Source organism: uncultured Methanobrevibacter sp. (assembly GCF_947170395.1).
Classification (GTDB): domain Archaea; phylum Methanobacteriota; class Methanobacteria; order Methanobacteriales; family Methanobacteriaceae; genus Methanocatella.
The window spans coordinates 1-42,933 of sequence record NZ_CAMVTE010000019.1; the positions used below are offsets into that span (position 1 = coordinate 1).

Sequence of the window (42,933 nt, forward strand, 5' to 3'; positions counted from 1 at the left end):
CCTACTTCAAAGCAGGTAAAAAAGTCACCCTGAAACTTAATGGTAAAACCTACACGGCAAAAACCAATGATAAAGGTCAAGCTACTTTCAAACTTGATTTGTCCAAGAAAGGTACTTATAAGGCTACTGTTAACTTTGCAGGAGACAATACCTACAGCGGATCAAGTAAATCTGTAAAGATAACAATTAAATAAGTGAGATTAATTTTTTCTCACATTTTTTTCTTTTTTTTAACTGGCCAGGATAGGATATGAAATTTTTTAATTTTTTATATATCCTTTTATTTATGAATATCAACACATCCTTTCTTTATTTTCATATTATTTAGTTATGACCCTATTTTTTATTAATTCTTTTATTTATAACCATAAAGTTTATATGAGATGTTTTTCTCACTACACTTTTACAAAGTGGCTTCAACAAGTTTTAAATTTTAGATTAAACAATATATTATCAGTTAAAATCCTCCAATATAACTAGTGTTGGGAGGTAGATAAATATGATTATTTACCTGTATTTATTTGCTAATCGTTGCAGTTTTTCCTACAACTGTTATGGTGTTCTCTCATTATACTTTCTAAATGGAGGTGAGAATTATGGATTTGATTATCTTTATTATAGGATCATATAGTTTTAACGTTATTTCAATAATTATTACTATAATTGATTTTAATATTCATTGAGGATAATCACTAATTTTCACTTCATTAAACAATTAAATATAAATCTAAAAATATCGATGATAGTCTTTTGAAAGCATTTAATGTTTTCCCAGAGGTTTTTCCCTTAGATGACCACTATTTAATTGCCAATATTAAAAATAATTAAGTTTATATATGACATTCCATAGACTATTTAATCAAGAGACTTACTTTTAAAGTAAACCTCTAGAAAAGTATAATGAATTTAATGTCTGTAGGAATATTACATCTTAATTTGTAATAAGACATTAAATTACACTTTTTCATAACACTTCTTTTTAATTAATTTTTTGTAGGCATATTAATTTTTGTAAAGTAGAACACTACAATGCCAAACATAGCATGGATGAGGATAAAGTAATCCAAAGGAGTAGAATAAACCCCACCACTAATCTTCCAAACACACATTCCCTAGGAATAAATAAAACAAAAACATTTTTCGCCATTAAATAAAAATCAAAGGATTCAAAGGGATTTAAATTTTTATGACATTGCCAAAAAGAAAGAATACTCATCAATAACCAAAAAAGTATCCTCGCAATACTTCAATAAATATTAAAACATCATAAAGCACATAGATTAAATCATTTGAAAATTCCACCAGATAAAAAAGACAATCATTAATTTTACAAATAAAACTATCCAAACCAAGAACATGTAAATTCTTAAATTAAAATCCAAACAATATTAAAAGAAAACATGAGATAAAGTTTTTAAAATTAATCAAATCTTGAAATAAGACTAGTACAAAAAAGACAATAATGTATTGTCAATGAAAGAAAAATTTTTAAAAAAAATCACCTATTTTGCAAGTGACAATCAACGAAAAAATAGCTCTAAGAATTATAAATAAATACTACAAAAATAGCTGAAAAGTATTACTCCAATACCTTTTTATACTATAAAATAAAATATAAAATATGCTAATGCAAATAAAATAAAAGTTCATTTAAACGTCCTTTAGGTGGATTCACTCTATTAATCACTCCATTTAACTAAAGCCTAAAGGCATGAACTTATTTTATTGAATAAACTATTTTTACAAGAATTATTTTCAAAGATTAATTTGCTTATTTTATTTGAAAAAGTATTACTATTTTGAGCTTATAATTCAATATAATTATATGTTTGAAACCAAAAAATTATTTGATTTGAAAATACAAATTCAATGCAATATTGAACTGCAAACAAAAACATGATTACAAATTCAAATTTAAATACAGTGATACAAAACAAATCAAACCATCACAAATGAATTTGCAAATATCACAACCACCAATAAACATCCGCATAACCATCATGAAAAAGATGTCTTTATTTTAATTATAGCTATGATTAAAATATAATAAAGTAAATCAACTGCAATAATAAACAATTAAATTATAAAAATAAAGAAACTAAAATTCAAAATAAATAAATTAATACAGCAGCATATAGATTGGCTCATATTTTTTTAGAAATTTCATCAATAATGGTTTTTGCAATCTCTTTTTTTGAGGCCAATGGAACGGATAGGACCTCATCATCAACGATTAAAACCTCATTATTGTCCGATCCGAAATGACAGTCTGTTCTGGAAATATCATTGGCTACAACCAAATCTGTTCCTGCATTGGAAATCTGTTTTCTTGCACACTCTATAATTTCCTCACGGGAAATGTTAAACTCGGCCTTAAAGCCAACCAAAAATATTTCAGGATTGATCTTTTTAATTTGGCGAATGATTTTTGTGGTAGGCTTCAGATTTAAAAAAAGGGAACTGCTTGAATCAAGCTTTTTATCGGATTTTTGCCTGAATTCAAAATCTGAAACGGCAGCTGTTGATATGAAAATATCAAATTCAGAAATCATGCTTAAAATCACATCATTCATTTCGCTGCTGGTTTCAACATAAACAACATCAAAAACAGAAGGAATGTCAACAGTTACATTTGCCACAACCAGTTTTAAATCAGCACCACGAATATAAGCTTCCTTTGCAAGTTCCAAACCCATTTTTCCGGAGGACTTATTGGTGATTCCCCTTACAGAATCAATAGGTTCATAGGTTCCTCCAAGACTAATTAAAACTTTTTTTCCTTTAATAATATCAATCCTTTTTATGTAAATTAATTGCTCTTAAAGATTCCAGAACAATATCCTCTTTTGAAGGGAATTTGGCTTTTCCTTCATCCATGCGAGGATTTATGAAAGTTGCTGAACCTTCCTCCTTAATTTTGTCAATGTTTTCCTTTATTGCCTTAAACATTGAATCATGCATTGAAGGAACAAAAATAATTGGAGTATCATGGCCGTAGGCTGTGATTAATAAAGTGGATATGGGATTATCTGCAATTTTATGGGCAAATTTGGAAATGGTATTTGCAGTGGCCGGTGCCACTAAAATCAAATCTTCCTGAGAGTATTTGACATGCTCTATTTCACCGGTCAACTCTGTGACAACGGAATTTCCTGTTGCAAACTCCATTGAATTTGGATGGATAAGCTCACATGCAGCTTCACTCATAAAGCATTTCACTTCAACATCATTTCTTCTAAATTCACGAGCCAATTTAATAGCTTCGCTGGCAGCAACGCTACCGGTAACACATAAAACAATCATAATAACACCTAAAAAAAGAATTAAGTAATTTGAATTTCTGACAATACAAAGTCAAAAACATACAAATTATCTTCAAATTGGTCGATTGGCGCACTGTACATTATAACATAAGCCTGTCCACCCTTTTCAAACCAAATTGCCTTGTGTTCCTTTTCACCTGCTCCCTGGGAAGATGTGTAGATATATTCCAATGCATCCATACCACCTACAGAAACACTTCCGGATGAAATCAATTGGAATGAAGGGTCCTTTTGCATTGATTTATAACTTTGATTTACAGAGGAATAGAACTCACCGTCAAGTTCTTTCTTTTCAATGTTAATGTTAACCTGACCTACACCCAATGCATCAATGGAATCGATTTTTGAAATGGCCATAATGGAATAATTTGAAGTTGGTTCGGCAACACCCCAAGTGGAAGGATATTGGATTGTGATTCCTCCTTTGGACAATGTCAATACGCTTAAATCCTCATCAGCATTATCATCAGCACTAACCACTGATACAGCAGAAATTAAAAATAATAAAAGCATTAGAGTTATTATGCTTCCTTTTATAAAATTATCTTTCATAATATCACCTGCAACAATGAATGGAATTGATTATCCATTACTTCCTCCGTTTGCTCCATTACTTCCAGAACCGCCAGACCCAGAACCTTGCTGGGAACCTGATTGACTGCTACTGGATTGTGACTGTTGGCCAGAACCACCTTGATTATTAGAATTACTGCTTGATGAATCACTAGGCTGATAACTGTTCGAATTATCCGTAGTGGTTTCCACATTTTTATAATCATCATTGGTTGAACTATAATTATCATATTTAGATGTATTGTTGGTAACAGTAACCACTTCTTTAATTTCAGGGAATGCAGTGTCATCTACAATAGCTACTGTTTCAGAATTAGATACAGATCCAAAATCCAAATTAAAAATTCCATATGCAGTTCCTGCAGTAAATCCGATAACTAAAATCAACAATAAAAACAATTTAAAAGTACCGCTGTCCATTGAGGATTTTTTACTTTTGTTATATTTAGCATCAGACTTTTTAGGATTGATAATGTATTTTTGAACCAAATCTTGTTCTTCTTTTCTTTTGTTTTTGGTAGGTCTTCTACGCTGCTTTCTTCTGTTATCTGTAGATGGTTTTCCCTGCATGGATCTAATTCTTTTTGTAGCTGCCTTAGCATCTATGGAATTTAACTTATCTTCATACTTGGAACGGAAATAACTGTATTTCTCTGCAGATATCTTACCGGAATTATAATCAGCTTCCAGATTCTTCATAACTCGCAGAAGTTTTTCTCTTTCATCAGACATTCCTACCCTCCCTGAATTTATACATTGTAATTTTTATATAAACATTAATTTATAGTTTGCCTAAAATTCAGGATATGAACCTAAAACTTTCAGGTAATATGTATTTTCTTCAATTTCTTTTAAAATATTCTGAATAATTTCATCATCCATGTGGCCGTTAAAGTCAACAAAAAACAGATATTTTCCCAAACCCTTTTTGGAAGGCCTTGATTCGATTTTGGTCAGGTTAATGTTATTTTTTTCAAATATTCCCAAAATCCTATACAAACCTCCTGGTTTATCCTCATAGATGGAAAATATGATTGATGTTTTGTCCCTACCTGTCCTTTTGTGGCATTTTTTTGAAAGAACAACGAACCTTGTCTCATTGTTGTCCATATCCTGTATATTGGACTTTAGAATTTCAAGACCATACAGTTCAACTATCTTTCTGTTTCCAATTGCAGCTTTCGAATTGTCTCCAATTATATCCTTGGCTGCTCTTGCTGTGCTGACGGCATAATGCTGTTGGAAATTGTGCTTGTTTACAAAATCCCTACATTGTGCCAGTGCCTGAGCATGGGAATAAACCTCTTTAATATCCTCCAGTTTACAGCCAGGATTGACAATCAGGTTCTGGTTAATCGGGATGATGATTTCCTTGAATATTTTCAAATCATATTTATGAGCCAATGAATCCAGAGTAATTCCAACAGGACCTTCAATGGAGTTTTCAATTGGAACAACACCTAATGAACATTCATCCTTTACAACACTTTCCATAACGGCAGGAATGGTACAGTATGGAACCAAATCATCTCCCAGGATGTTTGCAGCTTCGTGAGTGAATGTTCCTTTAGGACCTAAAAATGAGATTAATGTAATATTTAAACCCCCTTAAAAAAAAATAAAAAAAGAGTATAGTAAAAATACTATACCAAAATTAAGATTCTAATTTTTCAATTAGTCTTAAAATGTCAGTTTGTGTAATGATGCCCACTACTTTGTCATCATCAACAACAGGCAATCCGTTGTATCCTGTTTCCATGATAATTTCAGAAACTTCAGTAATAGACATATCCTTTGTCACAACTGTTGGATTTTTTGACATAATGTCTTCAACCAGAACTTCCTTGATTTGAGATTTCTGGTATTTTTCAGGAACCTTTTTTCTAAAGTCAATGAAAGCTCTCATCAAATCTTTGGATGTAATCATTCCAACAAGTTCCTCATCAACAACAGGCAATCTTCCAACATGGGATTCGATCATAAGTCTTCTTGCATGAACCAATCTTTCAGTTGAAGATACTGAAATCAATTCTTTAGACATTATCTCCTTTACAGTAATTTTATCGAATGCAATTCCTGATGCAAGAGTTACGAAATCGGCTTTTGATACAATACCCACCATTTTATCTTCTTCATTCATGACAGGAACTGAACCGATACCGTTTTCCAACATTAATCTTGCCACATCTTCCAATTGCATTGTTTGTGGAACTGTAAACACATCTTTAACCATTACAGATGAAATATGAAGTCTTGATGCAGGCATGCTTTCATATTTTGAAGAACCAAGCTTATTAGCTATGTCTCTTTCTGAAATAATACCAACCAATTCTTTATTATTAGTTACAGGCAAACGTGAAACGTTGTGTTTGCGCAACAATTTTAAAGCATCAGAAAGATTTTGATCTTTGTCTACAGTAATTAAATCCTCAGACATCAAATTCTTAATTTGCATATTATCATCTCCTATAAGTATTTTAATATCTTTTAACAGCGTTCAATACATCTCTTTCAGTGATAATACCCATTACGGCATCATCTTTAACAACCGGAACACCACCAATATTTTTTTCAGCGAAGAGTTCGCATAACTCTCCGATAGTCATGGTCGGCTCAACAGTTATAGGGTCTTTGACCATAATGTCAGAAATAACTGTTTGTAAAACATCGGTTGCCAAATTGGAATTCAAATTATCAAACAATTCCTTAGCGTTTAGGAATCTAATGACATCGGTAGAAGTCAGGATACCTAATAATTTTTTAGCTGCTTTGGAAATGTCAGCTTCCCCACCAATAATAGGAATTCTTCTTAAACCGTTTCTTACCATGATTTTGCATGCTCCTTCAAGAGGAGTTCCAGGAGTGGTAGTGAATACTTTTGGACTCATGAAATCCTGTACGGTTTCTTTACCAGCAACACCTGCCAGGGATAGTGCAATATCCCTTTCAGTTACGATACCTGCAAGTTTTCCATCAGCGTCAACGAGAGGTATAGCACCTAACTGATTAGCCAACATGGTTTCAATGGTTTGTCCAATTGAAGCTTTATTGGATAATGTGATTAAATCACGAGTCATAATTTCTTTAACTGGTTCGTTAATAGCTGCTAAAAAGTTGTCTTCGTATTTTTTCTCAATAATGTTGAATTTTTTTCCTCCACCAAAGAAATCTAATATATCCATTACTGTTACAATACCCAATAATTTACCGGAACCAGGATCAGCAATTGGTAATCTTCTGAATTCGTGTTCCATCATTACTTTAGCAGTGTCTTTTATACTTTTTGAAGGAGGAATTGAAACTACATCTCTAGTTGCAATAGCCATGATGTCTCCTTCTTTATCATGAACTTTTGTTTGACGTTCAACTGCGCCTGTATTTGATTTTCTATTAACGGATGTTTTGTCTTTCATTTTCACACCTCAGTATATTGCATTTAAAAACAAAATAAAATCAATTTTATTAAAACAAAAATTACTCAATATCCAAAACCTTATGGATTTGAGGAATGGTGGAAACTTCAAAATATTGCCCAACAATTTCAGAAAAATTAAATAATCTAAAATTAACGTTCTTCCACTCGGATAATGGACTGGAAGGTTGGATAATTATTTTAAGGTCGCTTTTGTTTGAAATATTTTCGGATAATTTTTCAACTACCTCTTTAAATGACTTTATTTTTGTTGAAGGCAATATAACTACTTTACAATATACATTTATGCACTTCGCCATTAATAAATTTAGTGATTTAATCTCATTTAAAAAAATATTCTCATCAAAATCACCATCAAAATGCTCCGGCAATTTGATATCAAGTGAAACGATGTCCAATTTATCGATTAAATCAATATTATCCGGCAAAGTACCGTTTGTTTCTAGCATAATCTTTAAATCAAAGTTTTTGCCAACCTCTGAAATAAAGTCAGGATATAGGCTAGGTTCACCTCCAGTAAATGAAATGGTTTTGCAGTCCGGAGTCAGCAGCTTATTTATCTCATCTGTGACTTCATCCGGAGTCATCAACTTGCCTGACGATTCTGATTTACTGTCATTGGTGTCGCAATAGCTGCAATTCAGGTTGCAGCCCGCAAACCTTACAAAAATTTGTCTTTCACCTATCAAAAGACCTTCGCCTTGAAAAGATGAAAATATCTCAATGATTGGAGCTTTCATCATAAATCTTTCCTGTATTCAGCGCCCTGTCCGATTCCCTCATTGACACAGACCGCCACATAATTCAAGTTATCGTAAGTCTCGGAAAGCTTTTTTGCCAAAGTTTCTGCAAAGAATTTTGACAATTCTTCGGCAGATGTGTAAGGAAGAGGTAAAAATACGCAATCCACGGAAGGAATGGAATATCCTTTACCATCGATTTTAAAGTAAACTGACTTCTGTTCTTTCAAATCAAAAATTGAGCCTTTTTCCTTATCAAAATCTTTAAAGTCTATCAATTTGTTATAGACAGGAATCAATAATCTGTGATCGAGTTCATCACAGATTGCCTTGGTAAATCCTTTAACGTCCTTAAAGTCCACAACAAATTCAAAATCCCCTGCACGTTCACCGCCGATTTCAACATCCACAAAATATGAATGTCCATGAATAAATCCGCAGGATTCGTGACCCGGAATTACATGAGCAGAGGAGAATCTTAAATTGGCCTGCATGCCGTTGACTAAAATTTTCATTATAACACCTTTGTTTTACTTATATCATTTTCAATTGTTTCCAATTCATTGATAAATCTTGTTACAGTTTCTTCAATTAAATTCAATAAATTATCTTCATTGAATATCTGTTCGCCATCTACTTTAATATCATATAATCCGATTGTTTCAACATCATCCGGAGTTCCCTTATCCTCCAAGTTAAGGGCGAAATGGATTTTAGAAGAGCTTAGGGAAATTGAAGCTATTGAGATAGACAGTTTTCTGCCATCTACAAATATATCATCACCCTCCCTTGTTGTTTTAACCCCATATTCAGTCAGGATTTCTCTAAAAATCATTACCAGAAGTCTTTGGCGAAGATAAGCTATCCTCATGTTGGTAGGCTGCTGGTCAAAAAATTCGCAAATGAAATTAACCATATAATTTGATTTGATTTCCAGCCCCACATCGGCAAAATCCTTCAGATTATCCGGAGTGATATTGACCGGACCAATCCAGGTTATGATTGATGAACCGTAAATTCCAAACTCCTGAAAAGCCCAGGAAGGATTGATTTGGCTTCCATCATATTCAAAAATTTCATCAATATGTTTATGAATAATAGTCATAATAAAACCTATAAAATTAATTACAATATTAATAGGTGCTTATAATATAAAAATATTATTAATGTATTAAATACTATTATTAATAGGAGATTATTATGAAACAAGTTAGAACAAGAGATTTTATCTACAGCAGCGATGACTTATACTTCGCATCAACCAATTACATTCATCCCGAAGACAGGGTTATTTCATTTTTAAGATACATTCCCGACCCTGAAGGTGACCGTGAAAAGGACGGCAGAAGATACCGAAAAGTGGGTTCTGAAGAGGCTTACACCTATTTGAGGGAAAATCATCCTGATTATTTATATTTCTGTGACGTTACAAATGTTGAAATGATGGGCGTGCCATTGGACAAGGTCGAAAGAATAATCAAACCTGAAGACAGATTATGTGGCCTCAAAAAGACTTTTGAAAGCGGAGGCGAGGTTAAAAATCCCGAACTTATTTCAAAGCTGATGGATGTGGCCGACTTTTTCCATTTCATGGCAGACATTCCTTATGACCATTTGGGAATTTCAGGTTCAATCCTTCCTGGCCTTCAAAAGGATGACGTGAGCGATCTGGACTTTGTCGTATATGGCCTTGACAACCACAGACGGGCAATCGAGACATTCAAGAAGTTTAGAGGAAAGGAAGTCTACATTGAAGAAGTCGACAAGCACATTACCGTTGAGGGAATTACCAATGATTATTGGGATTTTGTATACAACAAAAGAATGAGCGATGCAAGCCTAACCAAAGAGGAATTCAGATGGTATGAAAACAGAAAAGCAAATAGGGGAACAATAAACGGGACCTTATTTGACATACTGGCCACCAAAGGATACTCCGAAATTTCAGGAAAATGGGGAGATACCGTTTATGAACCTCAAGGAATTGCACAAATCGAATGTGACATTGTAAGTGCATTGGGCGCATTTGATAACCCTTCACTTTACACCATTGAAAATGTTGAGCTTTTAGATGGTGTAGACTTTGAATTGAGCGAAATAGTTTCATTTACACATACCTACGCCGGAGAAGTAATTGACGGAGAGCACGTCATAGCTAAGGGAAAAGTGGAGAAAGTCATTGTTAATGGAAAAGATTCACATTATCGTTTGGTTGTCGGAACCACACGTGAAGCTATCGATGAGTATGTAAAACTTAAAGAAAGTCCCGCTTAAAATAGCGGAGAATCCTTTACAATTAATGTAAAATATGGGTGATTTGATGTCAGATGAATTATACAGAAAAGCAGAAAAAAGAGCTGATGAAAAAATTGGTTTCTATCGCCACCTGTACAGCTTTGTTGCAGTGAATGTAATGTTCATAATTATGAACGCTGTTTTTTCACCGGGTGAATGGTGGTTTTACTGGGTAACCTGTTTTTGGGGAATCGGTTTAGTGATACATTTCCTTAAAATATTCGTTTTCGCTCCAAAAATTGATGAAAACTACAGAGACAAAATGATAGAAAAGGAAATGGAAAAAATGAAAAAGAAATAGATTTTACCACATTAACGAGAGATAACCTCTCTCAAAATTTTATTTTTTAACATCACCAAATGAACTATTTTTCAAAAGATTTGCACAATATGGAATATTATTTAAACTTCAATCACATAAATAGTAATATTCAATTTAATGTGATTATATGACAGAACAAAAAAAATCAGAATGGAACAGTAATCTTGCATTTATGATGGCAATGATCGGTTCTGCTGTCGGTCTTGGAAATATTTGGCGTTTCCCGAATGTTTTATACTCCAACGGTGGAGGATCATTTATGATTCCATACATTGTTTCACTATTCCTTTTGGGAATTTCCTTTGTTTTAGTGGAATATGCAGTTGGATTCAAGTTCAAAAGATCACTTGCAAGAATATTGTTCGCAGTTAGTAAGAAATTAGAGCCGGTGGCATGGTTCATATTATTAATCGTGTTTTTAATTACGACATATTACGTTTGTGTTGTCGGATGGGACCTGATTTATATCGTGCTGAGTATTACAAAAGCATGGGGAGCAAATCCTGATTTATACTTTACAAATAACGTCTTGCACGCAACAGACTCCATTTCAGGATTATTCACCATTGTCCCAACAGTCTTGGCATCAGTGTTTGTAATCTGGTTTCTGGCATGGTTCATTATCAAAAGAGATTTGAATGACGGAATCGGTAATGTAAGTAAAATTTTATTACCCCTTCTTTGTGCAATCGTCATCATCATTGTTGCATTCTCTTTAACATTGCCTGGTGCCTCACTTGGATACACACAGATATTTACACCAGATTGGTCTGCCTTGGGCAATCTTGACGTTTGGCTGGCCGCATTCGGACAAATCGTATTCTCCCTAAGTCTGGGTATGGCAATTGCGATGACATATGCAAGTTATCTGCCTGAAGGTTCAAAATTGGTGGACAATGCAATAATCGTAGCGTTTTCAAATTCCGGTTTTGAAGTATTTAACTCAATTGGAATATTTTCCATATTAGGATTCATGACACTGACAAGCGGAATTCCATTTAACGAACTTGTAACATCCGGAACAGGCCTTGCATTTGTTGTTTTCCCACAGGTATTCAACACAATGGGATCTGCAGCATATGTAATCGGACCGTTATTCTTCCTATGTATTTTGTTTGCCGGAATTACATCAGTTATTGCGCTTCTTGAAGGAGTATGTTATTCAATTTCTGAAAAATTCCTTATCGAACGTAAAAAGACAGCAACAGCAGTTTGTATTGTAGGATTTTTCATTTCCACAATATTTGCAACCGGTGCAGGAAGTACAATATTAGGAATTTTCGATGCATACCTGAACAACTTCGCATTGCTGTTTGCAATACTTCTCGAGTGCATCATATTCGGTTGGATTTACAAGTTTGATGATTTGATTCAAACATTGAACGACAACTCATCAATAAAAATGGGTAAAACCTGGAAAACCGTAATCAAATACATATTGCCAATCTGTATTGCAGGCCTTTGGATTCAGGGAGTCTATTCCACATTCACAACTGCAGACAGCCTCAGCACCACAGTCATGATAATATTGACAGTCGTGCTGATAGTGGTTCCAATCATCTTTGCGAAATTGCCGGCAATAAACAAAAATTACTACGATGTTTAAAATTGACTTCAAATAGCTATATTATTAGCTATTTGCTTTTTTTATTTTATTTAAAGAAATTTACTGCATTTATAACTTCTAATTATTTATATTATCAGTTACTAAGTAATATTACACAATTTAAGAGGTTATAAAATGATAAATGTCTCATCTATTAAAACGCATATGTACTGTCCGATGAAATTATACATCCGAAATCATGTTGATGTTCGTGAAAACAATGATTTTCAACTTGCAATTGAGCTTAAAAAACTCAAAATTGACGTGGACGACCTGATTCAAAAAAATATGCGAAAAATCAAAAAGGATATGAATCTTGCCGAGATAGAACAGATTCTCTCCCAGACCATTGATTCATATATTGAAAGCGGTGCAGATGCAATCAAATCAATGGAACTGGGCCTTGAACAATCACAGATTACACAGATTATTGATGATACCTACTTCAACATCAAAATCAGAGCACTGAAAATAAAGCAGGCAATGACAATACTTGACAGGAATGCCTTTGAAATAATCGACATGTTCTTTCCAAACTGCATGTATTCACTTCTTTTAAAAGAACCTCAGCTTGAACTGATAGGAATGTGCGACAAGGTTGAAATAATTGACGGCAAATATTATCCTGTTGCCATTAAAAGCTCAAATCCGCCGGTTAAAGGTGTTTGGGACCAGGATGCAATAGAACTGGTGTCATATGCAATACTTCTTGAAGAGGAATTCGAAACTGAAGTGTTTGTCGGTTTTGTCGACTATGAAAAAATAGGTGACAGAAGACCTGTTGTGATGGATGTAAATCTCAGAAAAGGACTGTTTGATGTAATGAGAGAAGTTAAAGAAATAATAGACAACAAGAAACTTCCGAACGTTAGAAAAAATCCAAGAAAATGTGAACTTTGCGAATACAAAGACATTTGCTTTAAAGAGTAAATAAGGATTATAATTAATCCTTATTCACTTTAGGAGTTAAATAACTCCACTATATGTCCATAAACATGAATTTAAAACTTAATATTGTCTCCAAGCCTTCCAATATCAAAAACAGCAGTATCGGCAATAGACATTACCGCCAAAACACCGGCCTGGATAGGGTCTGTGATTATCAAATCAGCATGCTCGGTTACGCTTCCAGGCATGTTGAGACAAATCACAATCAGATTGCTTTCTTTTTTTACTTTTTTAACGGCTTCAGTGATTTCACCACCCATAAGTGAACCTGCTAAAACTAAAGCACTAACACGAGGAAGTCTTGAAATAGCTTCAACAGCTTCAGCCAATGGTTTTTCACCAACCAAAGGAATTGTATCAATACTTATGCGCTCTCCACGTATATTATGCCTGTCGGCTTCCGTTATTGCACCCATTGCAACTTGAGACACCTGCGCTCCGCCACCAACAATAATTATACGTTTACCATAAATATCCAGTTGAGAGCCATGAAGTTCAACGGATTTGATTTCATCAATATTATTTAAATCCTCGATTAAGTCATCAATGTCTTCAACATGTTCGAGTTCCAGATTTATAGAACCCATGTTATTTTTTTCAACGAAAAGATGAACATAACTGATATTTGCACCATGATCAGTGATAACATCAGTGATATCATCCAATACGCCTTTTTTCTCATCCGATTTGATTGTTAATGTATAATCACTCATTTTGTGGCCTTACTTTATCAAGTTCCGCATGTGCCCTTTTCCACATGCTTAAATAATTATCATGTTTAGTCACAGGAATGACTTCAAGACCCAAATTCCTATGTTCATCAATCCATTCTTCATGAAACACAGGTATTTCAATTTTAATTGGTTCAGAGGTTTTATTTACAACTATAAGATTTCTGTAAGGAAAATCCCATTCAACGATGTATCCTCCAAGACTTACCATATGAAAAGGCCTCATAACAAATTTCAAAATAATCACCTCATAATAATCCAACTACAATAGCTAAAATTCCAAGCAGGGTTGTTCCAAGTATTGTCGGCAGCAGTTGCCTGTTTGTAAATACCGGGCTGAATGCTGAGAAAATTCCCATCATAAACACGAATATTAACGCCACGACAATATTGACCAGAATTCCTAAAGAGAATATGTTCGGAGGCACTCCAATAAACAATACTGAAAATATTGCGCCAAGCACAAACATGAAAAATCCTCTTGTTAAATAGACAACAGCCCTATATTTGGCCGCATATTCCATATATGGTCCTTCAATTACATCACTTTTAGCCTTAATTATTGAGAACGGATATTCATTCAATATAATCATGTAACCTATGAAAAATACGATAGCCGCAATTCCACCGGCAACGGTGAACAGGAACGGTCCATTAGCGTGCTGATAAGCAACAATATCTGATAGGAATATGCTTCTAGCAGCAGTTACAGGTGCAAACAATGCCAAATACAATGGGAAAGATCCGTATGTAATCATTCTAAGAGATCTTCTTGCACTTATGTCTTCAACAAAAGATCTGTTTGCGTTTTGATGAGCCGCACCCTTAATCTGGTCTGGGAAAGGCATTCTAACAGACATTACGGATTTTGACAATGCTCCCATCAGTACATAACATATTTCCTCCACTTTTAAAAATCCGACAATGGCAACCAAACTTGCAAGTGCCGGAATTTGATAAGCCTGAGGAGTCAATGCAACAAGAATACATAATACTGTCAGGAAACATATTATCGGCAAGGATTTATATAATCCTGAAACAGGAGATGAAACCTTAACGTTTTCCTTGAACATGAATTTTATCGGAGCCATTATTCCAGGAGCAATTACAAGAGGTCCGATTCTTTGCTGAATTCTTGCATGAATATATTTCCTTTCAATTCCAGGAAGCAATGTTGAAATTATAAAACAAACCAACACAGTAAGAACCACTGCAAGAATTGAATTGATTAATGTATTTGTAAACATTTTCTATCTCCTAATTATTTCAATTGCCCTGTCTGTACATGTGAAGCAAGGGTCACATTGTACAATACACAATTGAGCATCTGTAATCTGGTCTCCAATACATGCATATTGCATTGCACCAATATTCGCCATTGACGGAGTCCTTATAATACAGTGCCTTACTCTTCCACTTTCCAATGCATAGGAATGATATAAAGTTCCCCTTGGAACTTCAATATAACTTTCAATCATGTCAGTGTCAAACATCTCCCAATCCCTATTGACCACTTTTCCTTCAGGGATATTGGCAATAGCCTGACGAATAATCTTAATTGATTCAAATGACTCAAGAGCTCTCATAACCAAGTTTGACCTAACGTCGCCATCAGGTTGGGTTATAACATTATAATCAAAGTTGTCATATTCAAACATAGTTGTTCTGAGGTCTCTTGCAACACCTGTTGCCCTTAAAGTCGGTCCGGTTACTGCCAGTTCAATTGCCTGTTTTTGTGGCAGAACTCCGATTCCTGTAATCCTTGACTGCAATATTGAATCTGCCAAAAATCTTTCCACAAAACCTGTAAGACCATCTTCAACTGCATCCATATCATTTTTAAGCCTTAAAAGTTTTGCCTCATCCAAATCACATCTTGGCCTTACTCCACCTAAAACGGAACATCCGTACTGAACACGGTTACCTCCGATCATCGCAAGCAGTTCCATGACGATTTCTCTTAAGTAGAACACCCTCATCGAAAATGTTTCATGTGACAGGACTTCACAACCATGGGCCAGATACAGGAAATGTGAATGCAAACGTTCAAGCTCCCCCATTATGACACGAATATAAGTAGCTCTCTCTGGAATTTCAATGCCTAAACCAATTTCGGCAGTTCTGCAGGAATTCCATATATGTGAATTTGAACAGATTCCGCAAATTTTTTCAGTCAATGCATTTGCCTTTTCAACCGGAAGACCTTCCATGATTCTTTCAATACCTCTGTGATTTACACCAATGGTAATTTCAGCTTCCTGAACTATTTCATCTTCAACGAAAAATCTTACCCTATACGGTTCCAATGCAGCAGGGTGAACTGTACCCATTGGAATTTCTGTTTCAATAATATTGCTTCTCGGTACTTTTTCATCCATTTAATCCCCTCCTAGTCCGCATCCAATAATGTAGGCAGCAGTGATACAACTCCAGCCAAGACATCTTGAGGCCTTACTGCACATCCTGGAACTTTAGCGTTCACTGGTATAATATTTTCAACCGGTCCTTCAATCTCTTCTGATGGAATATCTCCATAACAGTTTTTGTATACTCCACCCATCAATGCACAACTTCCTGCAGCTACAACCAATTTAGGATTAGGAATAGCTTCATAAATTGCCTCTAACGGTTTTCTGTTCAAGTGTGTAACAGGACCTGTGACAACCAATACATCGGCTTCACGAGGATTCCATGTTAAAAACACATTATATTGTTCAGCGTCAAACCTTGGTGATAATATTGAGTTTACAATTTCAATATCGCATCCGTTACATCCTCCGGTGTAAACCAGCATGACATGTATTGCTCTTGCTCTTGAAAATGATTTAAGACCCATCTAATCACCATCCTGCTTATTTTTTAACACAGTTTTATCTGATAAGTATTGTGCAATAACTTTAAGTTTATCATCTGAAATTTTAAATGGCTGTTCTAGGAATTGTGAAATGTCAACATCCTGATCTCCCACACAACTTGGGTGAACAGTACCCTTTTCACCATACAGTGAAAATATAGGGCAGAAATCATGACAATAATAACATACAACACATTTTTCAAGATTAATTTCAGGTACTTCACTTTTAGTCCAGTCATCGGTTAACTTAACGGGACTTGCCAATTTTTTCATCTCAATTGCACCTGTCGGACAGACATTGGCACAACCTGCACATCCTATACAGGCATTTTCATCCACCCTATCGTCAACTTCAACTGAGAGTGTTGAAATCTGTCTTCTAAGCTCCATGTCCGTAACTCTGTCAGCTGCAAAAAAGATTCTTTTAAAGTTAGTAAAAGCTCCTTCTAAAGCTATTCTAAGTATATTTCTCATTTAAATACCCTCTATTGAATCTTTAAAATTTCTCTCGAATAAGAACGCCCTTGCAGGACATGCGTTTTTACATGCTCCGCAATAAGTACAGTTCTCTTCATTAACAACATAATTACCATCAATCTCATCGATTGCATCATACGAACATGTCTTATGACACAGACCACAATGCATACACAGTTTCTGTTCAATGAAATTGAATCCGTCTGTAATTTCATTTTTATACATTGTAGTTTTTGGAATCGCATCAACCGGGCAGTGAACTGCACAGTTTTCACATAAGATACATTTATCCAAGTCAACGGAAATTGAACCCCTGTTAAGGGTAATCGCATTTTCCTGACATACTTCAGTACATATTCCGCATGATATACAATCATCGCTTACTTTACCGTCCCAACTTGCAGTCATGAACTGGCGGGCTCCAACCTCATCACATGCCTGGACACATTTTCCGCAGGATACACAAAATCCAGACAATGCTGGAAGCTCTTTTTCATCGAACTCATCATATATGAACATTTCCTCATCTTCACGCAAAGTATGAACAGGACATGAGTTAATCGCCTGTACGTGAGTGATGTTTTCAGTGTCTGCGGTCGGATCATACCTAAGTTTACCATCCACATTTTTGAGTGATTCATTTTCACATAAATCCGCACACAATCCGCAATTGAGACATGAAATGATTTTTCCGGATGGCTTCTGGTTCAATTTATTGACTGTTATTGCAAAGTCATCTACGGAAATCGCATTGTTAGGACATGCCTTCATACAATTCAGACAAAGTGTACAGGTTGACTTGTTAACCATCTGAAGCTTGTTCATTGACTCGTTAGGACATACATCGTGACATATTCTGCATTCACGACAGATTCCTTCATCACGGTCAATTTTAACATGAATTGCACCGGTAGGACAGTACTGTTCGCATCTTCCGCAGAATATACATTTTTCTGTGTCGGTTCCGAAGAAGTTCCTTGTAACTTCGCTGATTTTACTTTCCTTTTTGGAACGGACATTGTCCAGCGGAGGATTTAAAATCATCAATGACTGTATCAAATTGAGCTGCTTGTCCTTTTCAAGTTCATATCCGTCTACCCTTGAATTGCTTGGACATGCCTCTTCACATACTCCGCAACGGGAACATATTCCGTAAACAATACCATCATCTATTGAAATGTTGTTTGTAGGACAATTGTACATGCACATTCCACAGCCGTTACATTTGGCTCTGTCAACAACATATCCACCATAACTGTTTTCAAATATTGCTCCGTTCGGACAGTTCTTATAGCATATTCCACAGGTAAGACAGCTAAATGCTTTTCCATTGATTAATCTGATAGCTTTTGTAGGACACTGTTTTATACATTCTCCTTTTCCATCACATGTATTAGCTGATAAAAACATAATAAAACCCCTTATTTACTCCTTGCAAATAGTAGTTTGCCTACAAAAATTCCTATTAATGCAGATAAAAATGCAGTTGAAATCGGCAAATCTGTATAGAATGGGAAATTACCCAGTTGCCATGCTGCAACAATACCTGCAATAAATATTACCACAAATGATCCAAGAGTGAATTTTGCATCACTTACATTGAGCTTGATTTGAGACCCGATTATCAAACCTAAAATCAAACCGAATATGACCGGTCCTAAAGACAACATCATTCACCCTCCTCAACAAATTTCTTAAATCCTGCAAATGCTATAACAATTGAGGATAAACCTACAAATACTTTTAAACCCACAAATATATTGAGATATGGGATGATTCCAGCATTGGTTACATCCGGATAATGGAAAGCTGTTTGGATGGCTGTTGGAACAACATTCAATAAGTCTGTTCCCACATTATAGAGATAAAATCCGCCTACAAACAATCCGATTAAACCGAATATGATAAATCCTAATGCACCAATGGATTCGAATACTTCAATATATGCATGGGACAATTCCAATGGAGAATTACCTAAACCATAAACAAGAATAGACAATATAATTCCACTAGCAATCATTGCACCTCCTTGGAAACCTCCACCAGGAGTGATGTGGCCTCCAAGAATAGTCATTATACCCAAACAGATTAAAATGATTGAAATCGGTAAAGATATAATCTTTAAAATCATACTACCCTCGCTCATTGTTTATCCCCCAATAATCCTCTGCCGAATATCAGCAATACTACAATACCGGCAGTCAACAATATGATTGATTCTCCTAATGTATCATATGCTCTGAAATCAAAAATAACCACAGTAACCATGTTTGGAGCTATTTGAGTTCCCAAAGCATTGTAAATGTAACTTACACCAGGGTTTATAAGGTCATGCAAATGGAATATTGCATCAATTAAAGTAACGGAAAATACTGCAGTCATTACAGCTGCAACCAGATTACGAATTGTATCTATACTAGACAAGATTACCACCCCAATATAAGAATACTGCAATAATACAAAGTGTTACCACTGCATAAAACAGCATTTTTTCCAATGAATCTTCCTGTTCAATTTTGAATTTAGGAATAAGCGGAATGTTGGAAATCAGCACAACGGCCAATATCAAAGCCACCAGCCCTGCAAGAAGAACACTAACATGTCTTAAAAGTATTGCAGACAATACCAATGAAACTATCAAAAATATTTCTGCAGTTATGCTTCCTGAAACGTCAGCATTGGTTACAGGACCTGGTGAAAACAATTTCCTAAACTGTTTTACAACATTAAATATTTGATCGTAAAGTTTCATAATATCCCTCCTACAAAGGTGGAAATTCCTTTAATTACAATATCAGGGAATATACCAAGCAAGACGATTATAATCAACAGTATTCCCATTGCGAAAACCATAGCACGTGGAACATCCTTTCCTTCAACTTCCAAATCGTTTGGTTTTGGCCTTAAAAACATTGTGTAGAAAGTTTTTACAAATACTACAAATGTGGCAATACTTACCATGATTGCCAGGATTGATATTTCAGGATATCCGCAACTTAATGATGCCTGAACAAGCATCAGTTTTGATTGGAATCCGCTTAAAGGAGGAACACCAGCCATTGCCAAACCGCCGATTAAAAGCATGATACTTACTTTCGGATGGTATGCAAGAAGACCTCCGAGCTTACGTGTGTCAACCTCATTTGTTGCATTTACGATTGCGCCAAATCCAATGAACAGCAATGCAGTAATAATGATTTCGTTTAATGCCTGGAAAAGACCAGCTGTTATTGCGTATGGGGTTCCAAGACCAATACCTAATCCTATAAATCCTAACTCACCAACAGCTAAAAATCCAATCATCCTTCTGAAGTCAGTTTGAGTAAGTGCAAGAGAAACACCCAATATCATAGCCAAGATAGAGAAGAAGACTACCAGAACTTCAAATATAGGCAATACTGAATAGATTCTAAACATTATCAATACGATTGAAATCATTGAGATAACTGTAAATGACTGAAGCAGTGCAGCTCCATGAGGTTCAGCTTTTGAATAAATTCCGGATTTTATAGTATGGAACGGTGGCAGACCTGATGCGTATAGCCAACCAAAGAATATTAAGCCGAGTGATAATAAAAATACCGGAGAAGTTATATTCACTAAACCATTGTGAACAGCATATGCTATATCTGTTACGTTTACGCTACCTGTCAATGCCAGAAGGAATCCAATTCCCAAAAGCATTATAGGAGAACCTATTGATCCCAAAATCATGTATTTTAAAGCCATTTCGTAACTGTAATCGATTGATGAAGCGGCAACAATACCGACCTGTGCCAGCGCCAATATTTCAAAGAACACAAACATGTGGAAAATGTCGTCTGTCAAAAGCATTGCAGTAACGGCAGCAGTACCCAAGAATAAAAGGAACAAATAAGGTCCGGAAACCTCCTTATATTTAGTTAAATAAATAAATACGACTAAAAATGTCAAAATACCTATCATTCCAATGAATATCTGTTGCAGGAATGTGAATGAATATGTAATTGCCGGATGGAACATCACGTTTGTTACATTATCCATTATTGGCTCATAACCTCCGAAGTAGTGAAGGCCGTAATTGGAAGCCAAAGGTATTATCGGAAGACATATTGCAACGACAAAAGCAAAAATCTTGGTTGCTTTGTTGAACTTTGAAAATGCTGAAATAAGCAAACCAGCCATCAAAGGAACAATAACCATTAATGGAATTAGTTCATTCATTGTATTCCTCCTGTTTTGATGTGTCTGCCAGCATCACTTTAGTGGATAGGGTTCCATATCTTCTGTATAAAACCATTACTAAAGCAAGCATTACAGCCAAGGTACTTGCACCAATTACAATACTTGTCAATACCAAACCGAAAGGAAGCGGATAAGCGGCATTTGCTGCAAACCATGCCGGATCCATTCCCGGCATTATAATAGGCACAACACCATCAGGAGCATATCCGAGAGCAACTATGAACAAATTGACTCCCTCTTCAATGAAACTGATACCGATTATTTTCTTTATGATATTGTCAATGAAAATTGCTGAATACAACCCAATGATAATCAGCAGCGCTGCTGTGAACAGTATAGTAATGTGAACGTATGCCATTAGCCATCACTCCTTTGAGTTTTCTTAACAGCCAAAGCAATGAATACAGGAACAATTACCGCACCGACAATGGCCTGTGTCAGGGCAACATCAGGTGCCAACAACAACTGGAAGAGAAATGCAATTGCACCTGCAGAAAATCCTGTTAAAATCGCAGCTTTCAATAAATCTTTTTGAATAAGAGCAAGAATAGCACTTCCAACCATTATAATCATCAATATAAATTCCAACATCTTACTCCCCCTCATCAATTTCCAATGTAGTGACTGAAAACCTGTCATCCGCCTTGAGTTTTTCTGAGTTTTCAGACTCAAAAACCTGCATCTTATCTTTTGGATGAATAAATGGATTATCATAATCAGGTTCAACTTCAACAGTCACCAAATCCAAATTATTTTCTCTATCTTCTTTTTTCCAATAAGCATTAGCTATTGCATGTGCTGTAAACGGTGCAATAATAAAGTATATTCCCGCAAGCAAATACTGGCCAAGACCTATCATAGCAATAATACATGCCACATCAAAAATACCTACAATGTGAATTCTTGCATACACTGCATTTTTGGTGTTTTTTGGTAAAGTGACAAATCCTACTGCCGCAATAATAATCAGAACTGCTGAGATAATAAGAAGAGCGGATTGAATATATTCTATCATTTATCCTCCCCTCCCAAAACACCAGCGAAAGCGACAGTGCCGACAAAACCAAATAATATTAAAGCTAATGATATATCTTTATAGAATCCAAGATTATACAAATCACCACCAACAAGCAATGCCATAGCGAAAGCTACAACAACTACGGAACTTCCCAGAAGTCCCATGGAAGTGGATTTATATGCACTTGCTCTTAAAGCGGCCAACATCATGATAATTAATGCTATAACCACAATATATTTTGAAATAAACAATATATCCATACTATCTCACTCGATTATTTTATAAGAAAATGATTATTCAAGCATTTTCTTAATATACTTTTCAAAAGGAATAATATCCTCTTTTTCTCTTGGAGAAATAGCAGCTACTTTAATGATATTATTTTCACTGTCCAAATCAACAGACAAAGTACCAGGAGTTAAAGAAATACTGTTTGCTAAAATTGTTTGAGAAACAGGCCTTTCCAAGACAGTTTCTATATCAACAACTATAGGATCAATATTTCTCCTCATAATTGCATTAAAAGCAACGTCAATTGTTGCTTTAATGATTTCGTAAATAAGGTCAAAGAAATAGATAATTCCATAACCAATTCTAGTCAAAAACATTAAACAAGCTCCATTTCATTAATAATTATAAGTCAAAATTTTGACATTAAATAATAATATTATTATTTATCATGATTATTTATTATAAATGTATGCTTTTATTAAAAAATCATATAAATTTGAAAATATTTAATAAAAATTTTATTAAAAAAACCAAATGAACAATTTATTGTAAAAAAATAAGAAACCGCAAACAATTAATATTCAAATTGAAAATTAAGGAAATAATATCAAAAAAATAAATATTATATATAATAATGAATAAATTTAGTCCTACCTAAAAGGTGAAAATGTGGAATTGATCGAAAAACTGGAACCGATGATAATCTTTTGTGCGGTGATTATAGGCATCATATTTTCAAATATTGAATTTTTCACACAAAACACAGCCTATTTGATAAATATATTTCTATGCCTAATGCTTTATGGACTATTTTTGGAAGTTCCACTAAATGAATTGAAAAACAGCTTTAAAAACGTGAAATTCAGCCTGACAAGCATTTTAATTAATTTTTTATGGACACCGTTATTTGGATATTTTCTGGGATCAATATTTTTTAAAGGCCAGATTGACCTTTTCATTGGATTTTTCATGCTTATATTGACTCCCTGTACCGACTGGTATCTTGTATTTACAAAGCTGGCAAATGGAGATTTGAACTTAAGCCTGTCAATCCTGCCAATCAATCTAGTTCTTCAGATTGTCCTGCTTCCAATTTATTTGATAATATTTTTCTCAAGCGGAAACATGATGGATTATGCCCAACTTGTCCGTTCATTATTATTTGTCATTATAATTCCCTTTATAGCCAGCCTGATAACAAAAATGATTTTTAAAAGTTCAAAAGAAAAAATCGCCTCTCTATTCGGATCACTTGAAATCTGGTTTTTGGCACTTGCGGTATTCTGCATATTCACCTCTCAGGGAAAGATACTGTTTGAGAATTTGAACTCCGTTGTGGCAATATTTATCCCCTTGATTATTTTCTTTGGAGTTAATGTGATAATTGACCTGTTATTGTCAGAAAAAATTAATTTCACATATCCGCAATATGCAAGCCTTACAATGACAACCCTGGCACGTAACTCACCGCTAGCTCTTGCAATAGCGATAAATTCGTTTCCGGGTCACGAACTGATTTCAATTGCCCTTGTTATCGGACCACTGATAGAGTTGCCCGTACTGTATATAGTTTCAAAATTCTGCCTGCAGGTTAAAAATTCCGGGCTGTTTTTTGTCTGTCAGAATATATTCTAACGACCGATGAATTTCCTTAAAGGTTTGGTAACTTTCCAGCTTCTTGATTCCAGCATCGAATTAACACGTCTTTTACAGTCATATAACTCCAAAGCCAGTTTGCATTCCTTTAAGTTGTCGGATTCCAGAATGATTTGAACCTTATCCAAATCCTTTTTATCGGGAACCATAGTTTTTGAAGAGTCCTGTAAAAAGCTTTCATTGATTTCGGCCAAATCGCCTTTAGCCCTTCTGTAGTATTCATCCGAATCCGTAAAACCCATGTAATAGACCAGTTTGGATGTTTTGAATGTATAAAACTCATCATGCAGCTCATCAAAAAAGCCATTATCAATCAAATATTTCTCGATGATGTCTGAAAGTTTAAAGAAGTTGATTGTGTTTGAAGATGAATGAACCAACGATTCATCATTTTCACGATAATAATAAAGATATTCCGGAACAAATGAAATCTTTTTGGCCTGAAGCATTGTCTTTACATGAAACGGTGCATCGGAATAAGATTTCATATCCGGAAATGTGAAATCACCACTGCTTTTGAGAAAATCCAGACTATACAACTTAAGCCAAGGAGCAAACAAATCATTGAGCACATGCTTTTTTGCATCCTTATATGTGAATGTGAATTTGTTGAAATTAACGTTGCCGAATTCCTTATCCAAATCAAAAGCAGGGAACTTATAGGTATCCTCACCATTTACAAAAAGAGTTTTCATAATGCAAAAGTCAGCACCGTTTGAAGTGATGTTTGCATATAGCTTTTTAAGGGCGTTGGAATCGAGATAGTCATCGGAGTCCATGAAATAGACATATTTTCCATTTGCCAAATCCAATGCCCTGTTTCTAGTTCGTGCAACACCCATATTTTCCTGTGAAATGACAATTATACGTTCATCAGCGGTTTTGTATTCGTTTAAGATTTCAAGAGAGCCATCGCTGGAGCCGTCATCAATGCATAAAAGTTCAAAATCCTTGAATGACTGATTCAGGATACTGTCAAGACACTCCTTTAGGTAGTCCTTTGAATTATAAACCGGAAGTACAACTGAAATTTCAACCATGATATTAATTATAATTTAACTCATTATTAAATGTCTATATTAATGAACGGAAGTTCCGAGATACTGCTCAAACAAATGAAACAGAAATGGAGAATGATATAATATGGCCAAAACAACTAAAACGAATATTGACATTATTCCAAAATTTCTATAAACCTTTTTTGAAGACAATGGGGCAAAAATCTTAATTCCAGCAGGAGTGAATGAATCGAGAACAACATGTGAAAACAGCCCTAAAAACAGACTTAAAACTATTACGATGTAATTAATCTGGCCAGTGTTAAAAACAAACAAGCTTATGAAAAATACAGGTAAAAATATCATCAAAACCTTTCTGTTTAAAAACAAAAAGCTTAAAAGAGCAATCAGTATTGCCATTATCAGATAATGGTTGTTAATGCTTGTGACATTTACAATTAACTGGAATCCCCAAATCAATATCAGACTAACTGCCGACGTTAATGTCAAAACGCCAAAAATGGAGTGGGTAAAACTTCTGTGTTCTGAAAAGTAAAAAGTTACACCTAAAAAAACGATTATCAAACCTATGTAATAAGGTAATTTAAGGATATAAAGTGAAATGAACACTATTAATCCTAAAATAATCAACTTATAGACATTGTCCTTTTTGAACTTGTGGTCAAAATCGGGAATATTTGCACCTATAAGAGTTAAAGCAATCAACAGAGGACTTGGAAAAAACATCACTGAAAGAATTAATGCAAATACACAATGCCCCTTATAAGAAGACATGAAATCACCTTGATGTTAAATATATTAATTATTAATAAAAGTGATTTGCCAAGAGCATTTGAAGAGTAATAAAGTCATTGTAAAAAAAAAAACTTCGGTTATTTTACATTTTTTCTAATTCCAAACATCAAAATGAAAATTGCCCCCAACAAGCAAAAATGTTTTCACAACAAAAAATTGTTTTAACATCGTAATTTTATTATTCTAAGTAAATATTGATATTATTAAATAAATTAAAGTCCATATAATAGTTATATTTATATTATACGTCCCGCATATTCTTATTTGTATTTAGAGTTTATACGAACTGTTTTTCTAAAAGAGATTTTAAATTATACATAAAAATTGTAATGGCACAGTAATGCGTTCATCACAAAGCGAAGTTGTAAAAAACACAAATGTTTATTGCATTCTTGAAAACCATTTAATCACTTTAAGTTCCAAGTATGGTTTAGGAGAAGTTCTTTTTTGAGAAAAAAATCCTAAAAACAATAATTCAACAGATTCATTTTACATTAGGGCTCCTAATGAATGGTCCAGTAAAAAAAGTATTTGAAGTTTGGGACTGTATTATCAATTAGCACATGCATTTCTTGAAGATAATAATCTTGAATCCGAAATGGGAATCTGCAGAATTGTTGTTTCAAAAAGATACTGAAGGCCGCAAAATTAGCATCCCAAAAAAGCAATAATGCTTTCAAACACCAAAATAATCCAGAAAACTCCTCATCTGGGCAAGAGACTTTTCAACACTGCCACTGGCAACATTTGAAAATGGAGATAAAACCTCACAGGTTACGGCAGGTACTCCATTAAGATTGCATACATCTTCAACCGCACCAGCATATGATGAGCCTGCAAAGTCAAATGACAATACAGCAGATCCAACATTACTGGAAATATAATTTGCCATCAAAAAGCTTTCAGGACAGGGAGACTTGGATGAAAATACAGATTCCATTCCGGGATTCGAATTGAAGGCAGTCGAGTGAAAATCACCAACAAAACTAATGCCCAAATCCAGAACAGCGTTTAAAATCCTGTTGGTCAGAGAATTTGCAATATGAGTCGAACGATTCAAATCCATTGAATTGAAGGTTCGTTCACTGAGCATTGATGATTTTGGAGCTGCAAATGGAATAAAATAGACAGTACTGGACAAATCCCTTCCAAGCAACTCGTTTAAAAGTCTTAAATGGGCAATTTGAGGAGGTATTTCATTTCCGTGAACTCCCGATAAAATTAATAATTTTGACCTCCCGCAGCCCATTTTAAATATTGGAGTTCCAAAAACAGCAGATTCCAGAATGAATCTGTTTAAATCAGTCAACTCTATTGAGCCAAACAGCTTTTTATTTTTGGAGATGTATCCTCCCGAATAATCGCAGATGTAACTCATCTCCAAACCATCGAACTGACTGACCGTTTCGAACTCCATATATTAATATAGATTAAAACTTTTATTTATAACTTCAATATAATAATAGGGATTACATTGAAAAAATATATCAAAAGATTAATCAAACTGGTCAATTATGAAAGGGATGCCGAAATCGAACTGATGCGATTTGAAATCGCACATATGTCCGGTCAGAAAAGGGAAGAATTGGGAAGGGCCATAAACAAAGTCAAGGGAAAATACATCGGCAAGGAACTGGGACTCAACATTGTTCAGTTCGGAAGATCAGAAAAGATAGACACTGAAATATCTGTCGGAGACATGGTGCTTGTCAGCACAGCCAATCCTTTAAGCAGCAATTTTACCGGAACCGTAACCGAAAAGGGAGCCAGATTCATAAAGGTTGCATTCGACAAAAGAATTCCGAGATGGGTTTTAAAAAAGAAAGTGAGACTTGATTTATATGCCAATGACATTACATTCAGAAGAATGGAAGACAACCTCAATCATCTCAACTTAAAAGGAAAAAATGCTCTGGAATACATTTTAAATAAAAGAAATCCGAAAAAGAACCGCCCAACTCCCTATATTGACTATATTGACCAGTCACTGAACAAATCCCAGAAAATAGCCATTGAAAATGCGCTTTCATGTGAAAACTTCCATCTGATTCACGGTCCATTTGGAACCGGAAAGACAAGAACCCTGGTTGAGCTGATATCACAGGAGACAAGACAAAAGCACAAGGTGCTTGCAACAGCAGAAAGCAATGCCGCTGTGGACAATATCCTGGAGAGATTAATGGAAAACAAAAAGCTGAAGTTGACCAGACTCGGCCATCCCCAGAGAGTATCAAAACACAACATCACACAGACTCTGGCATACAAGGTTGAAAACCACCGCCTCAACAAAAAAATCAAGAAACTTCAAAACAAGATTGACAATCTGATTGAAAAAAGAAGCACATACACAAAGCCGACACCACAGTACCGCAGAGGCTATGGAGATTATGACATCCTCTACAATGCATCCAAAGGAAAAGGAGGCAGAGGAATTTCACCGGATAAAATGAAATCAATGGCGCAGTGGATTGAATACAACCAGCTTATTGATGAGCTTCACGATGACATCAAAAGGGTTGAAAACAAGATGATTCGAGATATTATCGAAGAAAGCGACGTAATATTGGCTACAAACTCATCTTCAGCCCTGGAGTCAATTGCAAGAACCAAATTTGATGTTGCAATTATCGATGAGGCTTCACAGGCCACAATTCCAAGCGTCCTGATTCCAATCTCAAAGGCTCACAGATTCATACTTGCCGGAGACCACAAGCAGCTACCGCCGACAATAATCAGCGACAAGGCATGGGAACTTGAAAAGACACTGTTTGAAGAGCTGATTAAAATATATCCATTCAAATCACAGCTGCTGAATGTTCAATACCGTATGAATTCCCTGTTAATGAAGTTTCCAAATTCAGAGTTTTACGACAACAGTCTGAAAAGCGATTCAAGCGTTGATGATATAACAATCAATGACATCATCAGTTCCAATGAAAAAGAGGAAGCCATGCTTTTTATTGATACATCTGAAGTTGACAAAGAAGGTGAAAAGCATCTTAAAGATTCAAAATCAATCATCAATAAATTGGAATCAGACATTGCAGTCTCAATTGCCAATGACTACCTTAAGGCAGGATTAAGTGAAGATGAAATCGGAATCATAAGCCCCTATGCAGATCAGGTAAAGATAATCCAGGACAGGACTCCTGTTGAGGTGAAAACTGTTGACGGTTTTCAGGGAAGGGAAAAGGAAATAATCATCATATCCACAGTCAGAAGCAATGCCAACGGAAACATCGGATTTTTAAAGGATTTGCGAAGACTGAACGTTGCAATTACAAGAGCCAAAAGAAAACTAATTATAATCGGAAACAAGGATACCTTAAAGCACAACCCAACATATGAGCGGCTGATTGAATTTGTTGAAGATGAAAATTTGATGGTAAAAATTTAGGCATACCTAAACTTTTATATACTAGTAACTACAACATTATAATCAAGAGAACAAAGTCAAAACTTTCTTCTCTTTATAACTCTTAATTAGGGTTGCCTTAAAAAAAAGCCCATATAACTTTCAACCTCAATTATTAGCCCCAATTAAGAGTTTTTCTTCTGCCTAGTTTTTCAAAAATTATTAAATACTATTAAAAATATAAATATTTCTTGATAATTCATTCTTATCAAAATAATTATGGTGATTTTATGACTGATAAAGTACTTTTAGCATTCAGTGGTGGATTAGATACCTCTGTATGTGTCAAATTATTGGAAGAAGAATACAATGTAGAAGTTATTACTGCATGTGTTGATGTAGGACAAGGCGAAGAAGAAATGGAAAAAGCAAAAAATAGTGCAGCTAAAATTGGTGGATTAAAACACTACAATATAGATGCCAAAGAAGAGTTTGCAAACGAATACATCGCACGCGGAATCAAAGCAAATGCAGAATATGAAGGATACCCATTAAGTACCGCTTTTGCAAGACCATTAATTGCTCAAAAACTTATAGAAGTAGCTGAAAAAGAAGGAGCAACAGCAATTGCGCACGGTTGTACAGGAAAAGGAAACGACCAGTTCAGATTTGAAGCAATAATACTTGCAATGTCAGATTTGGATATCATAGCACCAATCAGAGAAATGAACTTGACAAGAACTGAAGAAAAAGCATATGCAGAATCCAAAGGAATCGAGTTAAGTTACGATAAAATTTACAGTATTGATGAAAACCTCTGGGGAAGAGCAATTGAAGGGGACGTGCTGGAAGACCCTGCAAACGAACCTCCGGAAGATATCTACGAATGGACATCCTCATGGGAAGATGCTAAAGATGAACCTGAAAAAGTATCTATCGAATTTGAAGAAGGTATACCTGTAGCCATTAATGGTGAAATGATGCCTTTAATCGACATCATTATAAAATCAAATGAAATTGCAGGATCACACGGTATTGGCAGAGTAGACACAATTGAAAACAGAATGATTGGTATTAAAAGTAGGGAAATATACGAAACCCCTGGTGCAAAATTATTAATTGCAGCACACCAGGCATTAGAAGAATTAGTTTTAACAACTGATGAATTGAGATTTGCCGAATATATGTCTACACTTTATTCCGATTTGGTCTACAGAGCTCTCTGGCAAGAACCGTTAAGAGAAGATCTTGACCAGGCTATTGATAAAATGCAAGAAAGAGTAAGTGGAGAAGTTGTAATGAAATTATTCAAAGGTTCTATCCAACCGATTGTTAGAAAATCTCCATTCAGCTTACACAGCATTGAACAGATTACATTTGAAGACAAAGAAACTGACCAAAGAGATGTTGAAGGTATGATTAAATACCACGGTCTTCAAGCCGCAAATTATCAAAAATTAAACAGATAGCTTTACGCTATCATTTTACTTCTTTTTTTGTACCGCTTCAATGAAATACTCATTGAAAAATCCTCGATTATAATCAAACAGCTGTTTGAAACTGGAATCGATAATATACATTACACACCAGTCATCCACATCACGGATTCCACGGCCGTAAGCCTGCATCAGCGCCATTACTGTCTGATAGAAAAACCATTTAGGGTCCAGATCACGGCGATATTTAACCTGTTCATTCAGTTGAGGATAAGGTATTTTAAATACTATCTGAAATCTGCACAAATCCCCCTTAAAGTCAACACCATCCTTTATTGAAGCACCTATCAGAATTTCCCGTTTTTTGGATTTGGAAAAATCTTTTAAAATCTGATTTCTGTTCTCTCCACCCACAAACGTTAATGGATAACCCTTTAAATTTTCAATCAGCCAAAATGCCTGCTCGTTACTTGACGTGTGAATGACACCTTTTTCATCAGAGTGCTTTTCCAATATCTCTTTAATCTTTTTTATTGCTCTTTTGTTTTTCCAGTTGGGAACTCCTCTTCTAAATCCGCTCATCCTGCCTACAAAATCAGGATAAATTGGTCGTTTAGTTACATCAAATGGACTTTTTTCGTAAATATAATAAGTTTCTTCGGGATTGATGTTGTTCCACTCACAGAATTTGTCCTTGCTTCCCAAAGTGCCTGTTAAAAATATGCAGATATCACCCATGGCAAGCAATTTTTGGGTGTCGTCCATGACTGAATACGGCTTGAATTCGGCATTGATATCCATATCGTTATTTAAAATGGATTTCCTGTCCGGCAAATCAATAATCAGCTCATTTTCAGATAATCCCAGGCTGATTGTTGTAAATGCTTTGATGTCCTGTTCCAGATTCTGCTTTTCAACATAATCATAATTGGAATATTTTGATGGGTCGCTTTCAAATTCATCCAAGCTGACCTGAACAGTCTTATTTGCATCCCCCTCAATTTTTTTAATCCTTTTTTTACATTCCTTTGTTAAATCCTTACATAACTGAATCCAATAGTCGGAATTTCCTTTAAGATTTTTCATTGATTTGGTGGCATGCATCAGCGGTTCAAAAATATCGATACCAAATTTGGTGGAAATATATTCACGGTTTAACTCGGCAGAGGAAAGCATCAACATCTTGCGTTCAAGATTATGAGCCTCATCCAAAATCAGCAACTGGCGAGGATCCAAAATCGGACTGGCGACTCCCGCATAATAGAGAAAGTCATAATTAGTAATTACATTTTCCGCATCTTTGGCATTTCTTAATGCAATCTGAAAATCACAATCCGAACATCTTCTTAAATTGTACTCCGCCTTGATGCAAAAGTCACAGTTTCCCTTGTAGTTGCATTTATAATTCCCACGGCCCTTAATCTCAACAAGCATGTCTCCAAAATCATCCAGATACTGCTCCTGAAGCTGCTTTGTCATTGTTAAAATATAAGAGTCCTCATACATATTTGCAAGAGTGGTGGCGATGGCGGATTTTCCAATACCAGTACCGGCTTCCAGAATGATGTTTTTATAACCCTCACCAATGGCCCAGTTGATTCTGTTGATAAGCTTGACCTGGCTTGTTCGGGGAGTGTATTTTGGAAGTGACCAGTAAACCATCCAATCAAGATTAGAATTAGTATTTTCCATAAATTTCCTCGCAAATGTTAATAACAACTTACTAATACTATATGAAAAATGATATTTAAAATTATATAAAAAATTAAAAAAAGGGATTGAAATCCCAAAATTACAACATTATGCCACAATATTTAAAAATGAAATCTGAACTAACGCCATCGGCTTTCATCTATATTTGGCAAAGATACCTCGACCTCTTTTAGGTCGAGGAGGAATTGCCGTTTTGTTTAGTTTGTAAACTAATATAAAGTTTACCCCCTATTCCTGGGTAAGTTTAGCCTTCGCCAATGTTATTTGAGAGTTTTATATGTGAGCAACACTGTTCTTACCATCTCAGAACTGTTTAATCGCCCACCTTAGAGCTACAGACTAGGCTTAAACATCTATAGGTAACTATAATATTTCTCAATAACGTAGACTTATTAATAATAAGTCTGAGGCTATTCAACTAGCGGATTGTGAAAATAACTCACAATCCACGACCTCTACAGGTCGGGGTAGTTGAAATTGGTAGTTTCTAAGTACTATTTTTCTATTAATTGGACCTGAGTGAAACTCATAGTCAATACAGTACCCATATGGTGTTAATACAGGCAAATCTAAAATTCCCCTTTTTAACCTTGCTGATAACACATCCTGATGGATGACATCAACAATTCCTGGTTTTTCACCAGCCACATGCATCAAGGCATTTGAAAATGCTCTTGAAGACAGCTTAAGAAGCGAGTCGAATTCCTGGTTTTTAGCTGGAATAATAACCACCTCTTCAATTTGTATCAATAGACATCACGATAATCTAGTGAACACATTATATTATGTTTTAATTTAATATAAAGTAGTAAGTTCTTTTTTATGACAATTAAAGACTTTAAAATCAATTTTACAATGTTTAAGCAATTTTAAATTGAAAAATAAATTTTGACTTTAAAAAAAAATAAATACATACCTTAAACATAAACAATAACATGTCTAAAATCAGCAAACTGCAGGAAATTATCGACTCATCAGACAATATTGTCTTTTTTGGAGGAGCAGGAGTTTCAACAGAAAGTGGAATTCCGGACTTTAGATCTGAAAGCGGAATTTTTAAGAGTCTGGAAAAATACGGTGACACACCGGAAAATCTGGTCTCACACACATATTATATGGACCATACCGAAGAATTCTTCGAATATTACAAAGACAATCTCGTTTTTAAGGATGCCGAACCCAATCCTGCCCACATTACACTAGCCAACTTAGAAAAAGCAGGAAAATTAAAAGCAATAATTACGCAAAATATTGACGGACTTCATCAAAAAGCAGGAAGCAGAGAAGTTCTCGAACTTCACGGATCAATTCACAGAAACTATTGCCAGATTTGCGGTAAGGAATATGATTTAAATCATATTTTAGAAAGCGAAGGAATACCAAGATGTGAATGTGGAGGAATCGTGAAGCCTGATGTTGTCTTATATGAAGAACCCTTAAACAATGCGATTTTAAGCTTTGCAATCGATTATATTCAAAATGCAGATACATTAATCATTGGAGGAACTTCATTGGTGGTCTATCCTGCCGCAGGACTTATCAATTACTTCAGCGGCAAAAATCTCGTTTTGATAAACAAAAGCGAAACACAATACGACAATCTTGCAACATTAGTTATCAATGACGCTATCGGAGAGACTTTGAGCCAAATCAAAGTCTAAAGATTCCGGAACCAGTTCAATTCCATCAAGCTGATTGTCACATCGGTAGACAAGGATTTCTACACCTGCCTCATAAGCTTCGTTTAAGGTTTTAGAGAAATTAGGGTCATTTTCCCAGTTTGGTCTGAAGAACTTTCCTGCAGGATGTTGAATCAGGAAAAATACAACACACCGATTTCCCTGTTTTTTAAGTTTTGTTAGCTCTTTCAGGTGTTTTGCACCACGTTGTGTTGGAGCATCGGGAAATCTTGCCTCACCGTCAACGATTAATGTAACTCCCTTGACCTCTACATAACATGAATCTTCAAGAAATCTCATCCCGCAACAATCATCTTCCAGGTTTGCCAAGTATATATCAATGCGGGAATTATCCACGGTTTTTTCTCTTTGATGATAATTATAGCCTGCAAGCTCCTTTATTTTACCATCAATGATTGCATCATACACAATGCTATTGGCTTGCTGTGAGTAAAGTGACACCAGCACTCCCTTGTTCTCAACAAAGTGAAGAGAATATTTTGTCTTTCTTTTGGGATTATCGGAAGGTTGAAGCCAGACAGCTGCATCTTCCACCAATAGCTCCCTGCATCGTCCGGTATTTGGCACATGAGCTATTTCCAGTTTTCCCTCAACTTCAACCTCAGCAATGAACCTGTTGGGGCGATTTTTAAAAATTCCTTTAACATAATCCATCTTTAATCACACTGCCGATGTATGATACCACATCAGTTGCTGAAAAACCGTTTCCCTTTTCATCAAATGCCCTATCGCCTGCAAGGCCGTTAATAAATACCCCCAAACATGCAGAATCAAATGAATTCAAACCTTGAGATAGCAAACTTGTTACAATTCCGGAAAGCGCATCACCGGTTCCGCCAACAGTCATTCCGGCATTGCCTGATTTATTTATTCTGAATTTAGTGCCGGATAAAATCAAATCATATTGGCCTTTGACAATAACGCTGCCTTTAATTTGACGGGTAATCTTTTGAAACTCAGTGATATTTTCATCAACTTTTGAGAAATCATAAGAATCAATGTCCAATTTTAAATCATTTCCAACATTGAAAAATGATTTAAACTCAAAAATATGCGGAGTCAACACAATATCCTCACGGTTTTTAATCAATGACAAATCAACCTGTTTAAGAGCATCGGCATCCAGAACAATTGGTTTTTTAACCTTTGTTGCTAAAACATTGAATAATTTTGATGTTTCTTCATCAATTCCGGCACCGGGACCCAGCAATAGCGCATCAACATTTTCAGACATTTCAATTATTTCACTAAGATGGTCAAGTGATAATTTGTCCCCCTCAAGAGATTTTACGATTAAATCAGGTGATGTTGACTTAATTGCCTGCGCCGCTTTTTCAGGAGAAGCCACATAAACCAAATCCGCACCTGTACCTATTGCAGCCATTCCCGCAATTGCCGGAGCTCCGCAATAATCCTTACTCCCGCCAACTACAAGCAATCTGCCGTTATTTCCTTTATGGGATGATGATTTTCTATTTTTAAGTCTTAAAAAGTCACCGAAACTGACAAAATATTCAGCCTCAATCGGAATTCCTATATCGGCAGTCACAAGACCTCCAACATTCTCTTCATCAGCATTGCGAACGCCTGTTTTGATTTTGTGAAAACTGATTGTATAATCCGGAACAACCGCCAGGTCACTGACCTCACCGGTTAAAGGATCCATTCCGGACGGTACGTCAACACTTATTTTGACTCCTTTTGATTCATTTATAATTTCAATAGCTCTTTTAATATTGGTCTGCAGTTTTCCATTAATTCCGGTTCCCAGAAGCCCGTCAACAATTATAAATTCAGAATCACCGCTTTTTGCAACTTCGCAACTGTTAATGTCATCCAGTGTCTTGAGAGAGATAATATTTAAGCGGGAAAGACGTGGTTTCATGTTTGTTAAAATTTCCAGATTAATTTTTGCATGCTCGGAGCGGATATTATCCTTCAGCATATAAATATCAACATCATATCCCCTGTTTAAAAGATAGCGTGTTGCAACAAAACCGTCACCACCGTTTCCTCCGGAACCTGTAAAAATTACAACCTTTACAGGTTTTGCAAAGGTATAAACTGCAATTTTACCTACCTCTTCAGCCAGGGACTTTCCGGCAGATTCCATCAAACATAGTCTTGACAAACCTAAATATTCACAATTATAATCAGTAACCATCATGTCTATAGGGTCCACAAAATCACCTTTAAATTAAAATATGAGTATTTAAAATAAATATAATTATCTTAATTGAAGGAAACATTTTATGAGAAAAATTACCATAAAACTTCTAAAGACATTGCCGGCAAAATATGTTACAACCGGAGTCATACTAGTAATAGTATTGTTTGCCTATGGAATAATAGGTTCTATTTTTATAATGAGGTTAAATCTAATTGACTCAATTTATTATTCAGTGATTACAATGGCAACGGTAGGATATGGAGATTATATTCCCACCACCGGAATTCAAAAGATATTTGCAACAACACTGGCATTGGGAGGAGTTGCACTGCTTGCCTATGTATTCAATATTATTCTAACTAATTTTCAGGAAAAAATGAACAAATATTCAAAGGGAGCTGTAAAAATGAAGGCTATAGAAAATATGGAGGACTATTACATTCTTTGCGGATACGGAAGGGTTGGAAAAGTGGTTTTCGAAGAGCTGACCAAAAGAAATCAAAATGTCATATTGTTTGAAAAAGATGAAGAAATAATTGAAACCATCGAAGAAAGCGATTCAGTAGTCACAATACACAAAGACGCTACAGAAGATAATCTGATTTCAAAACTGGCAGGAGAAAAATGCAGAAGCGTGATAATAAGCACAGGTGACGACGTAACCAATTTATTCATCGTTTTGACAATACGTGAATGCAATCCTGATGCCTGGATTGTATCAAGAGCAAGCAAAGAGGAAAATTATTCAAGACTCAGAAAGGCAGGGGCAGATAAAATCGTGTCCCCCGAACTGATTGGAGGAAAGGATTTATACTTTGAATCAACAAGACCGCACGTCCTGAAATTAACCGTAAGACATGGCGTGGACCAACTTTATGATGAATTTAAAATAATCAGCAAACATGGATGCAATCTTGAAAACATCCAATACCACTTACCTGGAATTGAAACACCCCTGACACGAAAAATCAATACTATGGAACTTAAAGACGGCAAGCAATTCAGAGATTACCTTGAAAAGAATACAGATCAAAAAGACGCCATCGAAAATTTATATAAAATTGTAAACAATACACATTCCCACATCATTTCAGGTCCCGACAGAGCCACATTCCACAAACTGATTAAAGAACTGGAAAAAAATGAAGAGATACTTGGAATAAACTTAACTAAAAAAGAAGTGGCTAAACTAACCCAAAAAAATATCGAGTAAAACTGTGAAAAAAAATAAAGTAAAAGAGAGTTAAACTCTCTAGAATAAGTCTTGTAAGTGGATTTGGTAAGGTCCTAAACTTCCGCCGTAGTTACCAGCACCAATTTCAAGAACACCAGGTACTTGACAAGCAGCTTCAATACCTGCTTTCATAGCAGCTTTAACGGATTCTTCATCTACACCGTCAATAACGATTTCCATGTTACCGAATACGTTTTCAGGTAATTCTGTGTCCACTTGATCTTTTAAGGTTACACATTCTTTTTCGTTGGTGGATGCGCTCATGAATGAGTATTTGGAACCGGTTTTTGAACCGGAAGCAACCATACCACCAGAGAATGGAGTAATTACACCAGGAACAGCGTGAATAGCATCAACAGCAGCTTCAGCAGCAACAATGGAAGCCATTTGACTGTCAGCCATGATGAAGAAGTTTCCACCAGCTACTCCGTCTTTCCATCCCATTTCATCTTCTACTAAGAAGTCACCAGACATAATAGGAATTACGTGCATTTTTTTACCGTTTACATCTTTTTCAGTTTCAAATCCGTCACCGAAGAATTTGAGTTGTTTTCCGGTTGGGAAGGATTCTTCACTTTCTAAAGCATTGAATGCTGCTGCAGTAGGAGCAGTTAAAACACATTGACCGATTCTGTCCATAATTTGTCCGCCTAAAGCTTTTTTAGACATGTGGCAAATCATGATTGCATAACCTGGTCTTCCATCTGGAGATTCAGTTGGAGGAACATATTGGTCAATACCTGCTTCTGCAGGACATCCGATAACTGAAGTAGCAAATCCAGTAGCTTCAGTAGCTGCAATTTTAGCTAAATGTTTGGTAGCAGCAGTAATAATTAATCTAGATACTTTAATTCCGAAACCTTCAGCAAAGGTATCTTGTATATTTACGCCATTAATTTCCATTTTTTCACCATAGAATTCATTAAAAATTAGATTAAAAAATAAATTAAACTAATTTTCTTGACATATAAAATTATATTTTATTATTAAAATAAAGTTTTCTATTTGTTGAAAATCAGGAAAAATTAATCTTCGGTTTGACCAATTTCTTCTTCAATTTCATCCGGAGAAGAAGATGAAATTTTATCCAAAACGGCAGACCCATAATAAGGCATGATGACCAGACCGATTATTGTAGTCATCCAAAATGAAATCAGCCTTTCAATAACTGTTGCAGCAGCACTTACGGAAGTGGAAATTCCCGCTGCAGAATAGAATATTATCATCAATCCGTCGACAGCTCCAAGTCCTCCCGGAAGAAGCGGAATCATACCTACAAGACAGGCCACGATGAATACCTCACCAATAATTATGATATTTACATTTGCCCCAAATGCCAGAAACACCAGATAAACCCTAATTATCTCGAAAATCCAGATTACAAATGATAATGTTACTGTATAAACCAGACCTTTCTTGTTTGAAATCAGCATCTTCATGGTTTGCTGGAAACCGAAAATCGCTTCATGAATCTGATTTTCCAAAGCTTCGGAATTTTTCTTATAAAATCTTCTGACAAGACCGATTATCCATCCCTCGACCCTGTTTCCAAAGCCAGGATTGATGCACATATAAATAATGATGCACAATATAGCAACAATGGCTATTACGGCTAAAACCATTACAACAATCAGCCATAAATCAAAACTGAAAAATAAAACCATCGATGCGATTGTAATGGCTGCCAGAATCACAAAAGGAAAAGTGTCCAGTGCCCTGTCTGCGACGACAGTTGCCAGGGTGTCTTCAAAATGATAATTTTCATTTGATTGAGACAGGAGATATGCCCTGACCGGCTCTCCACCGCCACGACCTGATGGAGTGATATTATTAACTGCAAGACTGACAAGAACCATCGGAAGCAATTTCTTTATGCTTACATCCATATCTGCAATTTTGTTAAGAATTTGCCATCGCAAAGTGTATAAAAAATAAGTGAATATTTGTGTGGCTATAGCTAAAGCTATAATTAACGGATTAGCCATCTTTAAGGCGTTCAATACCTGATCGATTCCTATAAACCACAACATTACAAGCAAAATAAGGATACTTACTCCCAACAACAATACTGTTTTACGGTCCATAATATCAACCTTAATTTTTTATATAATATTTCTTATTACTTAAAAATTTATATAGATATTTGTTCAAATTATTACTGATGAGGTATATTAACAAAACTGACTTATTTATTGTAGTTAAAAATTCCGGTAGGATTATGATTGGAATAGGCATATTATGTTTGATTCCAATAATTGTAGACTTAATATATCTCGAATTTAATTTTATGGGATTTATAATTCCCAGCCTTATTTCAATAGTTCTCGGATTTGCTTGCATTAAATCATTCGACAAATATTCTTCAAAAAAAATGCGGCTAAAACATGGGATGATTATATCAGCATTGGCATGGCTATGGGCAAGTATCATTGGTGGCCTTGTCATGGTAATGGCAGGTGATTTAAGCATTGTAACTGGTATTTTTGAAAGTATGTCCGCCTTGACCGGAAGCGGAATTACCATGTGTTCAAATGTTGAAATCCTACCCCACAGCATTTTATTTTTCAGAGCTCTTGAACAATGGGTTGGAGGATTGGGAATTATTGTTATGATTGTTGCAATCCTAACAAGACCTGGAACATCCTCATCCAGATTATATCAATCAGAAGCACGAGAAGAGAAACTAAAACCGAGTATAAAAGCAACCCTCAAACATACCATTAGAATTTATTTGATTTATACAACTGCAGGAATTATTTTATATCTTATTGCAGGAATGCCCATTTTTGATTCAATCTGCAACACATTCACTACAATCTCCACAGGCGGAATGAGCATTAAAAATGCAAATATCGGATACTATCAAAATGATTTAATATATTTTATTTCAATGATTTTGATGATACTTGGGGCAACAAGCTTTTTAGTGCATTACAGAGTTATTAAGACCAGAGGAAAATCATTAATTGAAGATTTACAATTTAAAGTGATGATAACTGTAATAGCAATTGTTACATTACTACTCTACTTCCTATCAAATATAGTCCCAATAGAATTGTTATTTACTGTAGTATCCGCCGCAACAACAACTGGAGCAAGTATTCATGGCGCTGAAGTGATGGCTGGCTGGCCATCATTCGTGCTTATATGCATAATGGGTTTGATGTTAGTTGGAGGTTCAAGTGGGTCTACAGTTGGTGCAATAAAACTCTCAAGAATCATCATATTCTTTAAGGGAATATACAAGCACATTCGTGAAATACTATCTCCTGAAGGAAGGGTGCTAACCATAAAAGTATCAAATACTAGGATTACAGAAAAAGCAGTGGGCGATGTTGGAAACTATATCACATTATATATGATTTGTATTTTAATTACATGGGCTCTATTTTGTCTATATGGTCATGACCCATTTAAAAGCTTATTTGATACAATTTCCATTCAAGGAAATGTTGGTTTGTCATTAGGGGAGATTAATTTTGGTCTAGAAGACCCTCTAAAAATTATTAGCATTTTTAATATGTGGACTGGAAGACTAGAAATCTACCCAGTTTTAATCACACTAAGAGCGTTTTTTGAAGTTTTTAAAAGATAACTTTATAATGTTAAAAAATAAATATTGATTAGTTATAATTATATCGAGGGGATTTTTTATGTATATTATAATCATGGGTGGAGGTCGTGTCGGACTTGCACTTGCAAATTTATTAATAGATAACGGCGAAGACATAACATTAATTGAAAGTAATGAAGCATTATGTGCAGAAATTTCAGGAGAACTTGATGCACTAGTTATTTGTGGAAACGGCACTAATTCAAAATTGCTTGAAGAAACAAACATAGAAGATGCTGATTTCTTCATTGCAACAACTGGAAACGATGAAGCAAACTTATTGTCATGCATATTAGTTAGAAAATATGATGTTCCCCATATTATTGCCCGTGTAAGTAATCCGGACCATGAAGAGGCATTTAAGGAAGTTGGAATTGATCATGTAATAAGTCCCGAAATTGCCGCTGCGGCACAACTACAAAAATTAGTTACCAGACCTAACGCCGCTGAATTAATGACCCTTGGTGAAGGAGATGCAGAAATCCTGGATATGGCCATAACAAATGACAAAATTGTCGGAAAACGCTTCAAGGACATATCTCCAACAAAAGACTATATCATTATCTCAACCTATCAAAACGGAAAACTGGTTATACCTCAACCTGACAATATAATCGGTCGTGGCGAAAAGGTAACCGTGCTTGTCAAGAGAGGATCATTTAAGAAAGTATCAAAAAAATTAGGAAAATAAAAATTATAAATAGGAATAAGACAGCCTTATATGGTCTTTTCCATTATTTTCCACTATCGGACCGTGACCTGGATAGATGTTTTTGACATCCAGTTCCATCAATTTTTTTACGCTGTTTTTCATATCCCCATAGTCACCGCCAATGTCCATCCTGCCGACGCCGCCACCAGCAAAGATGGTGTCTCCGGAAATCAGATTTTCACCATCCCACAGACAGATTCCACCTTTGGTATGGCCGGGAGTGTGAATAACCACAAAATCGGCAATTTTATCTCCGTCTTTAAGTTCAATATCGACTCTTGAGTTGTCAGCATCCTCAAAAGCAGACATTGATGTTCCCAGACTATCCTTATTTTTCATTGAAATCGCATCACATTCATGAACGGCTATTTTGGCATTCGAAAAAAAGTGGTTTCCGCCAATATGGTCAAAATGACAATGTGTATTGACTACCGTTTCAATCTCATCAGGTTCAACACCATTTTCACGGAGTTTTGAAAACAGATAATCCCTATTGTGGCCGGCACCTGTATCAACCAGAATATTGCCATCAATCAAATAACAGTTTGAATCATAATTGAATCCTATAATAAAAACAATGTCAGACATGAAAGATACTATAATCAAAAAAGTAATTAAAAGTTTTGAAAATCATTTACTTCATGACCAAATGTTAATAAGAAGATTCAATTTGAACCTCTCCGACCTGTAGGGGTCGGAAATTCTCGGGCTGTAAGTCTCTCTGTGAGTCTTAGGATTACCGAGCTATCCCTCTG

The 42,933-nt window shown here is 35.3% G+C and carries 49 protein-coding genes; 12 read left to right on the forward strand and 37 right to left on the reverse strand.

The genetic code is table 11. The features are described 5' to 3' along the window. On the forward strand, positions 1 to 194 hold a 194-nt coding region (locus Q0W04_RS06475), incomplete at its 5' end, for an Ig-like domain-containing protein (protein ID WP_298501316.1). A gap of 1,950 nt (positions 195 to 2,144) precedes the next feature. Here the strand turns inward: Q0W04_RS06475 and Q0W04_RS06480 are convergent. From Q0W04_RS06480 to Q0W04_RS06525, 10 genes are all read right to left on the reverse strand, one after another. Further along, entirely contained in the window at positions 2,145 to 2,765 is a 621-nt protein-coding gene (locus Q0W04_RS06480) for a phosphopantothenoylcysteine decarboxylase (RefSeq protein ID WP_366938635.1), read from the reverse strand. Between the two features lie 25 nt (positions 2,766 to 2,790). After that, positions 2,791 to 3,303 carry a flavoprotein gene (locus Q0W04_RS06485; protein ID WP_298501317.1) on the reverse strand — a complete coding sequence of 171 codons (513 nt, stop codon included), beginning with the start codon at positions 3,301 to 3,303 and terminating at the stop codon, positions 2,791 to 2,793. Positions 3,304 to 3,323: 20 nt separating this feature from the next. Beyond that, positions 3,324 to 3,875 carry a PsbP-related protein gene (locus tag Q0W04_RS06490; RefSeq protein ID WP_298501318.1) on the reverse strand — a complete coding sequence of 184 codons (552 nt, stop codon included), beginning with the start codon at positions 3,873 to 3,875 and terminating at the stop codon, positions 3,324 to 3,326. Positions 3,876 to 3,905: 30 nt separating this feature from the next. Next, on the reverse strand, positions 3,906 to 4,628 hold the full coding sequence (locus tag Q0W04_RS06495) for an endoglucanase (protein WP_298501319.1): 723 nt from the start codon (positions 4,626 to 4,628) through the stop codon (positions 3,906 to 3,908). Between the two features lie 60 nt (positions 4,629 to 4,688). Beyond that, positions 4,689 to 5,492: a prephenate dehydratase gene (gene pheA, locus Q0W04_RS06500; protein ID WP_298501363.1), complete on the reverse strand. Its 804-nt coding sequence runs from the start codon at positions 5,490 to 5,492 to the stop codon at positions 4,689 to 4,691. A gap of 58 nt (positions 5,493 to 5,550) precedes the next feature. Continuing rightward, positions 5,551 to 6,351: a CBS domain-containing protein gene (locus Q0W04_RS06505; RefSeq protein WP_298501320.1), complete on the reverse strand. Its 801-nt coding sequence runs from the start codon at positions 6,349 to 6,351 to the stop codon at positions 5,551 to 5,553. Positions 6,352 to 6,373: 22 nt separating this feature from the next. Beyond that, positions 6,374 to 7,309, reverse strand: a complete 936-nt coding sequence (locus Q0W04_RS06510) for a CBS domain-containing protein (RefSeq protein WP_298501321.1) — start codon at positions 7,307 to 7,309, stop codon at positions 6,374 to 6,376. A gap of 61 nt (positions 7,310 to 7,370) precedes the next feature. Further along, on the reverse strand, positions 7,371 to 8,069 hold the full coding sequence (locus Q0W04_RS06515; protein ID WP_366938636.1) for a 7-carboxy-7-deazaguanine synthase QueE: 699 nt from the start codon (positions 8,067 to 8,069) through the stop codon (positions 7,371 to 7,373). Further along, complete coding sequence (locus tag Q0W04_RS06520; protein ID WP_298501323.1) at positions 8,069 to 8,584, reverse strand: 6-pyruvoyl tetrahydropterin synthase family protein; 516 nt, start codon at positions 8,582 to 8,584, stop codon at positions 8,069 to 8,071. Before Q0W04_RS06520 ends, Q0W04_RS06515 begins: the two co-directional genes overlap by 1 nt. Then, positions 8,584 to 9,174, reverse strand: a complete 591-nt coding sequence (locus Q0W04_RS06525; protein ID WP_298501324.1) for a DUF366 family protein — start codon at positions 9,172 to 9,174, stop codon at positions 8,584 to 8,586. Before Q0W04_RS06525 ends, Q0W04_RS06520 begins: the two co-directional genes overlap by 1 nt. 95 nt (positions 9,175 to 9,269) lie before the next feature. On the opposite strand from Q0W04_RS06525, the gene Q0W04_RS06530 reads away from it, so the two are divergent. From Q0W04_RS06530 to cas4, 4 genes are all read left to right on the forward strand, one after another. Then, a complete protein-coding gene (locus Q0W04_RS06530; protein WP_298501325.1) occupies positions 9,270 to 10,343 on the forward strand; it encodes a DNA polymerase subunit beta in 1,074 nt (357 codons plus the stop codon). A 46-nt stretch (positions 10,344 to 10,389) separates the two neighbouring features. Then, positions 10,390 to 10,665, forward strand: coding sequence for a 2TM domain-containing protein (locus Q0W04_RS06535; RefSeq protein WP_298501326.1), 276 nt, complete (start codon positions 10,390 to 10,392; stop codon positions 10,663 to 10,665). Between the two features lie 148 nt (positions 10,666 to 10,813). Continuing rightward, on the forward strand, positions 10,814 to 12,292 hold the full coding sequence (locus Q0W04_RS06540) for a sodium-dependent transporter (RefSeq protein ID WP_298501327.1): 1,479 nt from the start codon (positions 10,814 to 10,816) through the stop codon (positions 12,290 to 12,292). A 135-nt stretch (positions 12,293 to 12,427) separates the two neighbouring features. Continuing rightward, complete coding sequence (gene cas4 / locus Q0W04_RS06545) at positions 12,428 to 13,222, forward strand: CRISPR-associated protein Cas4 (protein WP_298501328.1); 795 nt, start codon at positions 12,428 to 12,430, stop codon at positions 13,220 to 13,222. A gap of 71 nt (positions 13,223 to 13,293) precedes the next feature. On the opposite strand, the gene Q0W04_RS06550 is transcribed toward cas4, so the two are convergent. Genes Q0W04_RS06550 through Q0W04_RS06630 form a run of 17 tightly spaced genes read right to left on the reverse strand, consistent with a single transcriptional unit; the run spans position 13,294 to position 23,152 of the window. Next, the gene (locus Q0W04_RS06550) at positions 13,294 to 13,953 is read right to left on the reverse strand and encodes a DUF5612 domain-containing protein (protein ID WP_298501329.1); all 660 of its coding nucleotides are present in this window, start codon (positions 13,951 to 13,953) and stop codon (positions 13,294 to 13,296) included. After that, positions 13,946 to 14,209: an energy-converting hydrogenase B subunit P gene (locus tag Q0W04_RS06555; protein WP_298501330.1), complete on the reverse strand. Its 264-nt coding sequence runs from the start codon at positions 14,207 to 14,209 to the stop codon at positions 13,946 to 13,948. The genes Q0W04_RS06550 and Q0W04_RS06555 overlap by 8 nt, the downstream gene beginning before the upstream one ends. A gap of 10 nt (positions 14,210 to 14,219) precedes the next feature. Next, a complete protein-coding gene (locus tag Q0W04_RS06560) occupies positions 14,220 to 15,218 on the reverse strand; it encodes a respiratory chain complex I subunit 1 family protein (protein ID WP_298501331.1) in 999 nt (332 codons plus the stop codon). A gap of 3 nt (positions 15,219 to 15,221) precedes the next feature. After that, positions 15,222 to 16,349 (reverse strand): nickel-dependent hydrogenase large subunit, encoded by a 1,128-nt coding sequence (locus tag Q0W04_RS06565; RefSeq protein ID WP_298501332.1) that lies wholly within the window; start codon positions 16,347 to 16,349, stop codon positions 15,222 to 15,224. An 11-nt stretch (positions 16,350 to 16,360) separates the two neighbouring features. After that, positions 16,361 to 16,807 (reverse strand): NADH-quinone oxidoreductase subunit B family protein, encoded by a 447-nt coding sequence (locus Q0W04_RS06570; protein ID WP_292791847.1) that lies wholly within the window; start codon positions 16,805 to 16,807, stop codon positions 16,361 to 16,363. Further along, a complete protein-coding gene (locus tag Q0W04_RS06575) occupies positions 16,808 to 17,299 on the reverse strand; it encodes a 4Fe-4S binding protein (RefSeq protein ID WP_298501333.1) in 492 nt (163 codons plus the stop codon). Then, positions 17,300 to 18,712: a 4Fe-4S binding protein gene (locus Q0W04_RS06580; protein WP_298501334.1), complete on the reverse strand. Its 1,413-nt coding sequence runs from the start codon at positions 18,710 to 18,712 to the stop codon at positions 17,300 to 17,302. It lies immediately after the preceding gene. Positions 18,713 to 18,723: 11 nt separating this feature from the next. Further along, the gene (locus tag Q0W04_RS06585) at positions 18,724 to 18,975 is read right to left on the reverse strand and encodes an energy-converting hydrogenase B subunit J (protein WP_298501335.1); all 252 of its coding nucleotides are present in this window, start codon (positions 18,973 to 18,975) and stop codon (positions 18,724 to 18,726) included. Then, the gene (locus tag Q0W04_RS06590; RefSeq protein WP_298501336.1) at positions 18,972 to 19,448 is read right to left on the reverse strand and encodes an MnhB domain-containing protein; all 477 of its coding nucleotides are present in this window, start codon (positions 19,446 to 19,448) and stop codon (positions 18,972 to 18,974) included. Before Q0W04_RS06590 ends, Q0W04_RS06585 begins: the two co-directional genes overlap by 4 nt. Continuing rightward, positions 19,445 to 19,726, reverse strand: a complete 282-nt coding sequence (mbhE, locus tag Q0W04_RS06595; protein ID WP_298501337.1) for a hydrogen gas-evolving membrane-bound hydrogenase subunit E — start codon at positions 19,724 to 19,726, stop codon at positions 19,445 to 19,447. Before mbhE ends, Q0W04_RS06590 begins: the two co-directional genes overlap by 4 nt. Then, positions 19,719 to 20,054, reverse strand: coding sequence for a hydrogenase (locus Q0W04_RS06600; RefSeq protein WP_298501338.1), 336 nt, complete (start codon positions 20,052 to 20,054; stop codon positions 19,719 to 19,721). Before Q0W04_RS06600 ends, mbhE begins: the two co-directional genes overlap by 8 nt. Next, positions 20,051 to 21,505, reverse strand: a complete 1,455-nt coding sequence (gene ehbF, locus Q0W04_RS06605) for an energy conserving hydrogenase EhbF (RefSeq protein WP_298501339.1) — start codon at positions 21,503 to 21,505, stop codon at positions 20,051 to 20,053. Before ehbF ends, Q0W04_RS06600 begins: the two co-directional genes overlap by 4 nt. After that, positions 21,498 to 21,884, reverse strand: a complete 387-nt coding sequence (locus Q0W04_RS06610; RefSeq protein WP_298501340.1) for a cation:proton antiporter subunit C — start codon at positions 21,882 to 21,884, stop codon at positions 21,498 to 21,500. Before Q0W04_RS06610 ends, ehbF begins: the two co-directional genes overlap by 8 nt. Next, complete coding sequence (locus Q0W04_RS06615; protein WP_298501341.1) at positions 21,884 to 22,117, reverse strand: DUF4040 domain-containing protein; 234 nt, start codon at positions 22,115 to 22,117, stop codon at positions 21,884 to 21,886. The genes Q0W04_RS06610 and Q0W04_RS06615 overlap by 1 nt, the downstream gene beginning before the upstream one ends. Position 22,118: 1 nt before the next feature. Then, complete coding sequence (locus Q0W04_RS06620; RefSeq protein ID WP_298501342.1) at positions 22,119 to 22,541, reverse strand: cation:proton antiporter; 423 nt, start codon at positions 22,539 to 22,541, stop codon at positions 22,119 to 22,121. Beyond that, positions 22,538 to 22,804, reverse strand: coding sequence for a monovalent cation/H+ antiporter complex subunit F (locus Q0W04_RS06625; protein WP_298501343.1), 267 nt, complete (start codon positions 22,802 to 22,804; stop codon positions 22,538 to 22,540). The genes Q0W04_RS06620 and Q0W04_RS06625 overlap by 4 nt, the downstream gene beginning before the upstream one ends. A gap of 33 nt (positions 22,805 to 22,837) precedes the next feature. After that, a complete protein-coding gene (locus Q0W04_RS06630; protein ID WP_298501344.1) occupies positions 22,838 to 23,152 on the reverse strand; it encodes a monovalent cation/H+ antiporter subunit E in 315 nt (104 codons plus the stop codon). A gap of 292 nt (positions 23,153 to 23,444) precedes the next feature. Here Q0W04_RS06630 and Q0W04_RS06635 point away from each other — a divergent pair, with 292 nt between their 5' ends. Beyond that, the gene (locus Q0W04_RS06635; protein ID WP_298501345.1) at positions 23,445 to 24,410 is read left to right on the forward strand and encodes an arsenic resistance protein; all 966 of its coding nucleotides are present in this window, start codon (positions 23,445 to 23,447) and stop codon (positions 24,408 to 24,410) included. Here the strand turns inward: Q0W04_RS06635 and Q0W04_RS06640 are convergent. The 3 genes from Q0W04_RS06640 to Q0W04_RS06650 all read right to left on the reverse strand — a co-directional run bounded on the left by Q0W04_RS06640 (position 24,407) and on the right by Q0W04_RS06650 (position 27,662). Then, positions 24,407 to 25,471 carry a glycosyltransferase family 2 protein gene (locus Q0W04_RS06640; RefSeq protein ID WP_298501346.1) on the reverse strand — a complete coding sequence of 355 codons (1,065 nt, stop codon included), beginning with the start codon at positions 25,469 to 25,471 and terminating at the stop codon, positions 24,407 to 24,409. The two genes, Q0W04_RS06635 and Q0W04_RS06640, sit on opposite strands and share 4 nt — an antisense overlap. A 39-nt stretch (positions 25,472 to 25,510) precedes the next feature. Continuing rightward, entirely contained in the window at positions 25,511 to 26,224 is a 714-nt protein-coding gene (locus Q0W04_RS06645; protein WP_298501347.1) for a metal-dependent hydrolase, read from the reverse strand. 697 nt (positions 26,225 to 26,921) lie between these two features. After that, on the reverse strand, positions 26,922 to 27,662 hold the full coding sequence (locus Q0W04_RS06650) for a succinylglutamate desuccinylase/aspartoacylase family protein (RefSeq protein WP_298501348.1): 741 nt from the start codon (positions 27,660 to 27,662) through the stop codon (positions 26,922 to 26,924). Positions 27,663 to 27,719: 57 nt separating this feature from the next. Between Q0W04_RS06650 and Q0W04_RS06655 the strand changes: the two genes are divergently transcribed. Next, positions 27,720 to 29,642 (forward strand): IGHMBP2 family helicase, encoded by a 1,923-nt coding sequence (locus Q0W04_RS06655; protein ID WP_298501349.1) that lies wholly within the window; start codon positions 27,720 to 27,722, stop codon positions 29,640 to 29,642. 248 nt (positions 29,643 to 29,890) lie between these two features. Beyond that, the gene (locus tag Q0W04_RS06660; protein ID WP_298501350.1) at positions 29,891 to 31,069 is read left to right on the forward strand and encodes an argininosuccinate synthase; all 1,179 of its coding nucleotides are present in this window, start codon (positions 29,891 to 29,893) and stop codon (positions 31,067 to 31,069) included. Between the two features lie 15 nt (positions 31,070 to 31,084). On the opposite strand, the gene Q0W04_RS06665 is transcribed toward Q0W04_RS06660, so the two are convergent. Beyond that, positions 31,085 to 32,728 (reverse strand): helicase C-terminal domain-containing protein, encoded by a 1,644-nt coding sequence (locus tag Q0W04_RS06665; RefSeq protein ID WP_298501351.1) that lies wholly within the window; start codon positions 32,726 to 32,728, stop codon positions 31,085 to 31,087. 435 nt (positions 32,729 to 33,163) lie between these two features. Continuing rightward, positions 33,164 to 33,481: a hypothetical protein gene (locus Q0W04_RS06670; protein WP_298501352.1), complete on the reverse strand. Its 318-nt coding sequence runs from the start codon at positions 33,479 to 33,481 to the stop codon at positions 33,164 to 33,166. A gap of 203 nt (positions 33,482 to 33,684) precedes the next feature. On the opposite strand from Q0W04_RS06670, the gene Q0W04_RS06675 reads away from it, so the two are divergent. Beyond that, the gene (locus Q0W04_RS06675; RefSeq protein WP_298501353.1) at positions 33,685 to 34,410 is read left to right on the forward strand and encodes an NAD-dependent protein deacylase; all 726 of its coding nucleotides are present in this window, start codon (positions 33,685 to 33,687) and stop codon (positions 34,408 to 34,410) included. On the opposite strand, the gene sfsA is transcribed toward Q0W04_RS06675, so the two are convergent. Next, positions 34,360 to 35,103 (reverse strand): DNA/RNA nuclease SfsA, encoded by a 744-nt coding sequence (sfsA, locus tag Q0W04_RS06680; protein ID WP_298501354.1) that lies wholly within the window; start codon positions 35,101 to 35,103, stop codon positions 34,360 to 34,362. The two genes, Q0W04_RS06675 and sfsA, sit on opposite strands and share 51 nt — an antisense overlap. After that, positions 35,090 to 36,631 carry an NAD(P)H-hydrate dehydratase gene (locus Q0W04_RS06685; protein WP_298501355.1) on the reverse strand — a complete coding sequence of 514 codons (1,542 nt, stop codon included), beginning with the start codon at positions 36,629 to 36,631 and terminating at the stop codon, positions 35,090 to 35,092. The genes sfsA and Q0W04_RS06685 overlap by 14 nt, the downstream gene beginning before the upstream one ends. Positions 36,632 to 36,701: 70 nt before the next feature. On the opposite strand from Q0W04_RS06685, the gene Q0W04_RS06690 reads away from it, so the two are divergent. Next, positions 36,702 to 37,832: an NAD-binding protein gene (locus Q0W04_RS06690; RefSeq protein ID WP_298501356.1), complete on the forward strand. Its 1,131-nt coding sequence runs from the start codon at positions 36,702 to 36,704 to the stop codon at positions 37,830 to 37,832. Positions 37,833 to 37,871: 39 nt separating this feature from the next. On the opposite strand, the gene fhcD is transcribed toward Q0W04_RS06690, so the two are convergent. Further along, the gene (fhcD, locus tag Q0W04_RS06695; RefSeq protein WP_298501357.1) at positions 37,872 to 38,756 is read right to left on the reverse strand and encodes a formylmethanofuran--tetrahydromethanopterin N-formyltransferase; all 885 of its coding nucleotides are present in this window, start codon (positions 38,754 to 38,756) and stop codon (positions 37,872 to 37,874) included. A gap of 122 nt (positions 38,757 to 38,878) precedes the next feature. Next, complete coding sequence (locus tag Q0W04_RS06700; RefSeq protein WP_298501358.1) at positions 38,879 to 39,937, reverse strand: UPF0104 family protein; 1,059 nt, start codon at positions 39,935 to 39,937, stop codon at positions 38,879 to 38,881. Positions 39,938 to 40,014: 77 nt separating this feature from the next. On the opposite strand from Q0W04_RS06700, the gene Q0W04_RS06705 reads away from it, so the two are divergent. Beyond that, on the forward strand, positions 40,015 to 41,448 hold the full coding sequence (locus Q0W04_RS06705) for a TrkH family potassium uptake protein (protein WP_298501359.1): 1,434 nt from the start codon (positions 40,015 to 40,017) through the stop codon (positions 41,446 to 41,448). A 58-nt stretch (positions 41,449 to 41,506) separates the two neighbouring features. After that, entirely contained in the window at positions 41,507 to 42,157 is a 651-nt protein-coding gene (locus Q0W04_RS06710; protein WP_298501360.1) for a TrkA family potassium uptake protein, read from the forward strand. 3 nt (positions 42,158 to 42,160) lie between these two features. Here Q0W04_RS06710 and Q0W04_RS06715 read toward each other — a convergent pair whose 3' ends face one another. Then, positions 42,161 to 42,766 (reverse strand): MBL fold metallo-hydrolase, encoded by a 606-nt coding sequence (locus tag Q0W04_RS06715; protein WP_298501361.1) that lies wholly within the window; start codon positions 42,764 to 42,766, stop codon positions 42,161 to 42,163. Positions 42,767 to 42,933: the final 167 nt, after the last annotated feature.

Excerpts from the sequence above, each read along its gene's own strand:
- Q0W04_RS06485 (WP_298501317.1), bottom strand. The coding sequence starts at position 3,303 with ATGATTGTTTTATGTGTTACCGGTAGCGTTGCTGCCAGCGAAGCTATT.
- Q0W04_RS06490 (WP_298501318.1), bottom strand. The coding sequence starts at position 3,875 with ATGAAAGATAATTTTATAAAAGGAAGCATAATAACTCTAATGCTTTTA.
- Q0W04_RS06495 (WP_298501319.1), bottom strand. The coding sequence starts at position 4,628 with ATGTCTGATGAAAGAGAAAAACTTCTGCGAGTTATGAAGAATCTGGAA.
- Q0W04_RS06505 (WP_298501320.1), bottom strand. The coding sequence starts at position 6,351 with ATGCAAATTAAGAATTTGATGTCTGAGGATTTAATTACTGTAGACAAA.
- Q0W04_RS06510 (WP_298501321.1), bottom strand. The coding sequence starts at position 7,309 with ATGAAAGACAAAACATCCGTTAATAGAAAATCAAATACAGGCGCAGTT.
- Q0W04_RS06515 (WP_366938636.1), bottom strand. The coding sequence starts at position 8,069 with ATGAAAGCTCCAATCATTGAGATATTTTCATCTTTTCAAGGCGAAGGT.
- Q0W04_RS06520 (WP_298501323.1), bottom strand. The coding sequence starts at position 8,584 with ATGAAAATTTTAGTCAACGGCATGCAGGCCAATTTAAGATTCTCCTCT.
- Q0W04_RS06525 (WP_298501324.1), bottom strand. The coding sequence starts at position 9,174 with ATGACTATTATTCATAAACATATTGATGAAATTTTTGAATATGATGGA.
- Q0W04_RS06530 (WP_298501325.1), top strand. The coding sequence starts at position 9,270 with ATGAAACAAGTTAGAACAAGAGATTTTATCTACAGCAGCGATGACTTA.
- Q0W04_RS06535 (WP_298501326.1), top strand. The coding sequence starts at position 10,390 with ATGTCAGATGAATTATACAGAAAAGCAGAAAAAAGAGCTGATGAAAAA.
- Q0W04_RS06540 (WP_298501327.1), top strand. The coding sequence starts at position 10,814 with ATGACAGAACAAAAAAAATCAGAATGGAACAGTAATCTTGCATTTATG.
- cas4 (WP_298501328.1), top strand. The coding sequence starts at position 12,428 with ATGATAAATGTCTCATCTATTAAAACGCATATGTACTGTCCGATGAAA.
- Q0W04_RS06550 (WP_298501329.1), bottom strand. The coding sequence starts at position 13,953 with ATGAGTGATTATACATTAACAATCAAATCGGATGAGAAAAAAGGCGTA.
- Q0W04_RS06560 (WP_298501331.1), bottom strand. The coding sequence starts at position 15,218 with ATGTTTACAAATACATTAATCAATTCAATTCTTGCAGTGGTTCTTACT.
- Q0W04_RS06565 (WP_298501332.1), bottom strand. The coding sequence starts at position 16,349 with ATGGATGAAAAAGTACCGAGAAGCAATATTATTGAAACAGAAATTCCA.
- Q0W04_RS06570 (WP_292791847.1), bottom strand. The coding sequence starts at position 16,807 with ATGGGTCTTAAATCATTTTCAAGAGCAAGAGCAATACATGTCATGCTG.
- Q0W04_RS06575 (WP_298501333.1), bottom strand. The coding sequence starts at position 17,299 with ATGAGAAATATACTTAGAATAGCTTTAGAAGGAGCTTTTACTAACTTT.
- Q0W04_RS06580 (WP_298501334.1), bottom strand. The coding sequence starts at position 18,712 with ATGTTTTTATCAGCTAATACATGTGATGGAAAAGGAGAATGTATAAAA.
- Q0W04_RS06585 (WP_298501335.1), bottom strand. The coding sequence starts at position 18,975 with ATGATGTTGTCTTTAGGACCGGTCATATTCGGTTTGATTTTAGGTTTG.
- Q0W04_RS06590 (WP_298501336.1), bottom strand. The coding sequence starts at position 19,448 with ATGAGCGAGGGTAGTATGATTTTAAAGATTATATCTTTACCGATTTCA.
- Q0W04_RS06600 (WP_298501338.1), bottom strand. The coding sequence starts at position 20,054 with ATGAAACTTTACGATCAAATATTTAATGTTGTAAAACAGTTTAGGAAA.
- ehbF (WP_298501339.1), bottom strand. The coding sequence starts at position 21,505 with ATGAATGAACTAATTCCATTAATGGTTATTGTTCCTTTGATGGCTGGT.
- Q0W04_RS06610 (WP_298501340.1), bottom strand. The coding sequence starts at position 21,884 with ATGGCATACGTTCACATTACTATACTGTTCACAGCAGCGCTGCTGATT.
- Q0W04_RS06615 (WP_298501341.1), bottom strand. The coding sequence starts at position 22,117 with ATGTTGGAATTTATATTGATGATTATAATGGTTGGAAGTGCTATTCTT.
- Q0W04_RS06620 (WP_298501342.1), bottom strand. The coding sequence starts at position 22,541 with ATGATAGAATATATTCAATCCGCTCTTCTTATTATCTCAGCAGTTCTG.
- Q0W04_RS06625 (WP_298501343.1), bottom strand. The coding sequence starts at position 22,804 with ATGGATATATTGTTTATTTCAAAATATATTGTGGTTATAGCATTAATT.
- Q0W04_RS06630 (WP_298501344.1), bottom strand. The coding sequence starts at position 23,152 with ATGTTTTTGACTAGAATTGGTTATGGAATTATCTATTTCTTTGACCTT.
- Q0W04_RS06640 (WP_298501346.1), bottom strand. The coding sequence starts at position 25,471 with ATGGTTGAAATTTCAGTTGTACTTCCGGTTTATAATTCAAAGGACTAC.
- Q0W04_RS06645 (WP_298501347.1), bottom strand. The coding sequence starts at position 26,224 with ATGTCTTCTTATAAGGGGCATTGTGTATTTGCATTAATTCTTTCAGTG.
- Q0W04_RS06650 (WP_298501348.1), bottom strand. The coding sequence starts at position 27,662 with ATGGAGTTCGAAACGGTCAGTCAGTTCGATGGTTTGGAGATGAGTTAC.
- Q0W04_RS06660 (WP_298501350.1), top strand. The coding sequence starts at position 29,891 with ATGACTGATAAAGTACTTTTAGCATTCAGTGGTGGATTAGATACCTCT.
- Q0W04_RS06665 (WP_298501351.1), bottom strand. The coding sequence starts at position 32,728 with ATGGAAAATACTAATTCTAATCTTGATTGGATGGTTTACTGGTCACTT.
- Q0W04_RS06675 (WP_298501353.1), top strand. The coding sequence starts at position 33,685 with ATGTCTAAAATCAGCAAACTGCAGGAAATTATCGACTCATCAGACAAT.
- sfsA (WP_298501354.1), bottom strand. The coding sequence starts at position 35,103 with ATGGATTATGTTAAAGGAATTTTTAAAAATCGCCCCAACAGGTTCATT.
- Q0W04_RS06690 (WP_298501356.1), top strand. The coding sequence starts at position 36,702 with ATGAGAAAAATTACCATAAAACTTCTAAAGACATTGCCGGCAAAATAT.
- fhcD (WP_298501357.1), bottom strand. The coding sequence starts at position 38,756 with ATGGAAATTAATGGCGTAAATATACAAGATACCTTTGCTGAAGGTTTC.
- Q0W04_RS06700 (WP_298501358.1), bottom strand. The coding sequence starts at position 39,937 with ATGGACCGTAAAACAGTATTGTTGTTGGGAGTAAGTATCCTTATTTTG.
- Q0W04_RS06705 (WP_298501359.1), top strand. The coding sequence starts at position 40,015 with ATGAGGTATATTAACAAAACTGACTTATTTATTGTAGTTAAAAATTCC.
- Q0W04_RS06710 (WP_298501360.1), top strand. The coding sequence starts at position 41,507 with ATGTATATTATAATCATGGGTGGAGGTCGTGTCGGACTTGCACTTGCA.
- Q0W04_RS06715 (WP_298501361.1), bottom strand. The coding sequence starts at position 42,766 with ATGTCTGACATTGTTTTTATTATAGGATTCAATTATGATTCAAACTGT.